Source organism: Lewinellaceae bacterium, from assembly GCA_020636135.1.
In the GTDB taxonomy this organism is placed as follows: Bacteria; Bacteroidota; Bacteroidia; order Chitinophagales; family Saprospiraceae; genus JAGQXC01.
The window spans coordinates 2,270,318-2,327,988 of the sequence record JACJYK010000001.1; the positions used below are offsets into that span (position 1 = coordinate 2,270,318).

Here is a 57,671-nt window from a genome sequence, read left to right on the forward strand (position 1 = left end):
CGTCGATGAGGTCAGGACGTTTGAAATACAAATTGGCAGAGTGCAATGCACCCAGGGAAGCGCCGGTTACATAGATGGGTGTATCGTAACTGGTTTTCGATTTGATAAACGGGATAACCTCGTTGTAAACGTACTCGTTGAACTGGTTGTGCCGAATTGCCTTATGGGGAGGATACATGCCGTTATTCAGCCAGCTCTCGGCATTGATGCTATTGACGGAGAAGACCTTGACCTTGCCTGCTTCAATATGCGGTTTTAAGGACTGGATCATCAAAAATCGCTCGTATTCCAGATAATCAGCGGCGGCAGTGGGTAAAAGCAATAGGGAAAAACCATAATGCCCGTACATGACAATGGGCATTTCCTTATTAAGATTCGGACTGTACCAATGGTGTATCTCGCGGTGCATGTTATTCTTATTTTTGAATTTGACGCTGCAAAAGTAAACCAATCCCATGGAAATGAGTGTAAAAACTTCTGATCCGGATTATTGGACCACAGTCTTCGCAGCCATATTGTTAACCGAACACCCTAATCCGCGTCTTAGCCTAAAAAACCATCAACCATGACACCAAACGCACTGGTCTTTTGCTTACTGGCCCTCATCGTCCTGATCACGGTCATTCGATTCCTTTATTATAAGGCCAATTTGAAAGTGAGACAGGAACAGACTTTATTCCTCCTGGATAAATTCTCATCCCCAGCCGAACTGACTGCTTTTTTGCAATCAGAAGATGGGAAGATGTTGTTACAATTACTGGGTTGGCACAATGAAAACCGCAACTTAAAAACATTGGCGCTGGTATTTCAGATCCTGGCCATTTTCGTATTGGCACTCGCATTCTGTATCATGGCTCTATCCTTCTTTGCTCCTAATGCACAGGCTGCTACGGATGGCAGAAGTTTAGGATTTTTATTAGGCGTTATTGGTGGAGGATCCTATCTGGTTCACCGCCTGATCCGTAAGCATATTACAACCTGAGCGCATGCGGTTTGGGGCATTCGATCAATTTTATGAAGCCACCTGGTCAGGACTGCGTGGCTTTTTACGTACCAGGGGAGTGCCTCCGGATCATTTGGATGATATCCTGCAGGAATCGTACTTACGATTTTTAGCGAACCCGCCGCGGGGAAATCATTTTAATCAAAAGAAAGCATACCTCTACCAGATAGCCATGCGGATCCGTCTTGACGAAGTGAGAAATGCCATCAGAAGCGTGCAGGACAAGGGATATGAAGCCATCCAGGAATTGGAGCCCCGGGTGGAGGCACAGCTGGACTGGAAATACCTGCTACAGTATTTGTCGGAGAAAGAATGTAATTTACTCTGGTTGGCTTATGCCGAAGAATTTTCTCACCAGGAAATTGGTGAGATTATGGGATTGCAACGGGGAAGTATCAAGGTTATGCTGTACCGTATCAAAAGCAAACTAAAACAATATTTCGAATGATGATGGAACCGGATAAAGGGACAAAATTACATGGTGAACTGCTTAGGCTTAAGCAGAAGGAAAGAACCAGTCTTGATGCTATGACAATCTGGCAAAAACACCAGGCCGGCAGGAAGGATCTTCAATCGCTTTCATCGGTTCCCGGTATGCGATATTCAATTCTTGCAGATGTGTTAACAGTGGTTTTAATCGGAGGTTTTATGGGATTAGCATTGATTTACCAGGATTGGTCCATTGGATATCTGGGTCTGATATTGGGGACGGGATGTCTGATCTTTGCAGCAGTGCATATCCTATTGTCCAGGTACGGAAGTCTGTGATTGCCTTTTGATCCCATAGGGACCGACCCTGAAAAAGCTGACAAATACGATGGCTACCACGACGCCAAAAATAAAAGGATAGACCCAGATTTGAGTCCAGTCATGCTGCCCGTTGGGCAAGGTATTGGACTGAACCAGCCAGCCTGCCAATGGCGATCCTATGGTAACCCCAATACCCAGCGTAGCAAAGGTCATAAATCCCTGTCCGGTACTTCGCAAATGACCGGGCACCCGTTTATCCATATAGATCTGTGCACTGAGATTGGAGAAATTGAAACAGATGCCATGGACCACCAGGCCTAAATAGATCCAGCCATTTTGGCCAAATTCCAGCCCCAAAATCAAAAACCCATAGCGCAATCCCCAGAAAAGCAATCCAAGGAACAGGACATAGCGGATGCCCCATCGATACAGGAGCGCTGGCAAAACCAGCATGATCAGAATCTCGGAGACTTGTCCATAGGCCATCTTGGCGGCAGTATGGCTGATCCCGATCTCTTCCATGAAGGGATTCACAAAGCTGTAATAAAAGGCGCTGGGGATACGCTCAAGGATCAGGCAGATGCCAAAAACCAGGAAATACTTGTCTTTGAATAAGGCCGTGAATGCCGGATCCAGGAGGCTTTCCAGGAATCGCTGTTTTGGCTGATTTATTGCGGCTTGCGGCGGTGTATGGGGTAACGTAAGACAATACAGACCTAAGCCCAGCGATATGCTGGCTGCCGTGTATAATGGCCATACTGTACGCTCCCAGGCCAATGCGGATATGGTAAGCCCTGCCAGGATCCATCCAATGGTGCCCCATACCCGGATGCGCGGAAAATAACGCGCCGTGTCACTGAGCTGCTGCAAGACCAGCGATGCAGTCAAAGCATGCGTGGGCATATACAAAATGCTGTACAGCAACAAGGTCAGGAAAAATGGCAGGAAAGAAGAGATTTGGGTCAGCAGGCCCAGAATGACGGCACCGGAAAGATGCATAATGGCCAGCAGTTTCTCGGCAGGAATAAGCCGGTCGGCCATCATGCCACTTAGCAAAGGGGAAAGAGTGGCAGCCAATGCACCACAGGTATAAATGATACCGACTTGTTGTCCATTAAAATGCAGGGTATTGATGGCATAGGTGCCCAGTGTGACGTACCAGCTTCCCCAAAGTAGAAATTGCAGGAAAAACAATAAAGATAGCTGACCGTACTTTTTGAAATCCATCAGTAAAAGTAGTAAAACATTTCGCATCAGGAAGGAGCCCGCCAACCTCGATATTCTGCGTATCTTACCTGAAATAATTTTCAGCATGAAATCAGCATTTCTGGCCTTCTTAATGGCTTTGACTGTGACCATTTTTTCAGGATGCAGTAAGCCCGGCGTTCACTATGACATACTTATTACCAATGCCATGATTTACGATGGCACCGGGTCTCCCGGATATGCGGGGAGTGTCGGAATTATGGGAGATACCATTGCGGCAGTGGGTGAACTGGAGAATGCAACAGGGACCGAAACCGTCGATGCCGGTGGAATGGCGGTAAGCCCCGGTTTTGTCAACATGCTGAGCTGGGCTACCGAATCGTTGATTGCTGACCCAAGAGGGATGAGTGACCTCCTGCAGGGTGTAACCCTGGTAGTCATGGGAGAAGGCTGGTCCATGGGCCCATTAAGTGATACCATGAAGGCGCAGATGCAAAAAGATCAGGGAGATATCAAATTTGATGTTACCTGGAATACGTTGGGAGGTTATCTGCAATACCTGGAAGACCGCGGTATCAGCCCCAATGTGGCTTCCTTTGTGGGTGCAACCACGCTGCGCATCCACGAAATTGGTTTTGCAGACCGCCCCCCCACGCCGGAAGAGCTGGACAGGATGAAGCAAATGGTTCGGGATGCCATGGAAGAGGGCGCTCTGGGTGTAGGCTCTTCATTGATCTATGCGCCGGCATTTTATGCAAAAACCGATGAATTGATCGAACTCTGCAAAGCGGCTTCACCGTACGGAGGTCGTTACATCACGCACATGCGCAGTGAAGGAAACAAGTTTGTTGAGGCGGTCGATGAAGTGATCAAGATTGCCAAAGAAGCAAACATCGGGGCGGAAATTTATCACCTGAAGGCGGGAGGCAGCAACAACTGGCCAAAAATGGATGTCGTCATAGCCAAAATTGACAGTGCCCGTAAGGCAGGGATTGATATAGCTGCCAATATGTATAATTATGTGGCCGGTGCTACCGGACTGGATGCCTCCATGCCGCCCTGGGTTCAGGAAGGCGGTTACGAAGCCTGGGCAAAACGGCTGCAGGATCCTGCCATTCGTAAAAAGGTGATGGCTGAAATGAAAACCGATGCCCAGGACTGGGAAAACCTTTACTACGCCACCGGAGACCCCAACAAAGTTTTACTGGTCGGATTTAAGAATGATACGCTGAAAAAATACACGGGCAAATCTGTTGCTGAGATGGCCACGATCCGGCATACCTCTCCGGAAGAAGTCATCATGGACCTGGTGGTCCAGGACGGCAGCAGGGTAGGGACCGTGTATTTCCTGATGTCGGAGGAAAACGTCAAAAAGCAACTGCAACTGCCATACATCACTTTCGGGTCGGATGCGGAAGCTCCTGCTACGGAAGGGGTATTCCTCAAATCCAGTACACACCCCAGAGCTTACGGCAACTTTGCCCGGTTGTTGGGTAAATATGTACGTGATGAAAAGGTCATTCCTCTGGAAGACGCCATTCACAAGCTCACCTCCATGGCAACAGATCGCCTGAAGATTGCTAAGCGGGGCAGGCTGACACCGGGTAACTATGCGGATGTGGTGATCTTTGATCCTGCCACTATTGCCGACCATGCGACTTTTGAAAAACCGCATCAGTATTCCACCGGCGTTATTGATGTATGGGTCAATGGAAAGCAGGTGGTGTCCAATGGTGAACATACAGGCGTGACGCCCGGCCGGTTTGTGAAAGGCCCGGGATATCGTAAATAATTCAGCAGGTTACCTTTAAACGTTTTCTGTGCAGGACCGAATTTCAATAGTGTGTCTTGCATTACCTGGTAAAACGAACTCGTTAAAGAGCTCAATACAGCAGAAGTATGAGAGGGTATTACTGTACCTGCTCCTGGACAATTTGCTTTTGAAAAGATTTGGGGGTCATCCCATACTTCTGTTTGAAAACGCAGTTAAAATAAGAGCGGGTGTCAAATCCACAATCCATGACGATATCCTTGATCTTTCGCTGTGGGCCCCGCAATACAATGAGTTTAAAGAGGAGCATAATTTTATGTTCCTCTTTGTCTTTTAATACTTGATCTCAACAACACCATTAGCGCCGCGGGTGCCATAGATTCCGGTATCTGCGGGATTTCGCAGCACGTTGATGGATTTCAGTTGCGCGGTATTGACCATCGAAAAGACATCCCGGAAACCTCCGTATACGGGTACGCCATTCACCACAAACAAGGGCTCGCTATCGCCCAAAAAACTGGCCGAACCCCGTATCCGGACTCGTGCATTGGCGCCTTCGCCCTGCACCGTAATACCGGGTACTTTTTGTAACTGAACATCAAGGGGAATTGAATTGCCGGGTTCTACCGCGAGACTTACCTGTTCGGGTCCTGGAGTAGCTTCCGGCATATCTTTGATGGCTTTGCAGCTAAAGACAAATGACAAGGAAGCCACCAAGAGGTAAAAGATTGCTTTTTTCATATCCTTTCCTTTATTATTGGTAACAAGTTAACCAAAAAATAAATCCCCGTCAATGATCTCTATCGGCCTGCGGGCAGTTGCCAGGCTGATCACAGCTCATCCTGATAATAGAGTTTGTAATATTTCCTTCCATCGTCGTCAACGCCCTTTTCTATTAATGATCGATCACCGTGAATGTAGATATGGAAGTTTTTATCCAATTTCAGAACACTCTTGAACACTCGGGCGTATTTCTTAACGGCTTTTTCAGAGACATCGAAGACCGGCTCCATTTCAAGTTGGTTCTCTGCAAGGTAGTTGGACTGAAATTGTGCAAATACACCCTGGATTAAAGGATCATCGAAGACCTCATTGGTAAAATCATTTACATTGACCTGATCGTGGGTGTGCAGATAGTCCATGGATTTATTAAGAAAGTGCACCTGATCGGTTTTATCGATTTGTCTTTCTTCGCCTAGGTTTTGACTGATAAAAGATTTGGTCATCTGCATCAGATGAGCCGTCTGATGGAATTGGTCCGACCTTGGGGCGACATTGAGGAAATACTTCCGCCAGTACTGTGCTTCCAGTGATTTATTAGCCTGATCGATGATGTAGACCTGGTAGCCTGAATCTACATTGGTATTGATAATCAGGCACCCTTTATCCAGCCTGCGGATGGGAATGCCGGTTTGAGTTTGCAAGGCGCTTATCCCTTCACCCTGCAGGAATTGCAGAAAGGTATCCTGAGTCTCACTTTTGCACAGCACCACCGCATCTGTGACTTCGTCTTCATAGACCAACTGATCGAACCGTACGACGCAAAAATCACCATCCTTGATATTGGGATGAACGGCTGCTTCGTAAAGATGCTTAGCCAGATCCTTTGAAATGGACAGCAAGTGATCCGGATATTCAAAGATACGCCTGACCAGATTGTAGGCGGCATTCAGGTCAACCTCTCCATTGGCAAAGTCAAAAGCGTAACTTTCCCTGTCCCGGAATGGCTCCAGGAAATGCTCGGTAAGCAAATGATAATAATCCGGATCGACCCGGGTCGTCTGCCCTGACAAAATCAATGGATGTCCGGAAGATCCGTTTCCCACCGTATGGATGGCCATTTGTTTGAATTGTGCTTCACTCCAATCGATCATATGCAAATGAGTTTATGGTGCCGGTGGGACAATTTTAGCCATTTCATTGATTTATCCCAAGTGAACAGATTGCGTTAAACGGCTTTCGTGTAAAATCGACGAATTGCGTACATTGTACACTTAAAATCAAGTTCCCATGTTCCGGATATTTTGCTTGGTCACACTGCTATCTGCTCTCTTTACAAAAGCCATCGGTCAACCCTGGATGGTCAGTTCTCCCGATCAAAAAATCAAGGTAACCATAACCCTGACAAAAGGAGAGTTGCAGTATACAGTACAGAAAGATGGTAAAACGTGGATCAACGCTTCTCCCATCCGGTTGGATATTGCCGAGGTACCGGTGGATTATACCCTGAACTCCGCGCAAACGACCAGCCATGATGATAAGATCATTCCGGTAGTCCATGAGAAATTCGCCAGTATCCGTGACCAGTACAATTTACTGGATCTCCAGTTTGAAAATAGCGTGGGGCTGGAGTTTCGGGCGTATGACAGGGGAGTAGCCTGGCGTTGGAAATCGGCACTGGACGGGACCATCACAATCCTGGGCGAACAGGTAACCTATGTATTCAATAATGGAGACCAGGTTTATTATGCCAGTGAAGAAGGGTTTTATTCTCATAATGAACGCATATTCAAGAAGTTCGCATTATCTCAGTTATCGTTGGATAGTCTGGGCAGCTTACCCGCGCTGGTTGAGCAAAACAGCCATTACATGCATATAAGTGAGTCAGACCTGTACAACTATCCGGGTCTGTGGCTGACAGGCACCAATTCCGGTACACTTACTGGCACATTTCCCCATTACCCCCTGCAGGAGAGACAAGTTCGTGACCGGGATATCATGGTTACTGAAGCAGCCAATTTCCTGGTAAAAACACCAGGAACACGCACTTTTCCCTGGAGAACCATCCTGATGGAAGATCACGCTGCTGGACTGCTTACAAATACCCTCATCTATCAACTAAACCGCCCGGCGGAAGGGGATTTCAGCTGGGTGCAACCGGGTAAGGTCCAGTGGGATTGGTGGAATGCATTGAATACCTACGGTGTAGACTTTGAAAGCGGAGTGAACACGGCTACCTATAAGCACTATATTGATTTTGCGGCCCAAAACGGGATCCCATACATCATCCTGGATGAGGGCTGGTCGCCTACGACCGATGTAACAGTTTCCGTTCCGGAGGTGAATGTTCCGGAATTGGCGAAGTATGGCCAGGAAAAAGGCGTGAGCCTTATCCTGTGGGTATTGTGGAATGCACTGGACAAAGATCTGGATAAAGCGATGACGGAATATACCAGGTGGGGTATCAAAGGTATCAAAGTGGATTTCATGCAGCGTAACGACGCAGAAATGGTCAATTATTACGAGCGGATCGCCAGGGCCACCGCTGCTCATCACCTCCTGCTGGATTTCCACGGCTGCTATAAGCCAACTGGTTTTCGCCATGAATTCCCCAATGCGATGACTCGTGAAGGCGTGCGCGGAAACGAATGGAGCAAATGGGATAATTCCAAGTTGACAGGTCCCGAACATAATCTCACCTTACCGTTCACGAGGATGGTCTGCGGGCCTATGGATTATACACCGGGAGCCATGCTGAATGCCCAGCTGCGTGACTGGTCACCCAGCTTTAGCCGGCCGATGAGTTTGGGAACACGTTGTCATCAGCTGGCCATGTATGTTGTCTTTGAGAGCCCTCTGCAGATGTTGTGTGATGTCCCTGAAAATTATTTGCGGGAGTCTGAGTCTTTTGCATTTCTTCAACAGGTGCCGACGACCTGGGAAGATACCCGCGTACTTGACGCCGCCGTAGGCGATTACATCGTGGACGCCCGTCTTGGCGCGGATGGAAATTGGTATGTTGGGGCAATGACGGATTGGACACCCCGGGAGTTGGATGTAACACTTGATTTTCTGGACTCCGGCGATTATGTGCTGGAATACTGGGCAGATGGTATCAATGCAAACCGCATGGCCCAGGATTACAAAACCGGTAAAATGAACGTAAGAAAAGGGGATAAACTGCATTTGGAACTTGCGCAGGGGGGTGGTTACGTAGCAGTCATCCGCAAGAAATGATGAACAATCTCTCTTTGATCCTGAGTTATTTGCTGTGGGCAGGTCTGGTATCCGGACAGACATCGGTACGGGTAGCGGTAGCCCAGATCTTTTGTTTGGATGGAGATCGGGAAGGTAATTTTCGCCGCATCGAAAATGCCTTGGAAGAGGCAACGCAGCAAGGGGCAGATATCGTTTGCTTCCCCGAAATGTCCATATTGGGCTGGGTCAATCCAGATGCGCATCAGCGTTCCTTTCCAATTCCTGGATCTGATTCCGATCGTTTGTCAGAATTAGCGCGGCAGTATCAGGTTTATGTATGCATCGGGTTGGGAGAAAAAGAAAATGAAAACCTCTATGATGCCGTCATTTTGATTTCCAATGAAGGCAAAATATTGGCCAAACACCGGAAGAACAACATCCTGAGTGAGTTGATGGATCCTCCTTATACACCCGGGAATGGCGTGACGGTGGTCGATACAAAGTTTGGAAGGATCGGATTGTTGATCTGTGCCGATTCTTTTCTGGAGGACAATCTAAAAGCGATGCGCAGACAGCATCCGGACCTGGTACTTATACCCTATGGTTGGGCTGCGGAAGAAAAGGAGTGGCCACAACATGGCGAAGAGTTGCATAAGACCATCCGCAATGCTGCCGGCAAGATCGCTAGTCCAATTGTGGGAACTGATTTGGTGGGCATGATTTCCCATGGTCCCTGGACAGGTCAGGTGTATGGAGGGCAAAGTGCTGTAATAGACCAGAATGGAGTGATATTGGGATCATGCCGGGATCGTGATCGTCAGGTTCTGATCGTAGATATTGAGCTCAATAGACACTGATTTTAACGATTCAGGTAAACAAATAAATGCAAAATCAAGATTTGCGGGAATCGAAGCCCCCGTATTGATTTCCCAAGCCCTCAAAAGCTTTCAGTTCACAGATCAATTGTCGGCTCAGCTTTAACTGGATTTTTAATATTCCGAATGGTTGTGACGATTTATTGGTCAACCTTATTCAGGGATGGTCCTCATAGCCCAAAACCAAATCTCAAACCTCAAATCCATAATAATGTCATACCTTTGTGCCTCATTTACATAATCAGGTCATCCTTTGCAATCATTTCAATCCCTGGGTCTGCGTGAAGAAATTTTAGCCGCTCTTCCCGCCATCGGACTTCACCAACCTACGGCCATTCAGCAAGAAGCCATTCCACATCTGATCACCGGAATGGTTGATTTTATAGGTCTGGCTCAGACGGGCACCGGTAAAACGGCAGCATTTGGTTTGCCATTGATCGAACAGATCCAGCAGCAGGAAAGCACCGTGCAAGCCCTGATTATCGTTCCGACCCGGGAATTATGCCTGCAGATCGAACAGCAACTAAAGTCTTTTACCGCTATGATGCCTGGTATCCGGACATTGGCTGTGTATGGAGGGGCTTCTATCCAGGGGCAGTTGATTGGATTAAAGAAAAAACCGCACATCGTGGTAGCCACCCCGGGACGACTTATGGACTTCATGGAGCGCAAGAAGATCTCCCTGGAATCCGTCCGTTATGTCGTGCTGGACGAAGCAGATGAGATGCTGCATATGGGATTTGTGGATGACATCAACGCCATCCTTGCCCAGGTTCCGGATGAGCGGAACATATGGCTCTTCTCAGCGACGATGCCAGCACCCATCAGGCAGATTGTAAATCAGTACATGCGCGACCCGATTGAAGTGGTTATCGATCAGGGACAAAAGACCAATCAAAACATTGAGCACCAATATGTGCTGGTCCAGGCCACTGATAAGACCCAGGCTTTATGCCGGTTTCTGAATGCTGACCCGATGATGAGAGGTATCGTATTCTGCCGTACCAAGGCAGGTACCCAGGATCTGGCTGATTACCTGAGTCAGCAGGGGTACGCTGTGGACAGTTTGCATGGGGACCTGACTCAAAAGCAACGAGAGCATGTGATGAAGCATTTCCGGACCGATAAAACCCATATGGTAATTGCTACGGATGTGGCTGCCCGGGGTATTGATGTCCAGGACCTGCAATACGTTTTTCATTTTGACCTTCCCGATGACGCCTCGTATTATACCCACCGGAGTGGCCGGACGGCAAGGGCTGGAAAATCGGGAATATCTTTGTGTTTGATTACCCCGAGAGAGCTCAACCGCGTTAAACAGCTCGATCGCCAGTTGAAGTTGAACCTGAAGCGAGTGCGCGTACCGGATGCCAATTCTATTCAGGAGAAATTCATCGAAAATTGGGCTCAGTCGCTGTGGGATGAGCAACCTAATCTGGACCAGACACTCAAAGAGCAGGCGCTTGGCTGGTTTTATGAAATGTCCAAAGAGGATCTTATTGAGCGCATTGTGAGTATCCATCTGAAAGCCATGCCGCCTATCCGGGATAACCGGGATCTTAATGTTGAAGTTCAGGAAGCCGTCAAGTCTGCAAACAAGAAAAGTAAACTATACATCAACGCCGGTAAAATGGATGGCCTGACCAAACAGTCCATGTTGCACCTACTTACCCACCAAACCGGTGTAGGAGGCAAGGGAATCGGGCATATCGAAATAAGACAAAAGCATTCAACCATAGAGTTGTCTTCGGCAGATCTGGAGACCCTGATTATGGAACTTCAGGGCAGATCCTACAATGGCCGACGCCTCTTTCCCAAAGAGGATAACGCAAAAGAACCGATGCCGCATAGCCGGAAACACATCCATAAGATGAAGAAAAGCACCAAGAAAAAGCGGAATTCAAAGTCTTCTTCTCATTAGATCATGGAATTCATGATTAAAGTGAATTAATACCTCAATACTTATTTCACTGATTCAATATTCGATATAATTTATTGAATTTTAAATTATTAACTCACATGACTTAACAAGGTGCTTGAAATTGAGTGCCGGGTAATATTGATTTTTTTGTAATAAAAACGAGGAAAATCGTATATTTTTGTTATGCTTCTAAAATAAGCGCTTTAGAACCTCGTTTCATTTAAGAAGTCCTTTTTTAATTCATCCAGAAAGCCTAAACCAAAAATGAGAAAACGATCCATTACCTGGCTTCAGTACACCAAAGTCATACTTGAAAAAGTCAGTTTTGACTTGCAGATATTTCTCAAAGAGCTCAAGAAATCGCTTATTCGATTGACCATTCTTGAGTTGGTTGCACTGGAAACCTGGATTTCTGAACGATTTCAGGCTGTCATCGCCTACAAAGCAGCTCGTATCGTTCATGAATACCGCGTAAGTCTTTACTGACTTCGTCTGATCTTACATCCGATTCTTACTGCCGAATTTCACTGGTATTCCGGGGAAATCAATTCATTCCGTCCTTATACTCAGCAGGTTCACCTTTTGCCGGTATCGTCTTCTGAATGAATGTCCGTATATCTTCATTTGCCTGCTTCAGGTCTTCCTGCCTCAGATACATCATGTGTCCGCTGCGATATCCTTTCCAGACAAAACGGTCTTTCATTTTACCACTCGGATCCATATTCCACATGCTATACTTTGCATTGAAATATGTACAGGCTCCATCGTAATAGCCGGACTGGATCATGACATTCAGGTAGGGATTCTGTGCCATAGCCTGGCGGAGGTTTTTTCCGGTCTGATCACCACTGCGATCCCAGGGATGCACCGGCCCAAACATGTTGTATTTGGTATCGGTCTTGAATCCCAGTTCTTCCCGGATGTAGTAATTGATAGCTGGTGTGAACGAATGCAGCCATGACGTGATTTCCGAGTTATAATCGGGGCGGTCTCCGGCATCTGATTCGTCAATGCCCAGGTAGCGTGAATCCAGACGGCCAACAGTGAATCCGCGATCACGGAGCAATTCCTTCCAGAATGCATTCATGGATACATCCAGATTGTTCTTCAGGATGAAATCTTCACTTAACCCGGAATACATGGCCATTTTGGCAGCAACTGCCTTTTTCTTGTCCACATCCAGGAAGCCCCCCATGACCATGGCGGGTAAAAGTTCATTGATGGTAAAAGTTTCCACTTCGGGCAGCATGTCAGTCAGGTCCTTATTCTGTAATGCCGGAGGCAATGCTTTGTGGTACCATGCTGCGGCTGCAAAATAGGGGAGTCGGTTAGCGGCAACCACAGGACCGTCGCGATCGATACCCAGTTCGGTCGGAGAGACCAGAATGACGCCGTTCAGATACATCCACTGTGCATTTTCCAGTTCGAGGGCAAGGCCGGATACCCGGGTAGTGCCGTAGCTTTCACCTACCAGGTATTTTGGAGAACGCCAGCGATTATTACGGGATACAAAGGTCGTTAGCCATTCCGCCAGGTATTTAATGTCAGCGTTAACGCCAAAGAACGTTTCTTTTTTTGCTTCCGGATCCACGATGCGTGAATACCCGGTATTGACAGGATTGATGTAAATAATATCCGCAACATCAAGAATGGAATTGGGGTTATCCCGGATACCATAAGGTTGTACCGGATATCCTTCATCATCGATGATCAGCATGCGGGGACCTGTATAAGCAATGTGCATCCAGACGGAAGCAGAACCTGGGCCGCCATTAAACGAGAAAATCAAAGGGCGATTGGTTTGATCCTTGACATCCGTCCTCTGATAATAAGTGTAAAAGAGTGTCGCAATAGGTTTTCCTGCTTCATTCCATACCGGTTGAGTGCCGGTGGTAGCAGAGTAGGGGATACGGACACCCTTGATGTTGACCTCATGCATGGTTTTCACCATGGTATCGATCGGGATGTAACGGTTTTCTTGTGCCGGCAGGTAATAACAAAATACCAGTAGTAAGGGTAGCAGGAAAAGTTTGCGCATCATACTTTATTCAATTTAAGGTTATGAAAGTAGGAAATCGATGGTATAAAGCAAACCTCAGCCTGGGATAATGCAACGATTTTTCATGCCGAGGTGAGTACACCGGTAAGATGAATGCCTTCTTACCTAAATACATCTATGAGACAAAGACCGCTTTTAAGATTAATTGGCGCAGGATTGATTGCGTCAGCTGCAATGATGTCCGGTTGTACCAAGACCGAATCGATCGTCTGTGACGGAACTACACCCTCATTTGCCTCCGACGTAAAACCCATCATTCAATCGTCATGCGCACTTTCCGGGTGCCATGCTTCTGGATCAAGGAATGGTGATTTCACTTCCTATTCCGGGTTATATGCGGATTTGGTTAACGGACAATTTAACCGGGAAGTACTGGTCAACCGTACCATGCCGGAGGGTTCCAGTTTATCAACCAGTCAGCTGCAGACCCTGCAATGCTGGTATGACAACGGTTACGAGAATAATTGAAAAAGGGGGAGAAGGGTAATAGAGGTTAAAAGGGTAAAAGAGGTTAAAAAGGTAAAAGAGGTTAAAAAGGTAGAAAGGGTAAAATAGGTAGAAGGGGTTCATCGCCTCATGCAATTAGCCCCGCGGAACGGTCGAGATCTGAGGCACTTCTGCTACCTCCCTTCACAACTCCATTTTAACCCGCTGGGCCTGGGCCTGGGCCTGAAGCGTGACTTCTGTGGCCAGAAAGCAGTGGTCCTGAGTCATAGCGGTTTCAGTCCGGTAAAGGATATCGTGGGTAAACTGCTCACCAAAAGGCAGGTATTGATCGGAACAATCGATGTATCTCGTTTCCTTGTTATCGACCAGAAAGAGATGGTTACCTCCGGTCCGTCCGGCAAGATCCGTGTACTTTCTTAATTCCATAAAGCCTTCGGTACCGAGGATGGTCAGGCGACCGTCACCCCAGGTGTCCAGACCGTCCGGCGTAAACCAGTCCACCCGGATATACCCCATCCCGCCATTTCCGCGTAAGATGGCATCACCGAAGTCCTCGAATTCGGGATACTGAGGGTAGTGGACATTCCCTGTTTGAGCTCCGGCAATAATAGCTCTTGTGGATCCGGTGTAATAAAGGAACTGATCGATCTGGTGGGATCCGATATCGGTTATGATACCGCCATAATATTTGGTATCAAAGAACCAGTCAGGCCTTGAGGGTATATTCATCCGGTGGGGTGCAAGATTGACGGTTTGAATTACGCGGCCAATGGCTCCGGCTTTAATGAGTTCTGCAGCTCTCACCGAGGCCTTGTTTTCCATGCGCTCGCTGTAGAGAATTGAAAAGATCCGGCCGGTATCCTTTTGTACTTTTTTGACTTCCTCCAGTTTTTCCAGCGTTATGATACCAGGTTTGTCCGACATGAAATCCTTGCCGTGTTCCATGGCTTTAATCCCGATGTCAGCCCGATCAATGGGAATTGCAGCGCTTAGGATCAGCTGGATGCTGGTATCTTCATAGATCTCATCAGCACTTCGGGCCGGTTTGGCGTCCGGGTACCGCTTCCTAAACTCCTGCATGATCTCGGGCTCGGTGGCATGATAGGCCACCAGAATACCACCTGCCCGCTGCATAGCTCCGACCTGACCATAAATGTGTCCGTGATTCATTCCAATGACTGAAAACCGTATGGGCTGATCAGGCACCCTGGGTGTTCCGGGTGGTATCTTCTCCAATTTTACCGGCCGGTCTGCCCAGCCTAAGGGGATACCGGTTGATGTCAGAGCCATAGCTGCTATCGAATTTTTGATAAAATCACGACGAGGCTTTTGCCGGTTGCTGTTCTTCATGTCTGATCGTATTGCAATGAATGATTAATGTAATCATATTTCATCATTGGCAAGTGACAACTGAACCGGTAAACAACTCTTAACACAGCCGTGTCAATCATTTTCCAACTTTTCTGATCTGAACCACGTTTTATAATGGATGGTACTTTGCCACTGGTAAATCAGTAATCTTAACCAATCAAAACCTCCAATATGAAAATCGAACAAATTGCCAACCGGTTGGTGGAATTATGCCGTACAGGTGACTTTGCAACCTGCTATCAGGAATTGTATTCGCCGGATATCATCAGCCTCGAACCTGAAGGGTCTCCCATGCAGAGGGTCCAGGGATTTGAAGCTTTAAAAAAGAAAAGCGAGGAATGGAATAAAATGGTCGAGAAAGTGAATGGTTCTGAAATCGGGGATCCGGTTATCGGAGGTGACTACTTTGCCATTCCCTGGAAGATGAATGTCACGTTCAAAGGCGCTCCTGGTCCTACCAATATGGATGAAATCTGTGTCTATGAAGTGAAGGATGGGAAGATTGTAAAAGAACAGTTCTTTTACAATCAGTAATTACCTGAAAGAAGCCTTAGATTATATCAGGGATCAGTCGATCGGATTTTTGTCAACTCCGAATCGTTGCAGGGCCTCAATGTGTGATCGCAATGCCTGCCTGAAGGTCTTATGCTCGAGATAAGGAATCCCATACTCTTCGGCAGTCCGTTTTACAATGACTGAAAGGGCAGGGTAATGTACATGGCTGATGCTGGGAAACAGGTGATGTTCGATCTGAAAATTCAACCCGCCAATATACCAGGAAAGCCATTTGTTATGCCGGCAGAAATCGGATGTCGTATTAAGCTGATGTATGGCCCAGCTGTTTTCAATCTGGCCTTCGTCATTCGGCAGGGGATGGGTGGTTTCATTCACGGAATGTGCCAATTGAAAAATAACCGATAAAATCAGCCCGGCCAGGGCATGCATGAGGAGGAATCCGGACACATAGGGAAGCCAGGGCATGTGGAATACTGTCAATGGAATGATCAGGAATATGCTGTAGTAAAAAAGCTTGGCGAAGATCAGTTTGATCAGACTATAGCGGGCTGCTTTTGGATTTTGTTTGTTAACACCTTCTTTTCTGTACCGGTTAAACTGTATAAAATCTTTAGCTGACGCCCAGTAAATGGTAGACAGAGCATAAAAGAAAAAGGCGTAAACTGCCTGCATCCGGTGGTACCAATTGACTTCAGTATGCGGTGAAAAACGCAGGATCACCTTGTCACCGATGTCATCATCCATATGAACTATGTTCGTATAGGTATGATGAAGTACATTATGCTGCAATTTCCAGTTCAATACGGACCCACCCAATAAAATGAGTGTATGCCCCAGCCAAAAATTGACCTTGCTGTTGCTTGAATAAGCTCCATGGTTGGCATCATGCATGACACTCATTCCTACACCAGCCATGGCAGCACCCATAATAGACCAGAGGAGTAATTCCACGGGCCATCCTGGTTTTAAAGTCAGGAGTAGAATAAAAGGGAGAAGATATGCGGTAAGGAGGATTATGGTCTTGGCAACCAGGGTTGCATTCCAATGTTTTGACAGGTGATTTTCTTTGAAATATTGGTCAACCCGTCGTCTCAAAAGCGGTAAAAAACGCTTGGAAGCTTCATCCGGGTGGACAAATTTTACTACAGGTCTCAGCATAAATTTGTATTTCTTATTGGCTCTTCTTTATCCTAAATCACCGAAGCAACCCGGATGGTGCATCAAAATAGTCAAAAGAAACTGGCATCTACCACTTCTATGACCTATTTCACACATGTTTAATAACATCTATACGTGAAACGGCTTAAAAAAGTTGCAGCTGATCAATATTACGCCATTGATAGTTACCTGTTTTCAGGTAACTATCAATGTTTTGCTTAAAATGAGAAAGGATGGTGTGAAATCACCTCCATCGGGATCTTTGTCAGTTGATGGATACCTTCCAGATAATCCGTCTCGTCTTCGGTACAAAAGGAGAGTGCAATGCCCTGGGCACCAGCACGACCGGTACGACCGATGCGATGAACATAGGTTTCAGCCACCTCGGGAAGTTCGTAATTGATCACATGAGACAAATTTTCTACATCGATACCCCGGGCTGCAATATCCGTAGCTACCAGGACATCAATGCTTTTTTTCTTGAATCCATCCAGTGCACGGACCCGCGCACCTTGTGATTTGTTGCCATGAATCGATTCCGCACGCCATCCACGTGAACTCAACGTGCGCGCTACTTTGTCGGCTCCCCGTTTGGTTCGCGTAAATACCAGAGCCTGAGTTACATTACTGTTCTTTAACACATATTCCAGTAATCCCCGTTTGTTCTCACGCGGCACATAATAAAGAAACTGCTTGATCAGCTCTGTAGTGCTTGATACCGGTGTGACTGCAATGGTTTCCGGATTGTAGAGGATGGTTCCAGCCAGTGCTTTAATTTCTTTTGTGGTTGTCGCGGAAAAAAACAGCGACTGTCGACGGACTGGCAGGGTGGCTATAATCTTACGGATATCACGAATGAAACCCATGTCAAGCATTTTATCTGCTTCATCAAGGACAAAAAATTCCACTTGATGCAATGATAAAAATCCCTGTTGCTGCAGGTCAAGAAGCCGGCCAGGCGTAGCGACCAGTAAATCAAGTCCTTTCTTTAATTGCTGGACCTGAGCATGCTGGGATACACCGCCATAAGCAACAGCGTGACGGACAGGCAGATTGCTGGCGTACTGGTTGATGTTATCGTGGATCTGTAAGGCTAATTCACGCGTAGGGGCTAATATTAAGGCCCGAATTTTACGGGGATTATTTACTGCTCCCTGCGCCAATAACTGCAAAATGGGTAATGCAAAGGCTGCCGTCTTACCAGTACCGGTTTGTGCACAGCCAAAGAGGTCCTTGCCTGCAAGGATCCTTGGTATAGCTTGTTGTTGAATCGGAGTCGGAGTGGAGTAGCCTTTTTTAGTCAGGGCCTGCAGTAAGGGTTTGGATAGTTTCAGATCTGAAAATTTCATTAATTCTTATTTAATTGATACAATACCCGGATTGCCAACAACTGGATGATCCTCAAACGGATACCCTTTTGTGGTAATCAGGTCGATTTTATCTATCAGGAAAAATGTAGGAGAAATACCGGATGAGTAGGAGGTCAAACAGATTGCAAATACAATCTTCTCAGTTAGATGGTGCAAAGATAGGATATTTTATTAGATGATGGTTATTGTCTGTGACATTGAAGCAGTACCGAAAATATTGGAGTTATGATTTCAGGAACCATTCAGCCATGAGTTCCCACTGATTACAGAGAAACTTGACCGGTAACAATCACAAAAAAACAGAAGAAAAGTCAAAATCGTTCACCTAGAACGTTTTACTATTGGAAACAGGATTCAGATGCTCACCTTCTACCGTGTCTTTTTCAAACGGCATGTCTTGCACTGCGTAAAGATTCTCCTTTTACTTATTGCTTTGCCACAACCTGCACATGCCTGCAGATGTAATAATGTCAGGGATTTTTGTCAGAATGCAACTGCAAAAGTGCCAATCGTTGAAGTGCAGATCCTGGATTCACTTGATGCCATTCATAAAAGGGCTGTCATTTACAATACCATTCAAAACTGGCTGAACCGGGATACAATAATCCTCCGGGGTGGAACGAAGCCGATTGCCTCTTGAATTTACAGCGTTTGGAAAGATCATTTATAACAAAGCAACCGATTGGTCCTCAATCTCTTGTCCTATAGGGCGATTCCGGTTTGGTAATCGTAAATGGTTGCTCCCCGATAACCTGATTTCCCTGGACCAATATCATACGATACTTTCCAGCACCGAGATATTCACGGTAATGGATAAAGTAGGGGAGGTTGCTCGTTACTTCTCGCATCACCAGGTCCCATCGATATTGATTGAAGCCATGGGATCCCTCAAGCTTTTTCTCCCACACTGTTTGATCCTTGTCATCCACAGCTTCCAGGGTAACCGGTTGCGCTGCAAGGAGCCAAAAGGATATGTCCAATTTAAGGGTGGTGCGTTGATCGACTTCGCCTCCAAGAGCATTAAACCAGGGGCGTGGAGTGGGAGCGATGGGGAATAGCCAGTTTTTTGCCGGATCCAGCTTATGTTCAAGCATTTCATAAATGGGACTTAAACCGAGTTTGTACATCCCTCTTCCATGGGTAGCCGCAATCAGTTCGGATGTCTTGTCCAATATTTCCAGGTCCGCGACAGCAGTTGAAGGCATATTTTGACCGAATAGATCCCAATGTTCACCTCTGTCCTGTGAAATAAAGACTCCACGAGCTGTCCCGGCATACAGGAGATCCGGATAATGCGGGTCTTCAAGCAGTACATTAACCGGCTCCCGTGGAAGACCATCACTTATGGGCAGCCAATGAGTACCAAGATCTTCCGACCGGTAGAGATAGCAGTCAAGATCGTCGTCATTGATACCGGTCATAGCCAAATAAACCCGGTTGGTTTCAAATCTGGAAGGGCAGATGCTGCGGATATAACGGTTGGCCAATCCTGCAGACCGTTCGGTCCAGGTAAGGCCGTCATCCTGAGTGAACCAAAAGCCCCCTTTGTCGGTCCCTGCGTAAAGCCAGCCGGGATGAACGGGTGACTCCACCAGCGCACCCAGGGCAAAAGACCTTTTGGCAGTGTTAATTGATTTTGCCAGATTGCCACTGATTACCTGCCAGCTATTGCCCCGGTCCAGACTCTTAAATACATAATTCCCGCCATGGTAGAGTGTGTTTGCCTGATGAGGGGAAATAAAATAGGGGGTTATATAATTGAAATTCAAGGTGTCCTGTATGGATTCCGGAAGTGATGGTTTAATGCGTTTTGTGGAATCAGCGCAACGATCGTACCGGATGGCTTCTCCATGCTGCTGGCTATAATAGACGATACAGGAATCTTTCGGGTCAACCTGACTTATACAACCGTCACCACCATCCCAGGGATCAATCCAGATGTATTTCCAGGGATCCGGAAAATGGGTTTTGATCTCTTGAGGTGGTCCATACACGGTTGCATCGTCCTGCGTGCCGCCATAGATGACAGATCGTTTCTGGTCTATGGTCAGGTCGTAAAACTCGCCGACAGGCAAATTGTTAAAATGTGTCCAGGATTCGCCTGCATCGTAACTCACATAAAATCCTCCATCATTTCCCAGTGCAAGATGGCTTGGGTTTTCCGGGTTGATCCAGAGTTCACACTGATCCAAATGCAATCCCTGGGCTGCACTGGGGTTCATGTGCTGAATGTGTCCGCCCAGGAAAGAAAACGTCTTGCCTCCATCCTGACTTCGGGCCAGCCGGACCCCCAGGCAATAGACGTCATCGTCATTTTGTGGATTGACATAAACATCGGTGAAATACCATCCTATTCCCGGAAATAGCTTGAAGGGTTGTTCATGGGTCCGCTGCCAGTGTTCGCCTCCATCGGTTGAACGGTACAATTCGGCAGCGTCATCCCTGGGATTATTCAGGTTATCCATAAAAGCATAAACTTTATCCGGGTTCTGCTGCGATACCGCCAGGCCGATCCTGCCAATATGTTCGTTGACCGGGATTCCGTTGACACATCGTGACCATGTAGATCCTCCATCTTTACTGGTGTAGATGCCACTTCCGGTGCCGCTGATGCCCGGATAGACTTCCCATAAAGAGGCATAGATCCGGTCCGGGTCAGTAGGGGAGATGACCACATCGTTCGCACCGGTACGATCGTTGACGTACAATACGTGCTCCCAGGTTCTACCGCCATTGATGGTCCGGTACACGCCACGATGTCTGTTGGGGGTCCACAAGTGACCCAGAACGCATACCAGAACGATATCCGGATTGGTGGGATGAACCGCAATCTCAGCAATTGACCAGGAGTCCTCCAGGCCGATGTACTCCCATGTCTTTCCGGCATCATCCGATCGATACATGCCGGTGCCGGGTAGTGTGAAGTTCCTTGGTTTCTTAAGGTGTTCGCCGGTTCCCACATAGATAATATCCGGGTTGGAGGGGGCCAGGGCTGCATCACCGATACCCAATGCGGCCTGGTTTTCAAATACCGGATGCCAGTCCAGGCCATTGTTCGTGGTTTTCCATAACCCTCCTGATCCATAACCAACATACATGGTGCCTGGTGCGGAGGGATCGACCATGACTACATCCGCTCGTGCAGAATTCACCATTGGCCCAATCGAAACCCAATCCAGACGATAAGGGCTTTCAGATTTCATTTTTTGATAAGCCTCAAATGACTGCACCAGCGTTGAGGGTGGTTGCTGTCCGGTACACGGGAGAATGCCGGCCCAAAATATAAGGAGCCATTTAAAGAATTTTTGTTCGCTCATAACCATTGGTTCAATGCTGTGAAGGCAATTCTCTGCAAACAAGGTACATAGAGATCCTCAGCGATTGAGTGTATATCCAGCTTAAAAGTTCCAGATGTCCGTCAATCCTTCTAAATTTGAAAAGAACCGGGTTTGTTCTGCAACGACACATTTCTTAAATCGCTTAAGTTATGGCCAGTTATCCCAGCATTTTCAACGACGTGATCGGGCCGGTGATGCGCGGACCGTCAAGCTCACATTGCGCAGCTTCCTTACGGATTGGTCGTCTTTGCCGCGACCTGATGGATGGCGATATCCGGGAAGTTTATATCGAATTTGACCCGAACGGATCCCTGGCTACAACGCATAAAGGCCAGGGCTCGGATATGGGACTTTTTGGAGGATTCCTCGGATGGGAAGCTTATGATGAGCGTCTGCCTGCTTACCAGGAAGCCACTGATGAAGCAGGCATTCAGATCAAAATTGACATCCATCCGATTGGAGCGACACATCCCAATACCTACAAGATTACGTTGACCAATGATCAGGAAACGCATTGGCTGACCGCCTTATCAACCGGCGGAGGCATGATCGAGGTGATTGAAATCGATGGCGCCGCAGTGTCCATGTACGGGGATTATTTTGAGACACTCATCTATGTATCCTCAAAAAGCGCTGCTGAGAGGCTGGAGAAATATCTTAAGAAATCACTTGTTTTTGATTTTATTCAGATCCATTCAGGACTGAATACGTTTATAGAGATAAAGCATAATATTAAGATATCCAATGAAATACAGGATTTAATTAAAGCATTTGATGATATATATTATGTAAAGGAATTGCAGCCTGTTTTGCCAGTTCTATCCCGTAAGGAACTTCAGGTGCCTTTTATCACCTGTGCGGAAATGCTGGAATACAATCGTGGCAAAGCGCTGGATCTGTGGCAACTTGCTCTGGAATATGAAAGTTTGCGTGGTAACATTTCCAAAGAGGAGGTTTTTCTGAAAATGAAGGACATCGTCGGTATCATGGGCAATTCCATAAAAGAAGGTCTGAAGGGAACGACGTACGCGGATCGCATCCTGGGGCCGCAGTCTCTGGAATTGTCTAAGCGGATGTCAACGAATCAGCTGGTAAAGGATGATGTGCTGAACCGCATAATCCTGTATGTATCGGCCATGATGGAAGTGAAAAGCTCCATGGGTATCATTGTAGCAGCACCAACCGCGGGTTCGTGCGGTGCATTGCCGGGAGCCATTCTGGGAATTTCGGATGCATTTGATTTCCCGGAAGACGCTACCGTTAAAGCGATGCTGGCAGCCGGACTGATCGGTGTATTCATTGCAGCACATGCGACTTTTGCAGCTGAAGTGGGTGGTTGCATGGCAGAGTGCGGTTCAGGGTCCGGAATGGCTGCTGCAGGTATTGTTACCTTGAAAAATGGAACGTTGAATCAAGCCCTGGGAGCTGCATCCATGGCGCTGCAATCGTCTCTGGGTATGATCTGTGATACCATCGCCGACCGCGTGGAAGCGCCTTGTCTGAACCGTAATGTATTGGCTGCGTCGAATGCCTTATCCAGTGCCAACATGGCGTTGTCGGATTACCAGCATCTGATTCCGCTGGATGAGGTGATCGAAACCATGAAGCGGGTTGGTGATGCATTACCCAATACGCTGCGTTGTACCGGATTGGGCGGACTGGCCATCACCAAATCCGCCAAGGAAATCGAAGCACGTCTCGAAGCCAATGAAGCTGAGCGCAGGCAGCATGCCTATAAAGTATGTTAAAAGTGAAGGCCAGTAACGTGTTTATTATGCAATTGTCATCTCGACCGAGCCAAAGGCGAGTGGAGAGATCTCATAAGTGGAATAACAATAATGATCACTACGATTTGGATTGCATTAGGATTCCTTACACTGTGGTTTGGATTCGTCCTGTTTAGAGATTATTATCGGCACCGGGACCAACTGGAACCCGAAAGCAGCTGGTTGAAGACCGGCATTATCGGGTTTGTGGTCAATTTTTTTGATGTCCTCGGCATAGGTGCCTTTGCTCCGCAGACTGCGTTATTGAAATTTTTCGGTCAGACCAAAGATCGTGTGTTACCGGGCACGCTGAATGTAGCAAATACCTTGGCAGTGTTGTTACAGGCGTTTTTGTTCATCGGTATTGTGGAAGTGGAACCATTGACACTGATTGCCATGATCCTGGCCGCTATGGCCGGTGCAGTATTTGGGGCAGGAATGATCGCAAGATGGACAGAACGTCAGATTCGGTTGACCATGGGAATTGCCTTGCTGGTTACCGTATTATTTATGTTAGCTGGTCAGTTGAACTGGATCACGGGCGGCGGTGATGCCCTGGGACTGACTCCAGGAAAACTCGCTGTTGCGGTGGCAGGAAATTTTATCCTGGGGGCACTGATGACCGCCGGTATTGGTTTGTATGCGCCATGTATGGCGTTGGTCTATGCCTTGGGTATGTCACCGCTGGTCGCGTTTCCGGTGATGATGGGTTCCTGTGCATTTCTGATGCCGCCAGCTTCGGTGCGGTTCATTAAGGCGGGCGCTTACAACCGCAAGGCAGCCGTCGGTATGGCCATACCGGCCATCGGTGCTGTTTTGTTAGCCGCACTGGTCGTCAAGTCGCTGCCGCTGCATGCACTACGCTGGGTCGTCATGGTGGTGATCCTGTATACAGCTTTTATTATGTTGAAATCTGGTATGAACCGGCCACGTGGGGTCCCGGGTTAAAATCTCATCTTATTTCCTATAATTAATATTATGTTAAGTAGAAGTTGAGGGAATGGATCCTGGATGATATTCTGAACCTGGTGTTGTCTTTCCGTATGTCCCCCATGTCCATGAATATTTATTAAATTCCGAACCAAAACAAATTGATGATGGGCTTTTCATTAAGGCGGACGATTTCCATTTCATTCATTCTGATCTGGACGACTTACATTTCGGCACAAGTCAGCTGGTGGAATCCGGCACAAACCAACCAACAGTTCATTGAAGGCGTTGCCTGGCCGTCCGAATCCGTATCGCCATACGACCGTTTGCCGGCACGTGCACAGGCAGATGTCCGTGAACCCGTTTGGAATCTGTCGCATCACACGGCAGGATTATCCATTCGTTTCCGATCCAACGCCTCATCCATCATCGTGCGGTATCAGGTGGATGGTAATCTGGAAATGCCCCACATGCCTGCTACCGGAGTCAGCGGCCTGGACTTATACGCCATTGACAGCGACGGCAACTGGCACTGGTGCAGAGGCAGTCGCCAGTTTAAAGACACCATCGTGTATCGTTTCTCCGGTATGACGGCCAATGACAGGTACCATGAGCTCGGTCGTGAATACCGGATGTATCTACCGCTCTACAACCATGTCACCTGGCTCGAAATTGGAGTTGATCCCGAGGATTATTTTGAACCGCTACCGGTGCGCCCGGAACTGCCCATCGTAGTTTACGGAACGTCCATTGCTCAGGGTGGCGTCGCATCCCGTCCTGGCATGGGCTGGACGAATATCCTGGCGCGCAAGATGGATCATCCCCTGATCAACCTGGCCTTCTCGGGCAATGGTCGTCTGGAGCCGGAAATCATTGAATTACTCACGGAGATCAAAGCAAAGATTTACCTGATCGATTGCCTGCCAAATCTCACCGATTCGACCACCTACCCGGATGATGAATTGACCCGAAGAATTCTGCATGCTATCCATAGGCTTAAAGAAGTTCACCCGGAGACGCCCATTTTGCTCGTTGATCATGACGGCTATACCGACGGCAGCCTTGACCAAAGACGTCGCCATTCCTACGAGCGGGTCAACCGGATCCAGCTACAAGCCTATCAGGCTCTCAAAGCAGAAGGCATATCCAGCTTATATTACCTGGTGAAAGACCAGATCGGGATCGAAATGGATGATATGGTCGACGGCACCCATCCCAGCGACCTGGGCATGGAGCACTACGCTGAGGGTTTTGAAAAGGCGTTGCGAACCATTTTACACGAACCTGTCGGAGCCGTTTCCACCACCCAACCTTGTACGCAACGGCGGGAACCAGGCAATTACGACTGGGAAATGCGCCACCGGGAGATCCTGGCCATGAATGCCACCACTCCTCCTAAAATGGTCATCCTGGCCAACTCCATCGTTCATTTCTGGGGCGGTGAGCCCAAAGCCCCTATTGTACGGGAGGAAGCCAGCTGGTCCAATAACTTCACGCCCATGGGATTACGTAATCTTGCTTATGGATGGGACCGGATTGAGAATGTTTTGTGGCGCGTTTACCACGGTGAACTGGATGGCTTTGATGCCGGGAAAGTCATTGTGATGATCGGAACCAATAATCTGCATTTGAATACGGATGATGAGATTCTTACCGGACTGAGCCTGTTGATCGATGCAATACGGTACCGGCAGCCAGGGGCAGAAATTCTTTTGATGGGACTCCTCCCCCGCCGGGATTACGAAGCACGGATCGTAGAGCTGAATCTGTGCATTGCCCGGTTGGCCGGCGACCACGATATCCGTTTTGGAGATGTCGGCTCCGTGTTCTTGCAACCAGATCACAAGATCGATGAATCCCTGTTTTCCGATGGGCTGCATCCGAATGCGGATGGGTACAGAAAATTTGGATCGGCATTACTTCCGTTAATAAAGCCCTAAATTCATCCCGGTTGTTGAACTTTGCAATCATTTTACGGATTTCTAATCCATAACTGATCCTGGTATGAACACACATTTAAGGCCTTTGCTGTTGCTGGTTTCTATCGTATTAGCCACCATTCCAGCCTTCACCCAGCTTGATCCTGCTACAGATCTTCAGCATGCTGAGATGAAATCGGCATCACGCCAACAACTAATTCAAACCCTGGAAACCCGTGAGACCGGATCCAACTTCGACATCCACTACGAGCGTATGGACTGGGCCATAGATCCTGCTGTGAATTTTATACAAGGTACCGTTACAACCTACTTTACGGCACTCGATGCGCTGGACCGGTTAGATTTTGACTTTAATTCCGGGTTGACGATTGATTCGATCGTATATCATGGACTTACCCAAAGTGACTTTGTTCAGCTCGAGTCACAGATCCTGGAGATTGGATTGCCGAAGGTAATAGCATCCGGTCAGTCCGACAGCATTTCCATCAGCTATCACGGAGTACCAACCGGTGGTGGGTTTGGTTACTGGGTACAAAGTAATCATCAGGGTACACCGATCATCTGGACATTATCCGAGCCGTATGGCGCCAGCAGTTGGTGGCCGTGCAAACAGGACCTGAGTGATAAGATCGATAGTATGGACATCCTGGTTACGACGCCAAATGCTTACCGGGTAGCCAGTAACGGAGTATTAATCAATGAGATTCCGGTGTCAGACAGCATGACCCGCCACCACTGGCAGACCCACTACCCCATCGCTTCCTATCTTGTTGCACTGGGTATCACCGATTATGCGGCTTATTCTGATTATGTACCCGTCCCGGGGCAAGCGGACATCGAGGTGCTGAATTATGTCTATCCTGAAAACCTCGATGCAGCCATCAATCAGACCAACCAGGTTATCCCGGTGATGCAGCTGTACAATGAATTATTTGGCCTCTACCCTTTCGCCAAGGAGAAATACGGACATGCTCAATTTGGCTGGGGAGGGGGTATGGAACATCAGACCATGACTTTCGCTTACAATTTTTCCTTCCTGCTGATCTCCCATGAGTTGGCACATCAGTGGTTTGGTGATAAAGTGACCTGCGGAACCTGGCAGGACATCTGGTTGAATGAAGGATTTGCCACCTATTGTGAAGGACTATGCTACGAACACGGCCTTGGCAATCAGGACTGGCAGCAATGGCTTACCGGCAAGATTGCCTCTGTCACCAGCACTCCCGGTGGATCGGTATTTGTGTCGGATACATCCTCTGTTAATCGCATATTTGACAGCCGACTGACTTACAATAAAGGAGCCCTCTTGCTCCATATGCTGCGATGGAAGCTCGGTGATGAAGCATTTTTCGCAGGTATCCGGTCCTATCTGAACGACCCTCAATTAGCTTATGGCTTCGCACGCACAGAGAATCTAAAACAGCATCTGCAGGCATCCAGCGGACAGGATCTGAGCAATTTTTTTCAGGAATGGTATTATGGAGAAGGCTTTCCCTCCTACCACATTTCCTGGGAGCAGACAGACGACCAATTACAACTCACAGTGGCACAATCTACCTCATCAACTACCGTTGATTTTTTTGATATGCCATTACCCATCCACATATTTGGAGACGGTCATGATACGCTGATTATCCTGCAACATGATCACTCCGGTCAGGAGTTTACGATCCCCGTAAGTTTTGCGGTCACCGGCTTGGAATTCGATCCGGATCACTGGTTGATATCGGCCAATAATACGGTGACACAGCAGACATCAGCTCAGCAACCGGCTCTTGCTCCTTATTCCATCCGGGTATTTCCCAATCCGGTGGGCACTGTGCTCTATGTCAAGGTTCCCGGGTCTGGCAACCAGTCTTATACCATCACAGATGTCACTGGCAAAAAGCTGAAACAAGGTTTTGTGCAGGAAGGGATCAATGCAATTCCGGCTGCGGACCTCATCCAGGGGATTTATTTGTTGCAGATCTTCAATGCAAATGGAGCCTGGACAGAGAAGTTTATGAAACTGAACTAGCGATCACGAGCTGATCCGGATGTGGCATCTTAAAAGAAAAAGGCACCTTCTGCAAAAACAGTTGATGCCTTATAAGTACATTCCATGTAGTCGTTTAGCGGATAACAATGGCCTTTCATTATAAACGTATGAGAGGCGCGCTCCGTCCACTGAGTTGGAGGTAAAAATATTATCGCTGCATTGCCGGATAAGTTCTCAGTCTGAATTGTTGTAATCCAAAGAGCATAGGGGTATGCCAGGAAATGATGTATCGTCATAGAAAATGATGCATCATGAAACAAATGATTAAATACACACTCTTCATGGTGGGATTGCTGGTCTCGCAACCCGGCTTCGCCATTCACCGGACCCCTGTTCCTGCAGCGGACGCCATTGCAGTTGATCAGGCTCGATCGCAGCCGATGTCCAAAAAAAATGTTCGGCGGGAACAGCGTGAGGAACGCCGTCGCGCCTGGATTTCGAAAATGGTGGAACGTGGCGGTGAAAATCAAATTATAGTGGCCGTGCTCCTGGCGTTATTTCTGGGGTGTTTGGGCATTCACCGGGTGTATCTGGGAGGAAGCTGGGTTTTGATCCTTGCGTACTTTTTTACTTTCGGTGGTTTATTTGGAATCCTCCCACTGATCGATCTCATCCGGCTTGCGGCTGGTGGTATCGACCATTACATTGATAATAACCGTTTTTTCGCAGCCTTCGAGTGATTTTAAAATGTGCCAGAGCATAAAATTCCAGCAAATTTGTACATGAATCCTGATTCCTGGTTCGGGCGGAAAATCCCCTGGCTCAACAACCTTTAATGTGACGTTTGATCGGTGAATGGTTTCTTTGCTAAACCTTGAAAAACGCACACTATGTTGACACGATCAAACAGCCTGGTGGTATCCGGTGCAATTCTGGTGGTCTATGTGTTATTTACCAATTACGCTGCTGCACCGCCTAATGGAAGTACAAATGCACCTTTTAACGGTTTTTGTACTGATTGCCATAGTTCCAGCTCGGCTTTGAATGGAACGGTTTCCATTTCCGGATTACCACAAGAAGTAGCACCTGGTCAACTCTATCAGGTGAGGCTGCGGGTAAAAAGCACGACCGGTGTCCCTGTTCTGGGTGGGTTTGAAGCCGTATCCGTTTACACAAGTACCAATCTGAATGCCGGGGATTTCATTTCGACCAGTGCAGACGTTGGCACATCGACCAGTACGGGAAGGGAATATATAGGTCACCGGGGCGCCAAACAATTTCAAAGTGATTCCGTGACCTGGACCTTTAACTGGCAGGCTCCTCCGAATCCCGGAAGTAATTCCATTACTATTTATTATGCTGCCAATATTACCAATGGAAATAACCGGGACAATGGTGATCATCCGGTTTCCGGTTCTGCTGTATTCTCTATAACGCCACTCCTTCAACCCTTAACTGCCGGAATTCAAAATCAAACAGATGTCAGTTGTAAGGGAGGATCCAATGGTTCGGTATCCCTGGTTGCCAGCGGAGGAAACCCTCCTTATTCGTACCAATGGTCCAATGGTAATAGTAGCTCAAACATGGAGAACCTTAGTGCGGGAGATTACCAGGCCACGGTTACAGACAATGACGGGAGCATGATAACCATACCTGTGATCATCACTGAACCTGAAGCATTACAATCAACCATTTCCATAACCAATCCCTCCTGTGTCAATGCCACTGATGGATCAGCCACCCTACTGGTGAGTGGTGGCACACCGCCTTACATTTATAAGTGGTCTACCGGAAGTACCACACCAACAATAAATAACCTGCATCCCGGGACTTATGGGTTAACCATAACGGATGCAAACAATTGTTTGACAACCTCGGCCATTGTATTGACTGATCAGGATACGATACCGCCAACCCTCATGGTTCATGATCTTACCGTATATCCCGGCCCGGAAGGCAACTCTACTTTTTCGGTAAATGATGTGGTCAGTTCCGTGATGGATAATTGTAGTCTGGATAGTCTGTGGGTTGACATTCCGACTCCCCTATCCTGCGCGCAAGAACCAGTTTCCGTAACAGTCAACGCCATCGATGATGCCGGTAATTCCAGCCAAAAAACCGTTCAATTAACAATCGTGGATACCTCCGCACCAGTATTGGTCTGCCCGGAGTCCATTGAAACCGATAATCCGGAAGTGCAGTACAACGCTCCGGTTGCATCCGATAACTGTGAATTGGATATAGTAGCCCATATTTCCGGGTTAGCAAGCGGGAGTTTGTTTCCGGAAGGAACAAGTTCTATTTCTTATATAGCGGCGGACGCTGCAGGTAATACCAGTCGTTGTTCATTTACCATAACGGTCCATGGTAATACCAGCGCCCGTAAGGATGCCTCGATTGCTGGAATCAAAATCTATCCAAATCCATTTGAACATAATTTGAAAATTGAACTGCCCACGAACAATGTCCAGGACATCCAACTGGTATTATATGATTTACAATCCAGGGTAGTAAATTTATTCCAGGTGAAGGACCTGGTGGGGCCGGTCATTGAATGGAATGATCTCACCTTTCCGGAAGGGACTTACGTGCTGGATGTCCGGATCGATGGGATTCACCACTTGAGCAAGGTCATTAAACTGAAGTGATACCTGATTGGGGTCATTCGATGTATTCCAGAATTTTCAACAGGTCTTCTTTACGTTTGATCGCTCCGGCCGGAATAAAAAACCAGGTTTTGTCGGTTAGGTGTAATTTGATGTGATCAGACCGCTTTTCTATCCTGGTTATGGATGTATAAGGAACTTCAACCTTACCCAATTGGGTCGTTTGAAAAAGCGATTGAGGATAAAATTCAAAAGACTGTGGGGCAAACAATGCCTGATTTTTCCGGCTCTGGACATAATGCCGGTATTCCTGGTAGATGTAGATCAAATAAAAAATCAAGCCCATGAGGAGAACAATGCCTACCCTGGCAAAACCAGAGACCATATTTATTACAATCAATAGCAGGAGGGGCCACAGCCACCAGGTGCTTTTCCGGTATTTTTGTATCAGAAGTAATTTCATGTATTGCTTCTGATCGATGTGAAATTGCCTGGTAGATACAGGTGTTATTGGATCCTCCATGATTTATTCTTCAGACAGGCAAAAAAAAGAGCTTTATTCGGGGAAACAAATAAAGCTCTTTGCTTCTGGAATACCAAGATTAGTTTCCCAGGTCGTCCGATCCGGTTATTGCTAACGATTTTAACCAACTGACGGTGCTTCGTGCTCCCGGATTTTCATTGATGGCATTATGAAGACCTGACATTTCCAGTGTTACCTGGTAGTAATAATTGGGTGTCGGTCCGGTAGATAAACTTGGATGTCCGCTTCCACAGGTCGTCTGACTTTCAATTTGTTTGTCGTAGCCGGTGTAACCGAAATAATAAGTCGTACTGGATTTAATTTCATCCGGAGATGGCGTTACGGTACCATAAGCTGAATTCTTGTTGGCTTGATAGTGAGGTAAAATATCGGCAAAGGAGATCTCTTTGTTTACGGTTGCTGAGCCCATAATCCGCACGAGATAATCCAAAGCGACTACGTTCGATTGGAAGTCAAGCTGGTTGATAGGCATGGTAAAGCTCCTGATATCCCCTTCATTACTGATAATCCATCCCGTGGCATCACTCTTGTTTTCCGGTACATTCAGAACAGTAAACAATACCGGATGGCTGACGGAGGTCTCAAAGAATGCTTTGGCTTTGGATTCTTTGTCAAGTGAGGACACAGGTGCCGGGTTCTCTTTGGTGCAGCCGGTCAAAACCAGGGTGCCTATAACGAAGAGAAATCGTAAAGCTTTGTACATAACCGGGGTATTTTATCCAATCAAAACAATTAGTATCTGTTAATATAAGGCATTTATAGTGTCCATCAAATCAATTTTTAATTGATCCCATGAAAAAAATGAACAATATTTCATTTGCCTCGTCATTTTGGTGCATCAGCCATACCGAACATTACCGACCTCCATCGGGATCGTTCCGTGAAATTGTATTAATTACAGGTAACCATATATAATTTGCCTATACACCTGGACAGGTGGTTTTTACTTCGAAATAGGAATATTTTTGCAAAATATATGCCAATGACCACCCGGTTGGAAAACGTGCCGGTCGACAATTGTTTTTAAGCCAGATCAGCCAGTAGTGTGATGAAGGTCACACCGGGGCATTGACGATCATCATCATTTGGGGATTTTCCGGCTTCTAAATTTGTGGTACAAAATCTAAAGAACATGAAACGCATCAGCCTCACTCTAATCATTCTCTCACTAGCGATTTCGTTCTCCATCGCCCAGAAACCGTATATGCTTACATCAGGGGATCTGGAAGTACTGGGAACCTCCACATTACACGACTGGACATCCACGGTTAAAGTTATGAGCGGTAAAGCTCAACTGAATATCGATGATCAAAATGTACTATCGGGTATCACCAGTTTTACCTGGTCCTGCAAAGCCACTGACCTGATTAGTGAACATGGCAGCATCATGGATAAAAACACCTGGAAAGCCATCGACACCGAACACTACCCTACCATCAGCTACAAGCTTAAAAATGTAGAAAAGATCACACCTTCCGGAAATGGTTGGGAATTAGCCACGGTAGGAGATCTGACGCTACATGGAGTAACCAAGACCATCCGGATGAATGTCAAGGCAACTGTAAATGCAAACGGTGTGATTACCTTTACGGGTTCGCACGCGATGAAAATGACAGACTATAAAGTTGAACCACCTACCGTCATGCTGGGTACCCTGAAGACCGGCGACGAACTTACGATCAAGTACAACATAAACTACGCATTCGATAAAAACATGGCTTTGAAATAAGCCACCTATTTGCACCAATTAACAAAAAATTCAAAATCCTCAGCTATGAAAGCGAATAATTCACTCAGATCCCTAGTCCTCTCACTGGCTTTGTTATTGCCTTTCGGGATGATGCTGAATGCCCAAAAAGTAAACTTTTGGAGACCTTACGGTCAACAAGGACTGAACATTTTCGAACCTGGTAAGGCAGACACCGTTCCATTTGAAGGTTTGAAAGTACGTATTGGTGGAGCATTTGCTCAACAATACCAGGGCCTGGAGCACAGCAACGAAGCAACTGCAGTTACAAAAACAGTTGGAGGAGTAGAATACAACCCAAATCAACTGTATTCACTTGGTAAAGGCTTTAACCTGGCCGAAGCCAACATGTACATCGATGCACAATTGGATGATGGTATTCGGGTAGCCGTAGAAGGTTACATGTCAGCCCGCCACCACCAGGAATTTTGGGTAAAAGGCGGTTACATCCAAGTGGACAAACTGCCGATGTTCGGAAACCCGGAATGGTTTACCAAATATTTCCGTGCCAAAATTGGCCACTTTGAAGTCAACTATGGTGACCAGCACTTCCGCCGCACGGATGGTGGTAATGCAGCCTGGAACACCTTCGTAGGCAACTACATCATGGATGCTTTTGCAACTGAAATAGGTGGTGAAGTCTACGCTTTCCCAACCAAAGACATTACCGCAATGGTGGGACTGAGTAGTGGATTGATCGGTGGCGATATCGCAGCCGGTACTACCAAGAAGCCTTCGGTTTATGCCAAATTGGCTTACGATAAGCAAATTTCCGACAACATGCGCTTCCGGATCTCCGGTTCCGTATATGCCAACAAAGAATCAGGTCGTAACACACTGTATGGTGGTGACCGTACCGGTTCCCGTTTCTACCTGGTTATGGAAGCAGCGCAGTTTGTACCTCGTGGAGCAACCACCTTGTCAAGTGCAAACGCTACGGATAATGCCTTCTCCGGCAGGATTAACCCTGGATTTTCTACCAACGTAACGGCTGTTCAAATTGCTCCATTTGTAAAAATTTCAGGTCTTGAAGTTTTTGCAACCTTGGAACAAGCAAAAGGCTACGCCAGCAGTGACCCGAAATCAGAAGGTGAATTCGTAAAACGTAAAGCCACCCAGGTAGCTGTTGAAGGTATTTACCGCTTCCTGCCTCACGAGCAAGTATATGTGGGTGCACGTTACAATACCGTAAAAGGACAATTGAATGCAAGAATTTCCGGAGACCAAAGCGTAAACCGTATGGAATTGGTCGCTGGATGGTATCCAACTAAAAATCTGCTTCTGAAAGCTGAAATAGTCAATCAGAAATACGTTGATTGGCCTACTGATAATATCTTCTACAAAGGACAGTTCAATGGTTTCATGATTGAAGCAGCTGTAGGTTTCTAACCCCTTGCTTCCATGACTTTTGGTGCAGTCTTTAGATAATGTAAAGAGGTTCTATTGAAAAATAGGGCCTCTTTTCATTTTATCCTGCCTCATACTTAGGAAAGTATTCAAGGGTTTTAATGAATTTTGGTTTCTTGTAAATTGTTATGTGCAAAATGATCCGCAGGAAGAAATATTTTAACAACACATCCATGGGCAGGTTCCTGTTACTAGTTGTCTTTCTGATAAAAGTTAACCTGACCGGCTATGCACAGCAGTATGTACTTGAAGATAAAAGCACAGTAGTCCTGAAAGGATCCAGCACCGTAAATAATTTTACCTGTTCCTGCCAGGAAGAATGGCCTGTACTCAAACCCAGCCTGGTAAAAGGTGACAACCGGGTTGATTTCAGCAATACGAATCTCGTCATTGATATCAAGAACCTGGATTGCGGCAACCGGATGATGAATAAGGATCTGCAGTCTACGTTAAACGCAGATAAATATCCTTCCATCACCGTATCCCTTCTGGTCGCAAACGGAACCGGTGTGGGCTTGATCCAGGGAGCCTGGCAAACCATCAAGGCGCAATTGAAACTCAAGCTCAATGGCAATGAAAATGCCTACTGGACGACCATTGATGCCAAACGGATCGATGACCGGAACTTGCAGTTCAAAGGAATCCTGGACCTGAAAATGACTGACTTCAAGATCATTCCTCCCCGGCCTTTCCTCGGAATGATCGTAGTTCATGATGAAATGGAAGTGAATTTGGACCTGTATATTCGCCAGGTCAACTAAAGCTTTGTCCTACTCAACCATTTTATCAGGACGCTGATAGTCTGTTTGATGTACATTATCAAATCAAGAACATGGACCCGATCAAACCTTCCGCACTACGTATCGTATTTATGGGAACACCCGACTTCGCAGTGCCATCGCTGAGACTCCTTCATGAGCAAGGTTATCAGATTGCCGGTGTTGTTACTGCAACGGACAAATTGGGTGGCCGGGGTAAGAACCAAGTCATTGCTTCTCCGGTAAAAATATATGCACAGGAACACCACCTGCCTGTTTTACAGCCTAAAAGTTTAAAAAGTCCCAAATTTTTGCGGGAGCTTGAAACCCTCAAACCCGACATCCAGATTGTGGTTGCATTTCGGATGTTACCCGAGTCGGTGTGGAATCTTCCACCGCTGGGAACATTCAACCTGCATGGCTCATTATTGCCACGATACCGGGGTGCGGCACCCATCCATTGGGCTGTCATTCACGGTGAAAGGGAAACTGGACTTACTTCATTCAAATTGCAACATGAAATCGATACAGGCAGTATTTTGCTCCAGCGGAAAGTGCCTATCGGTGTTGAAGATACCACCGGTACGCTGTACAACCGGATGAAAACAGTTGGAGCCGAGGTTGTGCTGGAAACAGTTCAAACCATCTGCAGAGGGAAATACCACCTTTATCCGCAGGATGACCGGGCTGCTTCCCAGGCACCTAAACTGTTTACACAAGACGCAGAGATCGATTTCAACCGACCTGCCAAAGAGGTTTATAATTTTATTCGTGGTATGTCACCTGTTCCGGGAGCATGGACCACCATAGACGGAAAAGTCGTAAAAATCTATTTTGCAGAACCCGTGTCTTTGGATTCCAATCTATTACCAGGGCAAATCAGGACCAATCAGCGCAATTTCCTGGAAATCGCTACCCGAGGTGGCGCTGTGCGTGTCAAGACCATACAAATGGAAGGAAAGCGGGTAATGGACATCAGGACTTTTCTAAACGGGTATGCCGTAAAAGACCTGGTTACAGAGCCATCATTGAATGAACCATCCTGAAGACTACTTCGACCACATTTTCATAATGAATATCGAGTGCACGTTCAGCAAGATTCTGGGTCAGGTGATAAACACCGTGGTGAGCAATGTCGGCTTGTCCGGAGGTTTGAGCAATGTACACTATGGAAGGAATGCTCAGCAATAACAGCGCTCCAAATAAACCATAGATCAATTTCTTCTTTACCATGAGTACTTTGTAGTTTCCTATAATACGTTGCAAAGCTACGAATGGTTACATGGAAGGTCACATTTTTTCGACCTAAATAACAAATAATTAATACCAAGGATAGTAACATCATTATAAACATCCCGCCTATAGGAGGCTAAATTTTACCATTGGCGGCATCCAGCAATGCCATAGTGACAGGATTTTTTGGATTGGAGAGCATGGATGGGGTTGGACCAGATTCTACAATCCGACCCTGGTCCAGGACATAAAGACGATTACAAACTTGTTGCATCCAGGTGATGTCATGACTAATAAAGAGTACTGAAAGTTGTGACGTGCCGGTTATATGCTGTAAGGTATGGAGGGTTTGATACTGGTTGTCTTCATCAAGACTGGAAATTGCTTCATCTGCGATCAATAGTTGGGGTTGCTTCAGTAAGGCCCGAATGATCGCAAGCCGTTGCCTTTCTCCCCCGGAGTAATATCCGGGTAGCCTGTCCAGAGCCAATCCTTCCAGGCCAAATGCAGCGAGGAGTGGCTTCCAGGGCTCATTGTTGATCTCGGATGGCACTATGGCATCCTTCAGCTGCTCCAGAACCGGTAATCTGGGATTCAAGGACGTATAAGGATTTTGAAAGACCAGCTGAATGGCGTTTGATTGAGCATTGCGGCTCATGGACCGGACCGGTTCACCCCGGAAAATAATACTTCCCTGCTGCAATGGGATCAGACGCGTGATAACCTTTGCCAATGTGGACTTGCCACCCCCGCTGCTTCCGATCACGCCGACCCATTCTCCAGGATGCACTGTAAGGTCAATATCCCGAAGTATGGGCACCCTTCTACCCCACCCTTTTGCACGATAATCAAAGCCGAGCCCGGAAACGTCGAGCAAGTTTTCTTTGCCGACTGGATCCAATGGTTGCAGTTTACAGGATGGTGGCTTCAGATCGCCTACCACTATGCTTTTTGTTGCCAGGGTTTTGGACAGGCTGACATCATGGGTTACCAGTAGAAGACCCAGTTTTTCACTCTTCTGGAGCCGGATCATTAGTTCTATGATCTTCTTTTGGGTGAGTTTATCCAGATTGGAAGTAGGCTCATCCGCAATGATCCACCGGGCACCTGTTGCCAGTGCTATCGCCAGTAATGCACGCTGTACTTGTCCACCGGACAATTCATGTGGAAATCTGTCCAGCATATCAGGACCCAACTCCACTGCTTCAAACCACCTGTCCATCTGTGAGCGCTCGTTTGGTTTGCCTGCAAGGGATAGCGCATCCCTGAAGGATTTTGAAATTTTGCGTAATGGATTGAATGCCAGATCGGTTTCCTGAGTCAGGTAAACCATCTTTCCGGCGTTCCATGCTGTTCGTTCCTTCTCGGACTTGGTGGATAGTTCCTGACGTCCTTCATCAGAGATGTACGAAACATATCCGGTAGCGTGCAGGTTTTCCGGTAGTATGCCGGAAATGAATTTGCAGATGATGGACTTGCCGGCACCGGAAGAGCCAGTCAGGGCGACAATCTCGCCCTCCTGCCAGGTCAGAGCCAATTTGCCGACAAGTTCTTTGCCCTGGTCGGTGGTAATGGAATCGATATGTACGTGGATTTCGCGCAAGCCTTACTGGTCTGAATGGCACCTTTCATCCAAATATCCGTAATCCTCATCGAAATCATCCTATTCCAGAAAATGAATTCGGTAGATTCGGTTTATGGGAAATGTATTGACTATACGGGGATTGACCAAGTCATACGGCCCGATCGTGGCGCTCGATCACCTCGACCTGGATGTAGATCACGGTCAGGTCTGGGGCATACTGGGGCCAAATGGCAGTGGCAAGACTACCACGCTGGGTATCATCCTTGGCATTCTACACGCACAATCCGGTGACTTCACCTGGTTTGATGGAAAATATGGCTGGGAGTACCGTAAACAAATCGGAGCTATCCTTGAAACGCCTAATTTCTATCCTTACCTGAATGCGCTGGAGAATCTGAAGATTATCCAGCACATAAAGAAAAGTTATGATGATCCGATCGAAGAATATCTTGAACTGGTCAAGCTGTCTCACCGCAAACATTCACCCTTCCGTACCTATTCTCTGGGGATGAAGCAGCGCCTGGCCATAGCCTCCACGCTGATCGGATCTCCTCAGGTGTTGATCTTCGATGAACCAACCAATGGACTAGATCCGGCGGGGATTGTAGATATCCGTAATACCTTGTTACAGATTGCGGCGATGGGGAAAACTGTCATCATGGCCAGCCATATTCTCGATGAGGTGGAAAAGATCTGTTCCCATGTCGCCATCCTGATGCAGGGAAGGTTGCTTAAGGCGGGTCGGGTAGGCAATATCCTAACAGAAAACCGGATCATTGAAGTTGGTTGTGCGGACCTGGCAGATTTGAAGCTAATATTATCCACTTTTCCCGGCATCATCAAGTTGTCTGAAAAGGAGGATAAGTTGGAGCTGGAGGTTAGTCCTGGTACCGACCTGGCCGAAATAAACCGGATGGCTTTTAATCACCATCTGGTACTTACCCACCTACGTGAAAAAGCCAATCGGCTGGAAGATGAATTCCTTACCCTAATTGCACAAAACGGATGATACGCTATTTACTGACATTGGAGTGGCTCAAGTACCGGAACAATGGCCTGGTAAAAGTGCTTCTCTTATTTTTTGTTATCAGCCAGAGCTTTCTGTTACTTACCGGTAAGAAGTTCCCGGAGCTACCACCACCTTTACCGGCGCCGTCCGCCATCTTTGAGTTTCCCTCTGTTTACGTCTATCAGGGATACATAGGTAACTGGCTTGCTTTTATTCTGTTAGGGTTTCTGGCCATTTACATGACTTCATCGGAATTCAGTTCAAAGACTTTCCGGCAAAACCTGATCACCGGATTAAGCCGTAGTCAGATGTTTCAGGCCAAACTTTATACAATCCTGATGATCAGCACAGTGGCTACCTTGTTGTATTGGATCAGCTGCCTGGCATATGGTTTGATCCATACACCCGATATTACCATTGACCTGATCACGGAACGCTGGGAGTGGGTTCTACGATACTGGCTGATGTGCCTGGGTTATATGAGTTTCGCCTGGATGCTGGCAGTGGTCTTCAGACGTTCAGCCCTGGCAACGATATTTTATCTAACCTATGTCTTGTTTTTAGAACCTATCCTGCGCTGGGCCGTACACTATCAATTGTTCAATCACCGCAGCATGCTTTTCTACCCGATGAATGCCATTGAAGATCTCGAGCCCAATCCTTTTTTCGAATATGCCGATGCTATTCAGCAGAAGGACATGCCCTTCCCACTTTTCCTGCAACCCTGGGAAGCAGTGCTTACATCCTCCATTTACATCGTCATTTTCCTCTTCATCACCTACCGGGTGATCCGTCGCGCTGACCTCTAATTGGCCGGAAAAATATTGTTGCTCAGATCAACGTCCGCCACCCGTTGGCTGGGATCCAGTTCAATCTTTTCGACATCCTGGTGCTTAACAGGGATCTTGAACTGATATTGCGGATGAGTCCATGGCCAGTCCGGTAAAAGTTGAAATGGATGGCCTTCCCATAGCTCCTGTTTTTCTCCCCGCATGAGGGTCAGTGGAATGGTAAAGGCAAGTGGTTGTCCCCCTTTTCGTTGCACGATAACGTCCTGTGGCATCGGCATCAACCCGATCCGTCTGAGGGTAATAAGGGTGGAATCCCCTGCTGCCTCTATATTTTCGATGGCATAATCGATGGTATGTGTGGTGTTGACCATATACTCTTTATACCAGTCGAGCTCCAGGCCGGATTCTTTTTCCATGATGCGGATAAAGTCGTTCGCATTCGGATGTTTGAACTTCCAGGTATTGAAATAGCGGAGCAGACCCCGGTCAAAAGCTGGCTTTCCAATGACGTATTCCAACTGGTTAAGGAAGATCTGGCCTTTGGTATAGGATCCCATTCCGTAAGCCGAATTTGTCTGGAAGTGATCGGCATGCGTTGAAAGTGGCTCTTCAGCTCCGGATTGAGTAAACCGGGTATAGCCGGCATAAACCCGCTGAAAAGGGTTGTCACTTGGCGTGCCGGCAATGATTTTATTTCGGACCAGATAGTCCATGATCCGCGTACTGGCATAGCTGGTATAGCCTTCATCCATCCAGGCAACCAGGCTCTCGTTGGTCCCGAGTACCATCTGGTACCAGCTGTGCATTAATTCGTGGGTAGCCACGCCTACCAGGCTGCCCAGGGAGCGTTCACCGGTGATCAGCGTGGCCATGGGATATTCCATGCCTCCGTCTCCACCCTGAACGAATGAATATTGTTTGTAGGGATACTTCCCGAAATTGCGGTCAGCATAGGAAAAAACACTGTCCATAATCGACCCCAACTGGGGCCAGGAGTCTTTTGTGCGGTCATTTTCCTGGAAGAAAAAATGCAACTCGGTACCATCAGCAGCTTTGTGCGTTAAATGACGGTATTCCGGATCGGCGGCCCACATGAAGTCGTGTACATTCGGTGCCAGAAAATGCCAGGTCAACTTTCCGTTCTGATCTTTCCGGCTGGGATTCGCACAATAGCCATGACCGATCTCACAGGGATTCTGGAGATATCCGCTACCACCGATGGTGTAGGAAGAGTCGATGGTAATAGTCACATCAAAATCGCCCCATACACCATAAAACTCCCGGGCTATGTACGGGTCAGCGTGCCATCCCTGGTAATCGTATTCGCACATTTTCGGATACCACTGAGCCATGGAATAAGCGATGCCTTCGGCATTGTCACGTCCGGAGCGGCGGATCTGTATGGGAACCTGGCCGGTGAATTCCATCTCGAGGACGGCAGAGGATTGCGGCATAATGGGTTCGGCAAGCTTAACTTCCAGGATGGTATTTTCATCCTGATAGCTAACCTCTGTTCCGTTTTGCTTCAGGGATTGGATGTGTTGGTAACCGATCTCATCTGGTTGCAGCCGGGAAATCCTGCTCCCTACCCTTCCGTCGGGATCTGCGATGGTACGGCTACGTACATCCATCATACTGTTGGGCTGAAAAGCATTAAAGTAGAGATGATAGAATACCCGGTCAAGGGTATCCGGTGAATTATTGAGATAAACCAGTCGCTGTGTACCTTTGAATTGATGGGTTTTAACGTCAAAGTCAATCTTCATTTCATAGCTCACACGCTGTTGCCAGCGATCGGGCTGAGCATCAGCATTCAGAAAGAATAGCCCCAACATCAGGGTAATGAAACAACGAAGCCGCCGGATGTCCCTGATCATAGATATTCGCATTGGATTCATCAATATTTGATTATTTGATATTTGAATTGGATATTTGTAACCTTAACTCGACATCAAAAGTAGAACAATGCACAAAATACAGAAACAAACTGCTTGGTGGATTTTCGTATTGGTTGGAATAGGAGTACTATCGCGGCTCATACCGCATATGTATAATTTTACGCCATTGGGCGCCATTGCATTGTTCAGCGCTGCTTATGTTGGCCGTAAAAGTCTTAGCATTTTGGTTCCAGTCATCACCCTGTGGATAAGTGACCTCCTGCTTAATAATTTCGTTTACAGCGAATATGTAAGTGGATGGGGACGCTTTTTTGGTTTCGGCTGGTCCTATCTGGGTTTTCTGTTGATCGTTGGACTCGGGTGGTTGACGTTGAAAAAAATCAATTTGTGGACGGTGCTGGGTAGTAGCGTAGCTGCAAGTGTCGTTTTCTTCCTGGTCTCCAATTTTGGCAGTTGGCTGGGCAGTACCATGTATGCACAAAACACCAGCGGATTATTGATCTGCTATGCCGCCGGTATTCCATTCTTCTGGAAATCACTTGCCGGAACGGTCTTCTTCTCTCTCGTTTTCTTCAACACCTTTGAATGGTCAAGCTCCCGGAAGCTGATCTGGGAAAAAGCCTGATTGCTCCGTAGTCAGGGAAAAGTAAGTTTAATCAGAATTATCCTATTGTTTCGAACTCCCGTACTGAGGTCTTTGTGAGTGGGACTGCTTTGTTCACTCGAACACGGACATTTACACGGATATCAGAGTGGAGAGAGCGAAGAGGGCGAATGAAATGTACTTCTTGAATGCTTTGATCAGTCGCACACTGACATTCACACGGATATCAGAGTGGGTTGGAGAGTGAGCGTGAAGAACGCAAGTGAAATGTACTTCTTGATTGAATTGATAACTCCCACACTGACGTTCAAACGGATAACAGGTTGGAGTGAGAGAGCGAAGAGGGCAAGTGAAATGTACTTTTTGATTGATTTGATAACTCCCACACTGACGTTCAAACGGATAACAGAGTGGGTTGGCGTGAGAGAGCGAAGAGGGCGAATGAAATGTACTTCTGGATTGCTTTGATCGGTCGCACACTGACGTTCACACGGATAGCAGAGTGGGTTGGAGAGTGAGCGTGAAGAACGCAACTTCTTGATTGAATTGATCACTCCCACACTCACACTCACACGGATATCAGGCGGGTTGGGGTGTGAGCGTGAACTTCGTGAGCTACATCAGTTTGGGTTAGTGTTTGAGTGAATGGGAAATAAAAAAACTCCCTGCAGGGATCAGCCACAGGGAGTCTTTTTCTGAAATGGTTTTGATAATGGGTTTTATTGAATCTTCAACATTTTCTGCTGCAGTGTCAGTTCGGCAACTTTCAGTTTTACATAGAGCAATCCGGTATGCCCGGCAAGATCCTCAGCAGAAATCCTGAGCTCGTTGTATCCTTTCTTACATTCAACCTGCTTCACAAATACTTGTCTGCCCTGAATGTCGTAGACTTCCATTTCCGCTTTACCATCTTTTGGTGCGATTATACCGATCATGGTCTGATCGCTGAATGGATTCGGATAGTTCTGGTACATATACCAGCCATCAACTGCATGGTCCAGCGTGGAGGACTCCCATCCTACCCTGAGTACTTCGGTCAGATTAGGCCGGTAGGCTTCTGCTGCGGTGACCAATGAACCTAACTGAATAGCTTCTTCAGCAGGTGCCTTGGTATTGGACTCCAGTTGAATGTAGAATAGCGGCTCCGGAGAGTTGGAGAAGGTTTTACCTTTCTGATCCAGGGTGACCGTCATCAACCCTGGTTCAAGAACAGCAAACATGCTTTGGTCTACCTGGATGCTTCCCGAAGAAAGTCCGAGGAATTTGACATCATGTCCGGAAAGGGTGAACTGAGCACCTGCTATTTTATCCGATAAATTGTATGCATAAACTGGAACATCCAACTTCGTGTGTGGTGTCAGATCAAAGTGGTTCGTTGTAAGGTTCCAGGTTTCGTTGGTGCGTACCTCTACAGACTGTAAACCACTTGCAGAAGCGCTTCCATTGACATCTCCAACCTTGACAGCTACGAAGTTCATGCCGGTTTTATCTTCGCTGATATCCTGCATTGGTCTCATTTCTGAAGCATTCCATGGCGAATAGATATCCGCAAAAGAATAATCGGAAGCTACAAACCGCCAACTTGTGTTGTTCGGCATTTGGTCGCTGTATCCCAGGATAATCTTACGCAATTCAATGATGTCCACTGCTGTAATGGAATTTGATTTATTGATATCAGCAGCGAGCATCTGGTAGGGAGAGGTCAACTTCTCAACGCCCAGTATGTGTTTTTGGATCTGTACTATATCCAGGGTTGATAACCCATTGACCGGATCATCGTTCTTATAGGGACGGATCCGGTAATTTTCATGACCCGGGATATTGGTAAATACATAGGTGCCGGTGTTCGTCGTATTGGAAGTGAAAGCAAACCCAGGTGCTTCAATGGACACCTTCACGTTTTGAACCAACTGTCCTTTTTCTGTTTGGATGGTTCCGCTGACAGAATAAGCAGTCAGTGAAATGTCTTTACACGGTTGATCTGAACCATTCTGCAACCGGATGTATGTTGAACAGAAGTCCTGGTTACCAGCTTCATCGGTTACCCAGAACATCACCTCGATCAGCTCATTCAGATTGAAGTAAACATCATCACAATCAAATACTTTACAGCTGTCATCCGGATTCTCTGTGAAGCTAAATTTAAGCTTGCCCTGCTCCGTACAGTTATCATAACTACCGGCATCCAGATCAGCGGCACAAATGGTGATCGTCTTGGAACTTGGCATGATCACAGTTGCGATACCATTATAGCAATATGGTGTAGGCTTCTTGCAATCCATGATACTGAAGGTCGTATAACAACTGTCAGCGTTACCACATCCATCCGATCCGATCAACCATACTCCATATTCCCCAACCGGCAATTCTTTCTCCAGGACAGAACCTGATCCATAATAAACCGGAACGCCGGAAGCCATTACAATATGACGGTAAACGATTTCATTCGCGGGAGTACAATTGTCTGAACCGCTGGCCAGCAAATCATAATTGACTGTAGCCGCATCGCAGTTATAATCGAATATGCAGGTGGGCTCCAATGTATTACAGGAAATTTCAGGAGCAATCTCATCAATCACCTTGATGACCTGAAGATAGGTCATGTATCCGTCACCGTCATCCTTCAAATTACGGTGAACACAGCAGCGATCAGCAGATGCTACCAGGCGATCGTCAACAATAACATCCGGATAACGACTGTGAATATCCGGTGAAAAGACACACCAATCGATCAATTTCCAGGTCCGCAGGATCTTATAACAGCCTTCGGTTGTCTCAAACTTTTCATCACTGTAGGTCACACCGATCAATTCGCAGTCATCGTCACTGATGACAGGATATCCAGCTCCTTCTGTGCTGGCATCGAGATCGGTCTCCTCATCACAGGTCACAACCACATCTTCCGGGAAGATGACTTCGAAATCGGAGCGGGGAAGAACAACCAGTGTCTGATGATCGTACGAAGTGTTGCCACACTTGTCGACAGCAGTAACGGTTTTGGTCAGTGTACCTACACCGCATTCATTAAGGCCTCCCTCAATGACCTCTTCGTATTCAGGTGCCCAGCAGTTATCCGTAATGACCCAGTCAGCTGCTGTTTCATCAAAATAATGGCGGGGATCCGGATGTGCGCCATCATCCTGCCCAGTTTGGTAGTCTGCATCGTATTTATCGAGCATCAGCCAAAGCCGGCAATAGATGGGCTGCCAGCTGTGCGTGTCATACCAATCGGAATAGTCATCACAAGATGGTTTACCGGTATAACTGTAATCATCTCCACAGGCTGAACCGTGATAATATCCATAAACGCTATTCCATGGCACTTCTACGCAACAAGCGCTTAAATTGTCATCATTGGATGTACTGGGTAATCCTGATGCCCCGGAAGATACAAAGGGGTCCGAACAGTAGCTGGTCAGGACATCCTCATTCCAGCATACATCATGCGTGAATTGCGCACCATGGCCGGTAACTTTATAGGTCTTGGTACCACCGGCATAGGGCTTTGTGAGTTCCCACCAGTAAGGCACACCATCACAGTATACGGTAATGTCATCCGGAGCGATCACGACCGGAGGTTGTTTGTCGTCCTTCCGGACCTCGATCATACAATCGTTGTACAGGTGGGGGAAAGCCCACCGCTTGCTGATACTCAGACTCCAGGTAATCGAATATTCGTCAGGATAGGTGTCAACAACCCGGCTGTGCCATTCATTGTAAATTGGGATCAACCCACCATAACCACAAACGGGAGCTGCAAAAGACCCATGATCTTCAGGAGAGAAGCAAGTGATGCCATAAAATTCAGGTTCCCAGAGAATTGGGTTATGGAATGAGACCAGTTCACTGGTTGATTTGCCTGTTGTGGTCATGAATGTCGAAGCAGCCGGAACAGATGGGGTAAGATCCACAAAATCACATGAAAAACCAGGACGCGGATCGCCATAGTGGATGTATTCGTCCAGTTTGTACATGTACCATCCTGCAAACTTCTCGGACAGATTCCACCAATACCATTCGTGTTCGCCACCATAGAACAGGTGCGGATCATAAACAGGAAGGTCGCATGCTTCGTAAACACGCAATACCAGTTGTTCACTGCCACATTCGGTTACGTCAATGTAATCGTCAAAAACAAAAATGTTGATCCACTCTTCGATGACCTCATCAATTTCAGTGCTGTAATGGTGGTAATCGTAAGGATCCAGGCATCCAGCGAAATATTCATGCCAGTAATTTCTCCAATAAGTAATCGAGTCCATACTGGCTACTGCAAAATGCAGCTGATCGCAGCAATTGTCATGGCTGCCATCGTCCAGATCTTTGGCATAAACGCGGGCCCAGCAATTATCCGGATCCAGCGTTACCTGCGTGATCTCATCACATATCGGGTCTGGTGGAGTGTTATCGAAAATGTTAGCACCCTGAACCAGTTTGGTCTCATTCCAGCAACCGTCACGAACGGTGTAAACCACGCAATACCACCCGTAAGGCAGATAGACATGCGCCGTTCCGCCAGCGGGTATGGACCCGGATTCAATAATCGTTTTTCCGGGATGGGTGGGATCATCGTAGACGATTTCATACAAGACTTCAAATTCATCGTCACAGTCCTTCACGATGTGCGGGCGGGGATCCGGAAGGGTAACTCCGGATTTACAATCGTGGGGTGATACATCGGCAGTCAAAACATTACATACGAGCCATGCATTCAGACTCGACGCTTTATCATAGACGGATTCCGGTATAAAATCACAATCGCCAGAACTGGAGTTACCATCCATTACATGGAGGTAGTCAGAACTGAATTCGGGACCTTCCGTATCCTGAAACTTAAACCATTGTATGCACTGGGTATCCCGTTTCGTACACCAGTCGAATATGTCCCAAACCCGGCGGATCTTGTAGGATTTACCGCAGGTTGTCAATACATAATCGGTGTATTCGTAGACGATCATGCACTTGCCGTCGTTATTAAATTTGGGACCGTCATCGGTTCTCTCCGGTAGGAGGAAACCATCCGGTTGATTGGGATCAGTACTTTTAAGATAGGGTGCAGGGAATAATCCGCTATCATCCGTGGGCCATGGATGTGCATATCCCTGTGCATCCAGGTAAGTATCTCCGTCCTTGCCGGTATTCCACAGTAATTCCACAAATTTATTGTCCCGGTAAACGACGGTGGTACATTCCAGTAGCGTATCCGGACCACAAACCAGGCTATCCAGGGTCTCTTTCAGAATAAACAGGGTATCGGCGCAGACTTTGCTATTGCCCCATACGTCCGTTGCTGTTATCTCCCGTGCAATATACCCAATCAATGCCGGATCCTGATCGCAATCGTAGGACTCCCATCGGGACTGGATATCAACTTCTCCACGGCCAAAATAAGTGCCGCAATTATCCTGGGTGCGTACAGTCTTGGATTCAATGTCCGAACGCAGACAACTGATGGTGTCATTACTACAATCGATGATGGGAGGATACTTGTCTTCCACACGGATAGAACCCCAGCAAACATTGCGGGTATCCTGATCGATGAGACGATAGATCATCGTATACCCAACTAATCCGGCATCAACATAATCCCGAGATGGATACAAACTATTGAACTCCGCATAGGGATATTCCAATTCTAGTGTAAGATTGTTGCAGACCAGGATATTACTGGGTGAAACATCAGCAGGCACTACTTGTCGCTGGCAATTGCTGTTTAAGGAAATGGTTACCTGATCCTGGCAAGCCAGTTTACACTCATCGGCAATTTGTGCGGATCCGGTCTGCACTATCAAAGCCCCAGCTACTACTCCGAAAATCTGTGAAACTAGGCGTGTAAAATCCCTCATTGCTAAACTGATCTGGTCATCAAATAATCACGTTATTCAAACCTGCAGGTTCAAATGCTGTAGTTTTCTTTGATGAGGATCGTTCGTCTGAGACAGGACATCGCAATTGTTGAAAGTGAAATTACATTCACAGTCCACGATTGGATGGTTACCGTGTTAAAAGTACGAGGATGGGTTGAGAATACCTAGGAGCTTTCGGACTATTTTTTAAGCTAACTCCTTATAAATTAATCATTTCTGTCATATTAGAGCAACCCCGAATGTGTAAATGTTTCGCTCTTATCTGCTTACTCGTAGGCTACACGATGATGATAGATGCTTTGCAGATTTTGCTTGAAGGATAAATTGCATTTGACGATGTCACTGAATGTAAGTGGAGTGTTATCAAGTTGCCCCTGCTCTATTTTATCTTTAATGATCTGGTCAACCAGGGTGTTTAGTCTATCCGGAACCGGGTCCGGCAAGCTTCTGGCTGCCGCTTCGATACTGTCAGCCAGCATCAGAATACCCTCTTCTTTAGTCCTGGGTTTGGGTCCGGGATAGGTGAAATCGGATTCATTGACCTGGCCTTCCGATTCCTTGCTTTTTTGGGCATAAAAATACCGTGTCATGGTGGTGCCGTGATGGGTCTGGATAAATCCGATCAGCACCCGGGGCAGGTAAGCCTTTTCAGCCAGCCGGACGCCTTCCGGGACGTGGCCCATTATGATTTTTGCGCTCTGTTCGGGAGTGAGTTGGTCGTGCGGGTTGCCTCCCAATTGGTTTTCGATGAAAAACTCAGGGTGTTCCATTTTTCCGATATCGTGATAATAAGCGGCGGTTTTCAGTAAATCACTCTGTGCACCTATGGCTTTTCCGGCAGCTTCCGCCAGATTAGCGACCTGTAGACTGTGCTGTAAAGTTCCCGGCGCCTGTACAGAAAGGGCCCGGAGCAACGGATGGTTGAGGTCAGCGAGATCGATCAGGGTTATGGCACTGACCTGGCCAATCAATCTGCCCACAATTGGTATGAGGGGATAGGCCAGCAAAGTGAGGAAGGTACCGACACCAAGCCAGATCAGGATATACCAATCCGCAACGTCATACAATCCTTGTTTGATCAGAGTCAGGGCTACATACATCAGTATTGTGACGGCGCCCACCCAGATGATCGCAAAGAAAAATTCGTTCAGTGACCGGGTACGCTGTAGCCGGAAAGCTGCCGTGATTCCCGCAACAATGTGGATGAGCATGAATTCGAATCCGAGTTTGGAGGCCAGGCTAGCCAGCAGGACAGTGATCAAATGTAAGATGATGGCCAGGCGAAGATTAAAGAAATGCACCATCACAATGGGGACGATGGCGAAAGGAATTAAATAGCTGGAAAGCCCGTTCCGTTCGATGATCAGGACCAGCAGGGTATAGAGTAAGGGCCAGGCCATAAACAGGAATAACGTCCTGGGCCGGTTAAATACTTCCGATTCATAGGCATACAGGTAATATGTCAGTAGCAATAACACCAGCGATGCAGCCATCCAGAACCCGGCGAATGCCTCCCAGGCGCGGGCCTGATTGAAGAATTTGTTGTTGTTCGCCTGTTCGTAGGATACAAGCGTCTGGTATAATTCCGGTGTAATGATCTCGCCTTTGCTGACGATGCGTTCACCCCGGGAGATGAGGCCCTCCGTTTCAGGAACCTGAGCGATGGCCAGATTCTTTTGCAGCGTAGTTTCCGTAGAATCGAAAAAGACGTTTGGCTTTAACGCTTCCTTTAAAATGACTTGCAATTTAGCACCCTGGCCGTTTGCGGATATCCCTTTGGCTGCGATTTCAAGGGCCTCCTGATCACTTATGAGCGATGTACCCCAAATTTTGTAGAGAACATCGTGTTGGACCAACTGGATCATGCCTTCCGGCACGGCGTCACTGGCATCAAAAATGCCAACATGACGCAGGGAATCCACCCGGTTAAGGACCAGCAGATAAGTCAGTGGAGTTTTCAGTGGCATAGCCTGGAGACTATCCCTGATAGCACTCCATCCGGATGAATCGATCGTTTGCCGGTAAAAAGGTAAAAAACTGGCTTCAATAGCTTTCTCTTCCTGAGCAATGGATGCCGGATCTTTTCTTACCGGAAAGCTGAAAGGAGCATCCAGGTCATCGTAGGACCAGCTTTTTCCCAGTGTGAAATCATACTGGACCTCATTCCGGTTGTTAACGAGAAAGGCAAATAAAAAAGCAGTTATGAGTGCAAATGGGATACGGTTGAGCACCCTGGTAAAGTTGTTGGGACCGGGATGAACTGATTTTTCCTGCATGAAGTCGTTCTTACCTAGGTTTCCACACGCGCTCCTGAATTTGTAAGCGATGGGCAACGAAACGACTCAAGATAAAAAGATAATCGGACAACCGGTTAAGATAGCGGATGATGAGGTGGTCTACCTCATCGGTGTGAGAAAGTGAAACAACGCGTCGTTCGGCCCGGCGGCAAATGCAACGTGCCAGATGGCAGGACGATATGGCTTGATGGCCCCCTGGAAGTATGAAATTTTTTAAGGCGGGCAATTGCTCATCGAGTTCATCCATCCACGATTCCAGTTGATGGACTGACGTTTCATCGATGATGGTGATGCCAATGCTTTTTCCCGGCTTTGTTGCCAGCATGGATCCAACAACGAACAATTCATTCTGTACTATATCCAGATGGTGGGGTATCTGTTCCAGGGCCAGTAAGTCGACTACCCACCCCAATTGTGCATTCAATTCATCCACGGTGCCGTAGGCCTCAATGCGGAGGTGGTCTTTCGGCAACCGGCCGCCACCAAAAAGCCCGGTCGTACCATCGTCCCCCGTCTTCGTATAAATTTTATTCGCCATGTCCCGGTCAGGAAGGTTGAGCTATTTTGCGAGTATTTTTTTCATCCGATTCAATCAATCCATCGCGGAGCCGGACGATACGGTGTGCATATTCTGCAATGTCCGGTTCGTGGGTCACCAGTATGATGGTATTGCCGGCAGCATGAAGATCATCAAATATGGCCATGATCTCCAGGGAGGTTTTGGTATCCAGGTTACCGGTAGGTTCGTCCGCGAGAATGATGGAAGGATGATTCACCAGGGCTCTGGCAATGGCTACGCGTTGCCGCTGTCCACCGGAAAGTTCATTCGGCTTGTGGGTCATTCGGTCTCCAAGACCAACTGCTTCCAGTGTTTCTTCTGCCAGTTCAGTACGCTGGGATTTATTCATCCCCGCATAGATCAGTGGCAGGGCAACATTCTCCAGAGTAGTAAGACGTGGCAGGAGGTTAAAAGTCTGAAATACGAATCCGATCTCCTTGTTCCTTACGGTAGCGAGTTCCCGGTCAGACATCTCACTTACGAGCTGATTGTTGAGGTGATATTCGCCGGAGGTAGGTGTGTCCAGACATCCCAGCAAGTTCATTAAGGTGGACTTTCCGGAGCCGGAAGGTCCCATCAGGGCTACATATTCATTGCGAAAAATGTCCAGGCTGACGGATTTCAGTGCGTGCACTTTCTCCATGCCCATGATGTATGTTTTTCTTAAGTCGCGTACTGAGATAATTGGATCCATATCGTATCTGGGTTAATCTTTCATTTTAGGTATCCGGATAAAGGCATCATCGTGTTTTGGAGCCAGGTCTAAAACCGTTTCCCTTCTCAGATGCTCCTTAACTTCATCCTGGCGTACATTTTCTCCACTAATTTCCGAGAAATAACGGAATGGCTCTTCCTGGCTTGTATCCAGTTCCTGCAATTTCTCAAACATTGCCAGTATTTTGTTCAGGTCTGACTTGATGATGGCACGCTCTTCCGGATCAAGATTTAGCTTAGCTAAATGTTCAAGTTTTAAAAGTAGATCATCATCGATTGGATTCATCATTTATTCGATGTTTAAAGGCAGGACATCGACCCAAAGGTAGAAATATTCCTTTTATTTGTATTTTGAACAACCGAACATTACATGACGCTGGATAGAAAGATACAACATGTCGCTATAGCAGGAAATATAGGTGCAGGTAAGACCACATTGTCTGCTCAGCTGGCATCCCATTTCGGCTGGGAGGTCATGTATGAAGATACGGCCATCAATCCTTACTTGTGGGATTTTTACCACGATATGAAGCGTTGGTCATTTAATCTGCAGATCTATTTCCTTAACAACCGCTACAAACAGGTCATCGATATCCGCAAAGGCAGCAAGACGATCGTACAGGACCGGACGATTTATGAGGATGCGCACATATTCGCACCCAATTTGCATGAGATGGGACTGATGGAAAAGCGTGACTTTGAGAATTATTTCGAGTTGTTTCAGACGATGTCTTCCCAGATTCAACCACCCGACTTATTGATCTATTTGCGGGCAAGCATATCTACCCTGGTTGCTCATATAGAATCACGTGGCCGTGATTATGAGGGGAATATGAGCCTTGACTACCTCAAGCGGCTGAATGAAAAATACGAAGACTGGATCCAGAACTATACGCATGGAGATCTGCTGATCGTGCCGATCGATGATCTTGATTTCATCAAAAACTCGGAAGATCTGGGTACAGTGGTCCAGTCCGTACAGTCCAAATTATACGGGTTGTTTTGATTGATTCAGGCTTCAGGCTTCAGGTGCACTGGCTACCGGTTGTTCTATAGGCTGAACCTCGTGATTCCACAGCTTTTTGATGCTGTTTATCATCTCCGGAGAAGTAGCCAGCAATAATCCACCCAGCAAAATAAGGTTAATGATCACAGTGTACCAGATGGCTTTGGCGCGAATTGCTTTTTCATTGGTTTCAATTGAGTATCCCATGGCGTGATGTTTTGTACTTTTCGAACGAAATAAGATTTTCGAATAATCTTAATATTGAGTTAATTCTTCATTTTCCGTCAATTTCTTCCCAAATGTTGGATAACGAACAATTAACACATTAAACATTTCTATCAAATAAAATGCCAGAATATGTTATCTGAACTGATAAAAGAGCTGGAGCCGTACCACGCACAACTGGTTGCCGTGTCGAAAACCAAGCCGGTAGAAGCCATCAGAGTGCTTTACGATGAGGGGCAGCGCATTTTCGGCGAAAACCGCGTCCAGGAGATCATGGAAAAAGTCGATCACCTGCCCGGCGACATCCAGTGGCATATGATTGGTCATTTACAGACAAATAAAATAAAATACATCGCCCCCTTCATTGCTCTTATACAGTCCGTGGACCGCCCTAAATTGCTTCGTGCAATCCATGCTGAAGGAGAAAAAATAAACCGGAAAATCCCAGTACTCCTGCAATTGCATGTGGCACAGGAAGAAACGAAGTTTGGGTTCACAGAGGAGGAATTGACAGGATTCCTTGCTCAGGAACCACCGGAGCAATTTCCATTTGTGACCATCAGGGGATTGATGGCCATGGCGAGTTTTACCGAGGACCGGGAGCAGATACACCGGGAATTTGCCCTGGTTAAAAGCATCTATAACCGTATCAAAGCAAAATATTTCGCGAATAAGCCCGAATTTCGAGAATGCTCCATAGGAATGTCCGGTGACTACAAGATTGCCCTTGAAGAAGGTGCAACCATGGTCCGGATTGGATCCCTGTTATTCGGGCCCCGTCCCTGCCAGCTTAATCCTTGATCATTTTGGTTACTGACGTCCTGCCCCGGGAAGTAAACCGTACAAAATAAATTCCTGCGGGAAGGTTTGCCACATAAAGCCGGTCTCCCGGGTGGTAGTTCTCCGAGGTGAGACTTACTCTGCCTTCCATGGAAACCAACTGCACCGTTCCCAATTCATTTATCCCATCCAAACGCACGTATTCCCGGGTCGGATTGGGATAGCAGCGAATAGCAGGCTGGTGTAATTCCGGATATCCTGTACTGGTGGTGGAAAGTAGCCATGGGGTTCTGAAAATTGAGATCCCTCCTCTCCTATTGCCAATGATCATTTCATATTGTCCGTCATTATCCAGATCTCCAACGGCAACGTGCGTATTGATACCTTCCCGGATGCCGGCCAAATTTGTATCCACTGCCATAATGGGGTCTGTATCCAGATGATCGTAATACCAGATATTACCGGGTCCTGAACCTAATGCCATACGCCATTGGTTGTCGCTGGTCCGAAAAATGGTGGGAGAAGAGGCACCGGCAAATACGTATGGATTTCGCGTATCCACATTTTGCCAGAATTCATCATCCGGAGTTTCCGAAAAGGCTGGCTGCCCGGGGGTGCCGATATTCAGATAAAGATTTAGGTTTCCACTACGCTCGCCGATGATCAGGTCAACCAATCCATCCTGGTTGGCATCGTATAATGTCGGCGTACTACCCAGTCCTACATCAATGCCCATATAATCAAAGATAGGTCCTGCCCACTGCGGAGCTTCTCCGGGACCTGCCTGGTTTTCGACATAGGCAATGCGACCATAATAATCGCCGATAATCAGATCCATATCTCCATCCTGGTCCAGGTCCCCTGCCACCGGGTGCCAGATAACCGTCTGAAGCTGGTATTGATTCAAACTCAGATAATCGGAGGTCTCCATGGAGAAATAGCGCATCCCGTTTTCAAAATGCTGGAGCAAGAGGAAAATTCTGGGATCAGACTCGATTTCTTTCGGGAAAAATCCTCGTGTTCCCACCAGAATGTCCTGCAGGCCATCTCCATTGACATCCAGAATGGTCGGGAATGCTTCACTACCGCCATCAAAAATCTGGTCAAAAATGAAATCTTCCTGCACAAAAGCATAGCGCATATCCGGATTGTCGGGCTGACCCTTGTAGAACCACAGCGAATTGATGTTGGCTCCATTATTGATGTCGCCGGTACAAAATAGGAGGTCTTCATTTCCATCCATATCAACATCGGCCTGCATCGGGAAAGGGAATATGAAAAGATCCACGGCATGACCGGAAGCCGCCGGGAACTGAGGTTCGAGAAAGTCCATGAAATCGGTGCCCCGGGTGCGATGATTTCGCAGATAGGAAATAAAATTTGAGCCGACATCCCCAACGAGCAGATCCATATCCCCGTCGCCATCCGGATCAAAGGGCAGGATGGCAGATCCGGAGTGCCTTTTTTCCAGGACCGGATCCTGCACGCTTGAAGGGCAGTTGAAAGTATCTTTACTCAGGATCATGTCTGAAGACAATCCGGCTTCTTCCACTTTACCCCAACACTGTTCTGTCAGATGGAAGGGTAAAGCATCGTATCCTACCCCATCTTCTTTCGTCGTATTCTGGTAGTAGTAGATCACGGTACCACCCACATCATAACTGAGGATATCCAGGTCTCCATCCTGGTCCACGTCCGCAATACCCGGTAAATCGCCCGGATTGACGTATAAATTGGTGAAATTATTCCCGGACTGGTAGTTCAGGACCGGATATCTGCCGGAATTCAGCGGCACTTTTTCCCAGTGCAACCCATCGTCTTCTTTTACACCTTTGAAAATAATGATACCCGGTATACCCGGTATGTCCGAATTGCAAAACAGGTCTGGCAGCCCGTCGTAGTTGTAATCCCGCGTGATGATCCAGCCATTCACTTCAGCAGGAATCCGGTCCAGGTATTGCTCATCGTAAAGAAACTGACCGAGCTGGGTATTCCATGAAAAAACCATTGGCGTTTCGCCGGCAATATCCAGAACAACCAATTCATTGCGCCCATCCAGGTTGAAGTCAGCTTCAGCGACGACCGGGTTGTTCAGCCCACCGACAAATGCCCGGGGAAGCATTTGACCATTGGAAGAATAAGGAAAAAAAATCCTGCTATATTGCTGGCCGCTGAGCGGTACTAAACAAAGGATAAAATAAAAAATCGTTAAGCCACGATGCATCACCACAAATTGTCCAATAAATGTAATGAAGCCAATAAAAGGAATGGTCTTATTAACACAAATACTTGAACTGCAACACCCGAATTTTCATTTATCATTGGAAGGTCGCTGAAGATGGAATCTCTACATGGTTGAAACCCATCCTTCAGACAGTGCATGAAAGTTTATGAAACCGAATATTGAACCCAGGAATTACTCCAATCTGGCCTTTCATCCCTACAACATCTTTATGCTGTTGCTGATCGGAAGTATCAGTGCTCTTTTTCTGGGCTTGACAGGCGCCTACTTATACACACGGTTTGTGCAGGGATTTGCCCCGGTACAAATACCCATCCTATTTCTGGTTACCACCTGCATCCTGCTTGCAAGCAGCTTATTTATAAATCGTGCCTACCGTGCTTACCTGGACGATCAAACCGAAATGTATCAAAGGTATTTATGGTTCACCCTGGTGTTGACCCTGTTGTTTTTGGGAGGCCAGTGGTTGGGATGGCACACTTTATTATCCCATCATTTGTCATTGAAAAGTGGTCAGGGTGCGGCTTATTTGTATCTGCTCTCCATCGTTCACTTTGTGCACGTGCTGGCCGGTTTGCCTTTTCTGATTGCTTTTCTGGTAGTGGCACACCGCAAGATGAAAGAACCACTGAGTGTCATGATCTATTTTTCCGATCCTGAGAAAAGATTGAAACTAAGGCTTATCCGCCTGTACTGGCATTTCCTGGATATCCTATGGGTGTTTCTGGTTACCATCTTATTTATCAATTCATTGTTCTGAGGTCATTGTGATACGCGTTACAAATGAGACCCTCCAAACTGGTGCATTAATCCCGTAACTTTGGGCCTCATTTCGGTGTAAACCATCTGAGGAGCGGGAAAGCACCCTGGGATTTTAATTGAAAACCCTCTTTGCCGGCTATTTGTGATGTGATTTGGGTTAAGGAAGTATTAAAAACAGGAATTCTTGGGGAGTCGTAACCTTACAGACAAATTGCAGATGTTATATTTGCAGCCAGATTATTACGCTTTTTTATAATATTTACTTTTTACAGACATGGATGGTTTTGAGTGGAACAATAGTACAAACTCTTTGCCCGTAAAGATGTTCTTGTAATGAGTATTCAGGGGAATCACCAGTAACAATGAATCACAAATCTCGAGATATATGAAAAACATATTTGTTTTTTCACTTTTTGTAGCCCTGGCAGCGGGTATTTTGGGTTGCCAATCCACCCCGAAAGGTTTTGTTTTGGAGGGGCATCTGGATGGAGCTGCAAACCTGCAGGCCTATCTGGATGAGACCGGTATCAATAATAAGAATAACATCCTTCAGAAAGTTGATGTCGATGGTAAGGGTAATTTCAAAATTGAAACCCAGGCTCCATTACAACCGGGTATCTACCGGGTTCGTGTAGGGGCGCAGCGTACCTACCTCATCCTGACCGGGGAACACAAAGTAACTCTGGAAGGCAGTCTGGAAGGATTGAACCGTGGTGATGT

General features: G+C 47.0%; 48 protein-coding genes (1 of these 48 cut by a window edge). 26 read left to right on the plus strand and 22 right to left on the minus strand.

The genetic code is table 11. The annotated features are described in order from the left end of the window. On the minus strand, positions 1–409 hold the 5' portion of the coding sequence (locus H6570_08545) for an esterase family protein (protein MCB9319316.1). 323 nt of this gene lie to the left of the window's left edge; the window shows 409 of its 732 coding nt (coding positions 1–409); the start codon lies at positions 407–409; its stop codon lies beyond the left edge, outside the window. A gap of 156 nt (positions 410–565) precedes the next feature. On the opposite strand from H6570_08545, the gene H6570_08550 reads away from it, so the two are divergent. The 3 genes from H6570_08550 to H6570_08560 are packed head-to-tail and all read left to right on the plus strand — an operon-like array spanning position 566 to position 1,771. Next, a complete protein-coding gene (locus tag H6570_08550) occupies positions 566–982 on the plus strand; it encodes a hypothetical protein (GenBank protein MCB9319317.1) in 417 nt (138 codons plus the stop codon). A gap of 4 nt (positions 983–986) precedes the next feature. Then, positions 987–1,451, plus strand: coding sequence for a sigma-70 family RNA polymerase sigma factor (locus tag H6570_08555; protein MCB9319318.1), 465 nt, complete (start codon positions 987–989; stop codon positions 1,449–1,451). After that, positions 1,448–1,771 carry a hypothetical protein gene (locus H6570_08560; GenBank protein MCB9319319.1) on the plus strand — a complete coding sequence of 108 codons (324 nt, stop codon included), beginning with the start codon at positions 1,448–1,450 and terminating at the stop codon, positions 1,769–1,771. Before H6570_08555 ends, H6570_08560 begins: the two co-directional genes overlap by 4 nt. On the opposite strand, the gene H6570_08565 is transcribed toward H6570_08560, so the two are convergent. Next, the gene (locus H6570_08565; GenBank protein ID MCB9319320.1) at positions 1,745–3,067 is read right to left on the minus strand and encodes an MFS transporter; all 1,323 of its coding nucleotides are present in this window, start codon (positions 3,065–3,067) and stop codon (positions 1,745–1,747) included. The two genes, H6570_08560 and H6570_08565, sit on opposite strands and share 27 nt — an antisense overlap. On the opposite strand from H6570_08565, the gene H6570_08570 reads away from it, so the two are divergent. After that, on the plus strand, positions 3,066–4,751 hold the full coding sequence (locus H6570_08570) for a D-aminoacylase (GenBank protein ID MCB9319321.1): 1,686 nt from the start codon (positions 3,066–3,068) through the stop codon (positions 4,749–4,751). The two genes, H6570_08565 and H6570_08570, sit on opposite strands and share 2 nt — an antisense overlap. 118 nt (positions 4,752–4,869) lie before the next feature. Here H6570_08570 and H6570_08575 read toward each other — a convergent pair whose 3' ends face one another. The 3 genes from H6570_08575 to H6570_08585 all read right to left on the minus strand — a co-directional run bounded on the left by H6570_08575 (position 4,870) and on the right by H6570_08585 (position 6,604). Continuing rightward, positions 4,870–5,040, minus strand: coding sequence for a helix-turn-helix transcriptional regulator (locus tag H6570_08575; GenBank protein ID MCB9319322.1), 171 nt, complete (start codon positions 5,038–5,040; stop codon positions 4,870–4,872). A gap of 23 nt (positions 5,041–5,063) precedes the next feature. After that, positions 5,064–5,471: a TonB-dependent receptor plug domain-containing protein gene (locus H6570_08580; GenBank protein ID MCB9319323.1), complete on the minus strand. Its 408-nt coding sequence runs from the start codon at positions 5,469–5,471 to the stop codon at positions 5,064–5,066. A gap of 89 nt (positions 5,472–5,560) precedes the next feature. Then, positions 5,561–6,604, minus strand: a complete 1,044-nt coding sequence (locus H6570_08585) for a nucleoid-associated protein (GenBank protein ID MCB9319324.1) — start codon at positions 6,602–6,604, stop codon at positions 5,561–5,563. 136 nt (positions 6,605–6,740) lie between these two features. Between H6570_08585 and H6570_08590 the strand changes: the two genes are divergently transcribed. From H6570_08590 to H6570_08605, 4 genes are all read left to right on the plus strand, one after another. After that, positions 6,741–8,687, plus strand: coding sequence for a glycoside hydrolase family 97 protein (locus H6570_08590; protein ID MCB9319325.1), 1,947 nt, complete (start codon positions 6,741–6,743; stop codon positions 8,685–8,687). Further along, positions 8,687–9,505 (plus strand): carbon-nitrogen hydrolase family protein, encoded by an 819-nt coding sequence (locus H6570_08595; GenBank protein MCB9319326.1) that lies wholly within the window; start codon positions 8,687–8,689, stop codon positions 9,503–9,505. The genes H6570_08590 and H6570_08595 overlap by 1 nt, the downstream gene beginning before the upstream one ends. A 271-nt stretch (positions 9,506–9,776) precedes the next feature. Next, a complete protein-coding gene (locus H6570_08600) occupies positions 9,777–11,444 on the plus strand; it encodes a DEAD/DEAH box helicase (protein MCB9319327.1) in 1,668 nt (555 codons plus the stop codon). Positions 11,445–11,708: 264 nt separating this feature from the next. Further along, positions 11,709–11,930: a hypothetical protein gene (locus H6570_08605; GenBank protein ID MCB9319328.1), complete on the plus strand. Its 222-nt coding sequence runs from the start codon at positions 11,709–11,711 to the stop codon at positions 11,928–11,930. Between the two features lie 58 nt (positions 11,931–11,988). Here H6570_08605 and H6570_08610 read toward each other — a convergent pair whose 3' ends face one another. After that, the gene (locus H6570_08610; GenBank protein ID MCB9319329.1) at positions 11,989–13,482 is read right to left on the minus strand and encodes a carboxypeptidase; all 1,494 of its coding nucleotides are present in this window, start codon (positions 13,480–13,482) and stop codon (positions 11,989–11,991) included. Between the two features lie 138 nt (positions 13,483–13,620). Between H6570_08610 and H6570_08615 the strand changes: the two genes are divergently transcribed. Continuing rightward, positions 13,621–13,971: a hypothetical protein gene (locus H6570_08615; protein MCB9319330.1), complete on the plus strand. Its 351-nt coding sequence runs from the start codon at positions 13,621–13,623 to the stop codon at positions 13,969–13,971. 162 nt (positions 13,972–14,133) lie between these two features. Here the strand turns inward: H6570_08615 and H6570_08620 are convergent, their stop codons facing one another. Beyond that, positions 14,134–15,300: a Gfo/Idh/MocA family oxidoreductase gene (locus H6570_08620; GenBank protein MCB9319331.1), complete on the minus strand. Its 1,167-nt coding sequence runs from the start codon at positions 15,298–15,300 to the stop codon at positions 14,134–14,136. A gap of 192 nt (positions 15,301–15,492) precedes the next feature. Between H6570_08620 and H6570_08625 the strand changes: the two genes are divergently transcribed. Then, positions 15,493–15,855 (plus strand): nuclear transport factor 2 family protein, encoded by a 363-nt coding sequence (locus tag H6570_08625; GenBank protein ID MCB9319332.1) that lies wholly within the window; start codon positions 15,493–15,495, stop codon positions 15,853–15,855. Positions 15,856–15,888: 33 nt separating this feature from the next. Here H6570_08625 and H6570_08630 read toward each other — a convergent pair whose 3' ends face one another. The 3 genes from H6570_08630 to H6570_08640 all read right to left on the minus strand — a co-directional run bounded on the left by H6570_08630 (position 15,889) and on the right by H6570_08640 (position 21,682). Next, positions 15,889–16,995 (minus strand): acyl-CoA desaturase, encoded by a 1,107-nt coding sequence (locus H6570_08630; GenBank protein MCB9319333.1) that lies wholly within the window; start codon positions 16,993–16,995, stop codon positions 15,889–15,891. A 218-nt stretch (positions 16,996–17,213) separates the two neighbouring features. Beyond that, the gene (locus H6570_08635) at positions 17,214–18,344 is read right to left on the minus strand and encodes a DEAD/DEAH box helicase (protein MCB9319334.1); all 1,131 of its coding nucleotides are present in this window, start codon (positions 18,342–18,344) and stop codon (positions 17,214–17,216) included. A 710-nt stretch (positions 18,345–19,054) separates the two neighbouring features. After that, positions 19,055–21,682, minus strand: coding sequence for a hypothetical protein (locus H6570_08640; protein MCB9319335.1), 2,628 nt, complete (start codon positions 21,680–21,682; stop codon positions 19,055–19,057). A gap of 170 nt (positions 21,683–21,852) precedes the next feature. On the opposite strand from H6570_08640, the gene H6570_08645 reads away from it, so the two are divergent. The 6 genes from H6570_08645 (at position 21,853) to H6570_08670 (ending at position 30,965) form a co-directional block, all read left to right on the plus strand. After that, positions 21,853–23,451 carry an L-serine ammonia-lyase, iron-sulfur-dependent, subunit alpha gene (locus H6570_08645; protein ID MCB9319336.1) on the plus strand — a complete coding sequence of 533 codons (1,599 nt, stop codon included), beginning with the start codon at positions 21,853–21,855 and terminating at the stop codon, positions 23,449–23,451. 90 nt (positions 23,452–23,541) lie between these two features. After that, positions 23,542–24,417 carry a sulfite exporter TauE/SafE family protein gene (locus H6570_08650; GenBank protein ID MCB9319337.1) on the plus strand — a complete coding sequence of 292 codons (876 nt, stop codon included), beginning with the start codon at positions 23,542–23,544 and terminating at the stop codon, positions 24,415–24,417. 146 nt (positions 24,418–24,563) lie between these two features. Next, positions 24,564–26,339: an SGNH/GDSL hydrolase family protein gene (locus tag H6570_08655; protein ID MCB9319338.1), complete on the plus strand. Its 1,776-nt coding sequence runs from the start codon at positions 24,564–24,566 to the stop codon at positions 26,337–26,339. Between the two features lie 64 nt (positions 26,340–26,403). Beyond that, on the plus strand, positions 26,404–28,356 hold the full coding sequence (locus H6570_08660; GenBank protein MCB9319339.1) for a T9SS type A sorting domain-containing protein: 1,953 nt from the start codon (positions 26,404–26,406) through the stop codon (positions 28,354–28,356). Between the two features lie 401 nt (positions 28,357–28,757). Beyond that, positions 28,758–29,057 (plus strand): TM2 domain-containing protein, encoded by a 300-nt coding sequence (locus H6570_08665; GenBank protein MCB9319340.1) that lies wholly within the window; start codon positions 28,758–28,760, stop codon positions 29,055–29,057. A 150-nt stretch (positions 29,058–29,207) separates the two neighbouring features. Next, positions 29,208–30,965 (plus strand): HYR domain-containing protein, encoded by a 1,758-nt coding sequence (locus tag H6570_08670; GenBank protein MCB9319341.1) that lies wholly within the window; start codon positions 29,208–29,210, stop codon positions 30,963–30,965. Between the two features lie 13 nt (positions 30,966–30,978). Here the strand turns inward: H6570_08670 and H6570_08675 are convergent, their stop codons facing one another. Both H6570_08675 and H6570_08680 read right to left on the minus strand, forming a co-directional pair. Then, positions 30,979–31,446: a hypothetical protein gene (locus H6570_08675; GenBank protein MCB9319342.1), complete on the minus strand. Its 468-nt coding sequence runs from the start codon at positions 31,444–31,446 to the stop codon at positions 30,979–30,981. 79 nt (positions 31,447–31,525) lie between these two features. Continuing rightward, on the minus strand, positions 31,526–32,170 hold the full coding sequence (locus H6570_08680) for a hypothetical protein (GenBank protein ID MCB9319343.1): 645 nt from the start codon (positions 32,168–32,170) through the stop codon (positions 31,526–31,528). 429 nt (positions 32,171–32,599) lie between these two features. On the opposite strand from H6570_08680, the gene H6570_08685 reads away from it, so the two are divergent. From H6570_08685 to H6570_08700, 4 genes are all read left to right on the plus strand, one after another. Further along, on the plus strand, positions 32,600–33,196 hold the full coding sequence (locus tag H6570_08685) for a YceI family protein (protein ID MCB9319344.1): 597 nt from the start codon (positions 32,600–32,602) through the stop codon (positions 33,194–33,196). A gap of 45 nt (positions 33,197–33,241) precedes the next feature. Continuing rightward, entirely contained in the window at positions 33,242–34,603 is a 1,362-nt protein-coding gene (locus tag H6570_08690) for a hypothetical protein (GenBank protein ID MCB9319345.1), read from the plus strand. A gap of 155 nt (positions 34,604–34,758) precedes the next feature. Further along, positions 34,759–35,382, plus strand: a complete 624-nt coding sequence (locus tag H6570_08695; protein MCB9319346.1) for a YceI family protein — start codon at positions 34,759–34,761, stop codon at positions 35,380–35,382. A 110-nt stretch (positions 35,383–35,492) separates the two neighbouring features. Continuing rightward, entirely contained in the window at positions 35,493–36,425 is a 933-nt protein-coding gene (locus H6570_08700) for a methionyl-tRNA formyltransferase (protein ID MCB9319347.1), read from the plus strand. Here H6570_08700 and H6570_08705 read toward each other — a convergent pair. Beyond that, positions 36,394–36,612: a hypothetical protein gene (locus tag H6570_08705; GenBank protein MCB9319348.1), complete on the minus strand. Its 219-nt coding sequence runs from the start codon at positions 36,610–36,612 to the stop codon at positions 36,394–36,396. The two genes, H6570_08700 and H6570_08705, sit on opposite strands and share 32 nt — an antisense overlap. Positions 36,613–36,748: 136 nt before the next feature. Beyond that, the gene (locus tag H6570_08710; protein ID MCB9319349.1) at positions 36,749–38,215 is read right to left on the minus strand and encodes an ABC transporter ATP-binding protein; all 1,467 of its coding nucleotides are present in this window, start codon (positions 38,213–38,215) and stop codon (positions 36,749–36,751) included. Between the two features lie 94 nt (positions 38,216–38,309). Here H6570_08710 and H6570_08715 point away from each other — a divergent pair, with 94 nt between their 5' ends. Beyond that, entirely contained in the window at positions 38,310–39,206 is an 897-nt protein-coding gene (locus tag H6570_08715; GenBank protein ID MCB9319350.1) for an ABC transporter ATP-binding protein, read from the plus strand. After that, positions 39,203–40,015 (plus strand): ABC transporter permease, encoded by an 813-nt coding sequence (locus H6570_08720; GenBank protein MCB9319351.1) that lies wholly within the window; start codon positions 39,203–39,205, stop codon positions 40,013–40,015. The genes H6570_08715 and H6570_08720 overlap by 4 nt, the downstream gene beginning before the upstream one ends. On the opposite strand, the gene H6570_08725 is transcribed toward H6570_08720, so the two are convergent. Then, complete coding sequence (locus H6570_08725; GenBank protein MCB9319352.1) at positions 40,012–41,832, minus strand: M1 family metallopeptidase; 1,821 nt, start codon at positions 41,830–41,832, stop codon at positions 40,012–40,014. The genes H6570_08720 and H6570_08725 overlap by 4 nt on opposite strands. 130 nt (positions 41,833–41,962) lie before the next feature. On the opposite strand from H6570_08725, the gene H6570_08730 reads away from it, so the two are divergent. Beyond that, positions 41,963–42,520, plus strand: coding sequence for a hypothetical protein (locus tag H6570_08730; GenBank protein ID MCB9319353.1), 558 nt, complete (start codon positions 41,963–41,965; stop codon positions 42,518–42,520). Between the two features lie 698 nt (positions 42,521–43,218). Here the strand turns inward: H6570_08730 and H6570_08735 are convergent. The 5 genes from H6570_08735 to gatC all read right to left on the minus strand — a co-directional run bounded on the left by H6570_08735 (position 43,219) and on the right by gatC (position 52,225). Continuing rightward, positions 43,219–48,345, minus strand: coding sequence for a T9SS type A sorting domain-containing protein (locus tag H6570_08735; GenBank protein ID MCB9319354.1), 5,127 nt, complete (start codon positions 48,343–48,345; stop codon positions 43,219–43,221). A gap of 287 nt (positions 48,346–48,632) precedes the next feature. After that, on the minus strand, positions 48,633–50,642 hold the full coding sequence (locus H6570_08740; protein MCB9319355.1) for an HDIG domain-containing protein: 2,010 nt from the start codon (positions 50,640–50,642) through the stop codon (positions 48,633–48,635). Positions 50,643–50,652: 10 nt separating this feature from the next. Further along, positions 50,653–51,201, minus strand: a complete 549-nt coding sequence (locus H6570_08745; protein ID MCB9319356.1) for a cob(I)yrinic acid a,c-diamide adenosyltransferase — start codon at positions 51,199–51,201, stop codon at positions 50,653–50,655. Between the two features lie 7 nt (positions 51,202–51,208). Continuing rightward, positions 51,209–51,907 carry an ABC transporter ATP-binding protein gene (locus H6570_08750; protein MCB9319357.1) on the minus strand — a complete coding sequence of 233 codons (699 nt, stop codon included), beginning with the start codon at positions 51,905–51,907 and terminating at the stop codon, positions 51,209–51,211. 21 nt (positions 51,908–51,928) lie between these two features. Beyond that, a complete protein-coding gene (gene gatC / locus H6570_08755) occupies positions 51,929–52,225 on the minus strand; it encodes an Asp-tRNA(Asn)/Glu-tRNA(Gln) amidotransferase subunit GatC (GenBank protein MCB9319358.1) in 297 nt (98 codons plus the stop codon). Between the two features lie 81 nt (positions 52,226–52,306). Here gatC and H6570_08760 point away from each other — a divergent pair, with 81 nt between their 5' ends. Beyond that, positions 52,307–52,942, plus strand: a complete 636-nt coding sequence (locus H6570_08760) for a deoxynucleoside kinase (protein ID MCB9319359.1) — start codon at positions 52,307–52,309, stop codon at positions 52,940–52,942. A 12-nt stretch (positions 52,943–52,954) separates the two neighbouring features. Here H6570_08760 and H6570_08765 read toward each other — a convergent pair whose 3' ends face one another. Beyond that, the gene (locus H6570_08765) at positions 52,955–53,149 is read right to left on the minus strand and encodes a hypothetical protein (GenBank protein ID MCB9319360.1); all 195 of its coding nucleotides are present in this window, start codon (positions 53,147–53,149) and stop codon (positions 52,955–52,957) included. A gap of 150 nt (positions 53,150–53,299) precedes the next feature. Here H6570_08765 and H6570_08770 point away from each other — a divergent pair, with 150 nt between their 5' ends. Continuing rightward, entirely contained in the window at positions 53,300–53,968 is a 669-nt protein-coding gene (locus H6570_08770) for a YggS family pyridoxal phosphate-dependent enzyme (protein ID MCB9319361.1), read from the plus strand. Here the strand turns inward: H6570_08770 and H6570_08775 are convergent. Then, entirely contained in the window at positions 53,958–56,171 is a 2,214-nt protein-coding gene (locus H6570_08775; protein MCB9319362.1) for a T9SS type A sorting domain-containing protein, read from the minus strand. The genes H6570_08770 and H6570_08775 overlap by 11 nt on opposite strands. Before the next feature lie 166 nt (positions 56,172–56,337). Between H6570_08775 and H6570_08780 the strand changes: the two genes are divergently transcribed. Further along, on the plus strand, positions 56,338–56,949 hold the full coding sequence (locus H6570_08780; GenBank protein ID MCB9319363.1) for a cytochrome c oxidase subunit 3: 612 nt from the start codon (positions 56,338–56,340) through the stop codon (positions 56,947–56,949). Positions 56,950–57,671: the final 722 nt, after the last annotated feature.

What these genes read in the sequence shown, in the direction of transcription:
- H6570_08585 (MCB9319324.1), bottom strand. Translation starts at nt 6,604, where the DNA reads ATGATCGATTGGAGTGAAGCACAATTCAAACAAATGGCCATCCATACG.
- H6570_08665 (MCB9319340.1), top strand. Translation starts at nt 28,758, where the DNA reads ATGTCCAAAAAAAATGTTCGGCGGGAACAGCGTGAGGAACGCCGTCGC.
- H6570_08595 (MCB9319326.1), top strand. Translation starts at nt 8,687, where the DNA reads ATGAACAATCTCTCTTTGATCCTGAGTTATTTGCTGTGGGCAGGTCTG.
- H6570_08730 (MCB9319353.1), top strand. Translation starts at nt 41,963, where the DNA reads ATGCACAAAATACAGAAACAAACTGCTTGGTGGATTTTCGTATTGGTT.
- H6570_08740 (MCB9319355.1), bottom strand. Translation starts at nt 50,642, where the DNA reads ATGCAGGAAAAATCAGTTCATCCCGGTCCCAACAACTTTACCAGGGTG.
- H6570_08700 (MCB9319347.1), top strand. Translation starts at nt 35,493, where the DNA reads ATGGGAACACCCGACTTCGCAGTGCCATCGCTGAGACTCCTTCATGAG.
- H6570_08635 (MCB9319334.1), bottom strand. Translation starts at nt 18,344, where the DNA reads ATGAAATTTTCAGATCTGAAACTATCCAAACCCTTACTGCAGGCCCTG.
- H6570_08735 (MCB9319354.1), bottom strand. Translation starts at nt 48,345, where the DNA reads ATGAGGGATTTTACACGCCTAGTTTCACAGATTTTCGGAGTAGTAGCT.
- H6570_08765 (MCB9319360.1), bottom strand. Translation starts at nt 53,149, where the DNA reads ATGGGATACTCAATTGAAACCAATGAAAAAGCAATTCGCGCCAAAGCC.
- H6570_08645 (MCB9319336.1), top strand. Translation starts at nt 21,853, where the DNA reads ATGGCCAGTTATCCCAGCATTTTCAACGACGTGATCGGGCCGGTGATG.
- H6570_08625 (MCB9319332.1), top strand. Translation starts at nt 15,493, where the DNA reads ATGAAAATCGAACAAATTGCCAACCGGTTGGTGGAATTATGCCGTACA.
- H6570_08705 (MCB9319348.1), bottom strand. Translation starts at nt 36,612, where the DNA reads ATGGTAAAGAAGAAATTGATCTATGGTTTATTTGGAGCGCTGTTATTG.
- H6570_08760 (MCB9319359.1), top strand. Translation starts at nt 52,307, where the DNA reads ATGACGCTGGATAGAAAGATACAACATGTCGCTATAGCAGGAAATATA.
- H6570_08745 (MCB9319356.1), bottom strand. Translation starts at nt 51,201, where the DNA reads ATGGCGAATAAAATTTATACGAAGACGGGGGACGATGGTACGACCGGG.
- H6570_08680 (MCB9319343.1), bottom strand. Translation starts at nt 32,170, where the DNA reads ATGTACAAAGCTTTACGATTTCTCTTCGTTATAGGCACCCTGGTTTTG.
- gatC (MCB9319358.1), bottom strand. Translation starts at nt 52,225, where the DNA reads ATGATGAATCCAATCGATGATGATCTACTTTTAAAACTTGAACATTTA.
- H6570_08695 (MCB9319346.1), top strand. Translation starts at nt 34,759, where the DNA reads ATGATCCGCAGGAAGAAATATTTTAACAACACATCCATGGGCAGGTTC.
- H6570_08615 (MCB9319330.1), top strand. Translation starts at nt 13,621, where the DNA reads ATGAGACAAAGACCGCTTTTAAGATTAATTGGCGCAGGATTGATTGCG.
- H6570_08675 (MCB9319342.1), bottom strand. Translation starts at nt 31,446, where the DNA reads ATGGAGGATCCAATAACACCTGTATCTACCAGGCAATTTCACATCGAT.
- H6570_08685 (MCB9319344.1), top strand. Translation starts at nt 32,600, where the DNA reads ATGAAACGCATCAGCCTCACTCTAATCATTCTCTCACTAGCGATTTCG.
- H6570_08575 (MCB9319322.1), bottom strand. Translation starts at nt 5,040, where the DNA reads ATGCTCCTCTTTAAACTCATTGTATTGCGGGGCCCACAGCGAAAGATC.
- H6570_08605 (MCB9319328.1), top strand. Translation starts at nt 11,709, where the DNA reads ATGAGAAAACGATCCATTACCTGGCTTCAGTACACCAAAGTCATACTT.
- H6570_08630 (MCB9319333.1), bottom strand. Translation starts at nt 16,995, where the DNA reads ATGCTGAGACCTGTAGTAAAATTTGTCCACCCGGATGAAGCTTCCAAG.
- H6570_08590 (MCB9319325.1), top strand. Translation starts at nt 6,741, where the DNA reads ATGTTCCGGATATTTTGCTTGGTCACACTGCTATCTGCTCTCTTTACA.
- H6570_08570 (MCB9319321.1), top strand. Translation starts at nt 3,066, where the DNA reads ATGAAATCAGCATTTCTGGCCTTCTTAATGGCTTTGACTGTGACCATT.
- H6570_08610 (MCB9319329.1), bottom strand. Translation starts at nt 13,482, where the DNA reads ATGCGCAAACTTTTCCTGCTACCCTTACTACTGGTATTTTGTTATTAC.
- H6570_08555 (MCB9319318.1), top strand. Translation starts at nt 987, where the DNA reads ATGCGGTTTGGGGCATTCGATCAATTTTATGAAGCCACCTGGTCAGGA.
- H6570_08620 (MCB9319331.1), bottom strand. Translation starts at nt 15,300, where the DNA reads ATGAAGAACAGCAACCGGCAAAAGCCTCGTCGTGATTTTATCAAAAAT.
- H6570_08560 (MCB9319319.1), top strand. Translation starts at nt 1,448, where the DNA reads ATGATGATGGAACCGGATAAAGGGACAAAATTACATGGTGAACTGCTT.
- H6570_08720 (MCB9319351.1), top strand. Translation starts at nt 39,203, where the DNA reads ATGATACGCTATTTACTGACATTGGAGTGGCTCAAGTACCGGAACAAT.
- H6570_08690 (MCB9319345.1), top strand. Translation starts at nt 33,242, where the DNA reads ATGAAAGCGAATAATTCACTCAGATCCCTAGTCCTCTCACTGGCTTTG.
- H6570_08655 (MCB9319338.1), top strand. Translation starts at nt 24,564, where the DNA reads ATGATGGGCTTTTCATTAAGGCGGACGATTTCCATTTCATTCATTCTG.
- H6570_08725 (MCB9319352.1), bottom strand. Translation starts at nt 41,832, where the DNA reads ATGTTGGGGCTATTCTTTCTGAATGCTGATGCTCAGCCCGATCGCTGG.
- H6570_08550 (MCB9319317.1), top strand. Translation starts at nt 566, where the DNA reads ATGACACCAAACGCACTGGTCTTTTGCTTACTGGCCCTCATCGTCCTG.
- H6570_08780 (MCB9319363.1), top strand. Translation starts at nt 56,338, where the DNA reads ATGAAACCGAATATTGAACCCAGGAATTACTCCAATCTGGCCTTTCAT.
- H6570_08715 (MCB9319350.1), top strand. Translation starts at nt 38,310, where the DNA reads ATGGGAAATGTATTGACTATACGGGGATTGACCAAGTCATACGGCCCG.
- H6570_08770 (MCB9319361.1), top strand. Translation starts at nt 53,300, where the DNA reads ATGTTATCTGAACTGATAAAAGAGCTGGAGCCGTACCACGCACAACTG.
- H6570_08640 (MCB9319335.1), bottom strand. Translation starts at nt 21,682, where the DNA reads ATGAGCGAACAAAAATTCTTTAAATGGCTCCTTATATTTTGGGCCGGC.
- H6570_08660 (MCB9319339.1), top strand. Translation starts at nt 26,404, where the DNA reads ATGAACACACATTTAAGGCCTTTGCTGTTGCTGGTTTCTATCGTATTA.
- H6570_08580 (MCB9319323.1), bottom strand. Translation starts at nt 5,471, where the DNA reads ATGAAAAAAGCAATCTTTTACCTCTTGGTGGCTTCCTTGTCATTTGTC.
- H6570_08775 (MCB9319362.1), bottom strand. Translation starts at nt 56,171, where the DNA reads ATGCATCGTGGCTTAACGATTTTTTATTTTATCCTTTGTTTAGTACCG.
- H6570_08565 (MCB9319320.1), bottom strand. Translation starts at nt 3,067, where the DNA reads ATGCTGAAAATTATTTCAGGTAAGATACGCAGAATATCGAGGTTGGCG.
- H6570_08670 (MCB9319341.1), top strand. Translation starts at nt 29,208, where the DNA reads ATGTTGACACGATCAAACAGCCTGGTGGTATCCGGTGCAATTCTGGTG.
- H6570_08650 (MCB9319337.1), top strand. Translation starts at nt 23,542, where the DNA reads ATGATCACTACGATTTGGATTGCATTAGGATTCCTTACACTGTGGTTT.